Source organism: Nostoc cycadae WK-1, from assembly GCF_002897135.1.
Taxonomy (GTDB): Bacteria; Cyanobacteriota; Cyanobacteriia; order Cyanobacteriales; family Nostocaceae; genus Nostoc_B.
In genome coordinates, this window is sequence record NZ_DF978423.1 from 266,181 (window position 1) to 323,851 (window position 57,671).

Annotated in this window: 39 protein-coding genes and 1 pseudogene (2 of these 40 cut by a window edge); 18 read left to right on the forward strand and 22 right to left on the reverse strand. The window is 40.6% G+C overall.

Annotation, left to right across the window (positions count from 1 at the left end; all coding sequences use genetic code 11):
- Positions 1–484, forward strand: partial view of a DEAD/DEAH box helicase gene (locus tag NCWK1_RS05485; protein ID WP_096580985.1) — the 3' end only. It extends 2,189 nt beyond the left edge of the window; the window shows 484 of its 2,673 coding nt (coding positions 2,190–2,673); its start codon lies beyond the left edge, outside the window; it ends in the stop codon at positions 482–484.
- Positions 485–568: 84 nt separating this feature from the next.
- On the opposite strand, the gene thyX is transcribed toward NCWK1_RS05485, so the two are convergent.
- Positions 569–1,291 carry an FAD-dependent thymidylate synthase gene (gene thyX, locus NCWK1_RS05490; protein ID WP_015112936.1) on the reverse strand — a complete coding sequence of 241 codons (723 nt, stop codon included), beginning with the start codon at positions 1,289–1,291 and terminating at the stop codon, positions 569–571.
- Between the two features lie 163 nt (positions 1,292–1,454).
- Here thyX and NCWK1_RS05495 point away from each other — a divergent pair, with 163 nt between their 5' ends.
- On the forward strand, positions 1,455–1,670 hold the full coding sequence (locus NCWK1_RS05495) for a chlorophyll a/b-binding protein (RefSeq protein WP_096580987.1): 216 nt from the start codon (positions 1,455–1,457) through the stop codon (positions 1,668–1,670).
- Between the two features lie 273 nt (positions 1,671–1,943).
- Here NCWK1_RS05495 and NCWK1_RS05500 read toward each other — a convergent pair whose 3' ends face one another.
- Positions 1,944–2,597 carry a class I SAM-dependent methyltransferase gene (locus NCWK1_RS05500; RefSeq protein ID WP_103124007.1) on the reverse strand — a complete coding sequence of 218 codons (654 nt, stop codon included), beginning with the start codon at positions 2,595–2,597 and terminating at the stop codon, positions 1,944–1,946.
- Positions 2,598–2,744: 147 nt separating this feature from the next.
- Here NCWK1_RS05500 and NCWK1_RS05505 point away from each other — a divergent pair, with 147 nt between their 5' ends.
- Together NCWK1_RS05505 and NCWK1_RS05510 are read left to right on the forward strand one after the other, a co-directional pair.
- Positions 2,745–4,349 carry an ArnT family glycosyltransferase gene (locus tag NCWK1_RS05505; protein WP_103124008.1) on the forward strand — a complete coding sequence of 535 codons (1,605 nt, stop codon included), beginning with the start codon at positions 2,745–2,747 and terminating at the stop codon, positions 4,347–4,349.
- A 205-nt stretch (positions 4,350–4,554) separates the two neighbouring features.
- Positions 4,555–5,172 (forward strand): hypothetical protein, encoded by a 618-nt coding sequence (locus tag NCWK1_RS05510; protein WP_103124009.1) that lies wholly within the window; start codon positions 4,555–4,557, stop codon positions 5,170–5,172.
- Positions 5,173–5,273: 101 nt separating this feature from the next.
- Here NCWK1_RS05510 and NCWK1_RS05515 read toward each other — a convergent pair whose 3' ends face one another.
- Both NCWK1_RS05515 and NCWK1_RS05520 read right to left on the reverse strand, forming a co-directional pair.
- The gene (locus NCWK1_RS05515; RefSeq protein ID WP_103124010.1) at positions 5,274–5,678 is read right to left on the reverse strand and encodes a four-helix bundle copper-binding protein; all 405 of its coding nucleotides are present in this window, start codon (positions 5,676–5,678) and stop codon (positions 5,274–5,276) included.
- Positions 5,679–6,231: 553 nt separating this feature from the next.
- Positions 6,232–7,875 (reverse strand): B12-binding domain-containing radical SAM protein, encoded by a 1,644-nt coding sequence (locus NCWK1_RS05520; RefSeq protein WP_187308062.1) that lies wholly within the window; start codon positions 7,873–7,875, stop codon positions 6,232–6,234.
- A gap of 869 nt (positions 7,876–8,744) precedes the next feature.
- Between NCWK1_RS05520 and NCWK1_RS05530 the strand changes: the two genes are divergently transcribed.
- Positions 8,745–10,946: a lytic transglycosylase domain-containing protein gene (locus NCWK1_RS05530; protein ID WP_103124011.1), complete on the forward strand. Its 2,202-nt coding sequence runs from the start codon at positions 8,745–8,747 to the stop codon at positions 10,944–10,946.
- A 98-nt stretch (positions 10,947–11,044) separates the two neighbouring features.
- Here NCWK1_RS05530 and NCWK1_RS05535 read toward each other — a convergent pair whose 3' ends face one another.
- The 5 genes from NCWK1_RS05535 to NCWK1_RS05555 all read right to left on the reverse strand — a co-directional run bounded on the left by NCWK1_RS05535 (position 11,045) and on the right by NCWK1_RS05555 (position 20,463).
- The gene (locus NCWK1_RS05535) at positions 11,045–11,674 is read right to left on the reverse strand and encodes a PEP-CTERM sorting domain-containing protein (RefSeq protein ID WP_103124012.1); all 630 of its coding nucleotides are present in this window, start codon (positions 11,672–11,674) and stop codon (positions 11,045–11,047) included.
- Between the two features lie 167 nt (positions 11,675–11,841).
- Positions 11,842–16,920 (reverse strand): WD40 domain-containing protein, encoded by a 5,079-nt coding sequence (locus NCWK1_RS05540; RefSeq protein ID WP_103124013.1) that lies wholly within the window; start codon positions 16,918–16,920, stop codon positions 11,842–11,844.
- Positions 16,893–18,227: a P-loop NTPase fold protein gene (locus NCWK1_RS05545; RefSeq protein WP_103124014.1), complete on the reverse strand. Its 1,335-nt coding sequence runs from the start codon at positions 18,225–18,227 to the stop codon at positions 16,893–16,895. Before NCWK1_RS05545 ends, NCWK1_RS05540 begins: the two co-directional genes overlap by 28 nt.
- A 367-nt stretch (positions 18,228–18,594) precedes the next feature.
- Positions 18,595–19,734, reverse strand: coding sequence for a tetratricopeptide repeat protein (locus NCWK1_RS05550; protein ID WP_187308063.1), 1,140 nt, complete (start codon positions 19,732–19,734; stop codon positions 18,595–18,597).
- A gap of 90 nt (positions 19,735–19,824) precedes the next feature.
- Positions 19,825–20,463, reverse strand: coding sequence for a hypothetical protein (locus NCWK1_RS05555; protein WP_015112924.1), 639 nt, complete (start codon positions 20,461–20,463; stop codon positions 19,825–19,827).
- A 224-nt stretch (positions 20,464–20,687) separates the two neighbouring features.
- On the opposite strand from NCWK1_RS05555, the gene NCWK1_RS05560 reads away from it, so the two are divergent.
- Positions 20,688–21,284 (forward strand): glyoxalase-like domain protein, encoded by a 597-nt coding sequence (locus NCWK1_RS05560; protein WP_096581006.1) that lies wholly within the window; start codon positions 20,688–20,690, stop codon positions 21,282–21,284.
- Positions 21,285–21,377: 93 nt separating this feature from the next.
- On the opposite strand, the gene NCWK1_RS05565 is transcribed toward NCWK1_RS05560, so the two are convergent.
- The 7 genes from NCWK1_RS05565 to NCWK1_RS29420 all read right to left on the reverse strand — a co-directional run bounded on the left by NCWK1_RS05565 (position 21,378) and on the right by NCWK1_RS29420 (position 28,385).
- A complete protein-coding gene (locus NCWK1_RS05565; RefSeq protein ID WP_103124015.1) occupies positions 21,378–22,157 on the reverse strand; it encodes a photosystem II electron transport protein, Sll1252 family in 780 nt (259 codons plus the stop codon).
- 37 nt (positions 22,158–22,194) lie between these two features.
- The gene (locus NCWK1_RS05570) at positions 22,195–22,695 is read right to left on the reverse strand and encodes a hypothetical protein (RefSeq protein WP_103124016.1); all 501 of its coding nucleotides are present in this window, start codon (positions 22,693–22,695) and stop codon (positions 22,195–22,197) included.
- Between the two features lie 150 nt (positions 22,696–22,845).
- On the reverse strand, positions 22,846–23,244 hold the full coding sequence (locus NCWK1_RS05575; protein WP_103124017.1) for a hypothetical protein: 399 nt from the start codon (positions 23,242–23,244) through the stop codon (positions 22,846–22,848).
- 128 nt (positions 23,245–23,372) lie between these two features.
- On the reverse strand, positions 23,373–25,616 hold the full coding sequence (locus NCWK1_RS05580; protein WP_103124018.1) for a TolC family protein: 2,244 nt from the start codon (positions 25,614–25,616) through the stop codon (positions 23,373–23,375).
- 104 nt (positions 25,617–25,720) lie between these two features.
- Positions 25,721–27,280, reverse strand: a complete 1,560-nt coding sequence (gene kaiC / locus NCWK1_RS05585) for a circadian clock protein KaiC (RefSeq protein ID WP_096581016.1) — start codon at positions 27,278–27,280, stop codon at positions 25,721–25,723.
- A 76-nt stretch (positions 27,281–27,356) separates the two neighbouring features.
- A complete protein-coding gene (gene kaiB, locus NCWK1_RS05590) occupies positions 27,357–27,683 on the reverse strand; it encodes a circadian clock protein KaiB (protein WP_096581018.1) in 327 nt (108 codons plus the stop codon).
- A 120-nt stretch (positions 27,684–27,803) separates the two neighbouring features.
- Complete coding sequence (locus NCWK1_RS29420; protein ID WP_187308064.1) at positions 27,804–28,385, reverse strand: KaiA family protein; 582 nt, start codon at positions 28,383–28,385, stop codon at positions 27,804–27,806.
- Positions 28,386–29,061: 676 nt separating this feature from the next.
- On the opposite strand from NCWK1_RS29420, the gene NCWK1_RS05600 reads away from it, so the two are divergent.
- Positions 29,062–32,400 carry a hybrid sensor histidine kinase/response regulator gene (locus NCWK1_RS05600; protein WP_103124019.1) on the forward strand — a complete coding sequence of 1,113 codons (3,339 nt, stop codon included), beginning with the start codon at positions 29,062–29,064 and terminating at the stop codon, positions 32,398–32,400.
- Between the two features lie 39 nt (positions 32,401–32,439).
- Here the strand turns inward: NCWK1_RS05600 and NCWK1_RS05605 are convergent, their stop codons facing one another.
- A complete protein-coding gene (locus NCWK1_RS05605; protein WP_103124020.1) occupies positions 32,440–34,353 on the reverse strand; it encodes an ArnT family glycosyltransferase in 1,914 nt (637 codons plus the stop codon).
- Between the two features lie 151 nt (positions 34,354–34,504).
- Complete coding sequence (locus tag NCWK1_RS05610; protein WP_103124021.1) at positions 34,505–35,137, reverse strand: hypothetical protein; 633 nt, start codon at positions 35,135–35,137, stop codon at positions 34,505–34,507.
- 703 nt (positions 35,138–35,840) lie between these two features.
- Here NCWK1_RS05610 and NCWK1_RS05615 point away from each other — a divergent pair.
- On the forward strand, positions 35,841–36,173 hold the full coding sequence (locus NCWK1_RS05615; RefSeq protein WP_103124022.1) for a DUF565 domain-containing protein: 333 nt from the start codon (positions 35,841–35,843) through the stop codon (positions 36,171–36,173).
- A 37-nt stretch (positions 36,174–36,210) separates the two neighbouring features.
- Positions 36,211–37,248, forward strand: a complete 1,038-nt coding sequence (locus NCWK1_RS05620; RefSeq protein WP_103124023.1) for a glycerate kinase — start codon at positions 36,211–36,213, stop codon at positions 37,246–37,248.
- On the opposite strand, the pseudogene NCWK1_RS05625 reads toward NCWK1_RS05620, so the two are convergent.
- From NCWK1_RS05625 to NCWK1_RS05640, 4 genes and pseudogenes are all read right to left on the reverse strand, one after another.
- Positions 37,243–37,536 (reverse strand): annotated as a pseudogene (locus NCWK1_RS05625) (Uma2 family endonuclease); the annotation flags it as partial. The gene NCWK1_RS05620 and the pseudogene NCWK1_RS05625 sit on opposite strands and share 6 nt — an antisense overlap.
- Positions 37,537–37,540: 4 nt before the next feature.
- Positions 37,541–38,524 (reverse strand): response regulator, encoded by a 984-nt coding sequence (locus tag NCWK1_RS05630; RefSeq protein ID WP_096581030.1) that lies wholly within the window; start codon positions 38,522–38,524, stop codon positions 37,541–37,543.
- Positions 38,521–43,224 carry a PAS domain S-box protein gene (locus tag NCWK1_RS05635; RefSeq protein WP_103124024.1) on the reverse strand — a complete coding sequence of 1,568 codons (4,704 nt, stop codon included), beginning with the start codon at positions 43,222–43,224 and terminating at the stop codon, positions 38,521–38,523. Before NCWK1_RS05635 ends, NCWK1_RS05630 begins: the two co-directional genes overlap by 4 nt.
- 940 nt (positions 43,225–44,164) lie before the next feature.
- Positions 44,165–45,622, reverse strand: a complete 1,458-nt coding sequence (locus tag NCWK1_RS05640; RefSeq protein WP_096581034.1) for a protein adenylyltransferase SelO — start codon at positions 45,620–45,622, stop codon at positions 44,165–44,167.
- Between the two features lie 640 nt (positions 45,623–46,262).
- Here NCWK1_RS05640 and NCWK1_RS05645 point away from each other — a divergent pair.
- The 9 genes from NCWK1_RS05645 to NCWK1_RS05690 form a co-directional block, all read left to right on the forward strand.
- The gene (locus NCWK1_RS05645; protein ID WP_103124025.1) at positions 46,263–47,642 is read left to right on the forward strand and encodes a CmpA/NrtA family ABC transporter substrate-binding protein; all 1,380 of its coding nucleotides are present in this window, start codon (positions 46,263–46,265) and stop codon (positions 47,640–47,642) included.
- A 79-nt stretch (positions 47,643–47,721) separates the two neighbouring features.
- Positions 47,722–48,561 carry a nitrate ABC transporter permease gene (ntrB, locus tag NCWK1_RS05650; RefSeq protein ID WP_096581038.1) on the forward strand — a complete coding sequence of 280 codons (840 nt, stop codon included), beginning with the start codon at positions 47,722–47,724 and terminating at the stop codon, positions 48,559–48,561.
- 160 nt (positions 48,562–48,721) lie between these two features.
- On the forward strand, positions 48,722–50,725 hold the full coding sequence (locus NCWK1_RS05655) for an ABC transporter ATP-binding/substrate-binding protein (protein WP_096581040.1): 2,004 nt from the start codon (positions 48,722–48,724) through the stop codon (positions 50,723–50,725).
- A 577-nt stretch (positions 50,726–51,302) separates the two neighbouring features.
- Positions 51,303–52,163, forward strand: coding sequence for a nitrate ABC transporter ATP-binding protein (locus NCWK1_RS05665; RefSeq protein ID WP_096585359.1), 861 nt, complete (start codon positions 51,303–51,305; stop codon positions 52,161–52,163).
- 110 nt (positions 52,164–52,273) lie between these two features.
- On the forward strand, positions 52,274–53,398 hold the full coding sequence (locus tag NCWK1_RS05670) for a hypothetical protein (protein ID WP_103124027.1): 1,125 nt from the start codon (positions 52,274–52,276) through the stop codon (positions 53,396–53,398).
- 877 nt (positions 53,399–54,275) lie between these two features.
- Positions 54,276–54,992, forward strand: a complete 717-nt coding sequence (locus NCWK1_RS05675) for a pentapeptide repeat-containing protein (RefSeq protein WP_103124028.1) — start codon at positions 54,276–54,278, stop codon at positions 54,990–54,992.
- Positions 54,993–55,275: 283 nt separating this feature from the next.
- Positions 55,276–56,748: a pentapeptide repeat-containing protein gene (locus NCWK1_RS05680; protein WP_103124029.1), complete on the forward strand. Its 1,473-nt coding sequence runs from the start codon at positions 55,276–55,278 to the stop codon at positions 56,746–56,748.
- A 147-nt stretch (positions 56,749–56,895) separates the two neighbouring features.
- The gene (locus NCWK1_RS05685; protein ID WP_103124030.1) at positions 56,896–57,450 is read left to right on the forward strand and encodes a TRAP transporter small permease subunit; all 555 of its coding nucleotides are present in this window, start codon (positions 56,896–56,898) and stop codon (positions 57,448–57,450) included.
- A protein-coding gene (locus NCWK1_RS05690) for a TRAP transporter large permease (RefSeq protein WP_096581050.1) crosses the window boundary here: on the forward strand, positions 57,434–57,671 show its beginning. The gene runs 1,100 nt beyond the window's last position; only the first 238 of its 1,338 coding nucleotides appear in the window; its start codon is at positions 57,434–57,436; its stop codon lies off the right edge, out of view. Before NCWK1_RS05685 ends, NCWK1_RS05690 begins: the two co-directional genes overlap by 17 nt.

The following is a 57,671-nucleotide window of genomic DNA, read 5'->3' on the forward strand; positions in this document are numbered from 1 at the left end:
TGCCGCAGCTATTCGGGGAGAAAATGAACTGTGGTTGGGTTTAGTCTTTGCTAGTGGTCAACTTAACCAATTAGATCCCCACCACTTAGCCGCAGCCATAGCCGCTTTAGTCACAGAAACCCCACGTCCTGATAGTCGAGTCAACTTTGATTTGAGTGAGGAAGTAGCCGAAGCTTTAGCAAAACTGCGGGGTATCCGTCGCCAAATGTTCCAACTGCAACGGCGATACAATGTGGCTTTACCCATCTGGTTAGAATTTGAGCTAATTGCCATTGTCGAAAAGTGGGCATTGGGTATGGAGTGGACAGAACTATGCAGCCACACAACCTTAGACGAAGGCGATGTGGTAAGAATTTTACGCCGCACGTTGGATTTATTATCCCAAATTCCCCACGTTCCCCATTTACCAGAAATTTTGCAGCGGAATGCTTACCGCGCAATGCAATTAATTGATAGATTCCCGGTGAATGAGGTAGTTGAGTAGTTTGAACTAGAAAGTAGGGAGTGGGAATAGCTGGTACACATACTAGAAAATATATTACCCCTCTGCGCCCTGCCCCACTGCCTACTAAGGTGCTAATCGAGCTTTACCTAAACGCTGCTTTTCATACCATTGGGCGATCGCTGGTGTCCACTCGGCAAAATGCGGCCACATTAATTCGCACAATTTCTGAATTTCCAGTTGAGCATCTTTTTTATTTCTCAAGTCACAAAAATGCAGAAATGACCGGAGATTAAAGCTCACTACAAAATGTTGGCGATAATCAAATGGAACTATCCCTCTAGCGTGTTCTTCAGACATTCCCGCCGCAAAACTCGCTGCATATCGTTTTGCTGCTTCCATACACCACTCTAAATCTGCGGCGCGTTGCTCTGGCGAATAGTAATATTTTTTGCCTTGTCTATCTGTGTAATAACCTACTGGGCGCAGATAAAATACATCTTCTATATCTTTCTTACCTTCTATAACTTGTATAAATTGATTCCCAGTATATCTAAAAGATTGGACATCAAAACTCACGCTCACGCGATGAGTACGCGCCTGTTGCATGACGCTGTGAGGAAAATAACCACAGTTGAAGACAATTTGCGGATGTTCTAGCGGCCCGTAGTGTCCTCGTTCCCCTGCTAACAATCGTTTAACAATAACTTCACCGCATTGTGATTCCGAAGGCCATGAGTCTCGTTCATCAACCACAAATGCGTCGGTATAGTCTTGGTGCATCGCAGCATAAATCACTTGCTGCGGATTTGGTGTTTTGGTAATAACCTCTACTCGGAATCGCTGCATGGGTTTTCTCAGACTGGGTAAAAAGGAGGATGAAAGCCTGTGTATGAAACATGGCTGAAAACTCAATCCATCATCATATAACTTTGAGCAGACTCAGATACTTTACAAAAGTTAATTTAAAAGTTACACTTCTTTACATTATCAAGTAATTGAGGAAAAGTTCATGCGTAGTAGTGGTTCGATTGTGGATGATCAGGGCAAAATGAACAACTTTGCGGTTGAGCCAAAAATTTATGTAGATGAACAAGGCGATCGCACTGGCTTTACACCCTATGCAGAACTACTCAACGGTCGTTTAGCAATGATTGGTTTTATCTCGCTGATAGCATTAGAAGTATTTACAGGACATGGTATTTTTGGACTGTTATCTAGGCTGTAATATAGTAGGGAACAGGTAATACCGTTTCACTTTAAGTTTGATACAAATAGACCGCAGGGGGCAGGAGGAAAGAATAAAAAACCCATAAATTTGTATCATTTTTTTCGTAAAATGGTATTACAGAGTTAAAAGTCTTTTGATGTCTAAGTGTTGTCATCTATTGATGTATTAACTACTTTGGCTGTTGGCATCACTAAATTTTTAAAACGCAATTTTTCATACATTTATTTAAAGAGACAGGAAATTTCCTGTCTCTTTGTTTTTGATATCAAATTATGAGTTGGAATTGCGATGAGCAATCACAGCATAAAAGGGATCTCCAGCACCAATACCCATCAACTGTAAGAAATAAGGCGTTGTTGATTGGCGAACAATCACTTCAGGAGTGGTAAATCCTGGTATTGAGTTGAAGTAGTGCTTGACTAGTTCGACTCTGGTGGTTTCGGAAGCATCACGCCAAGCTTGAATTGCTTTCTGAAAAAACATCCGGTTAGAAAAGCTGATAATTACAATACCACCGGGTTTGAGAATGCGGTAAATTTCCGAAAATATGGCTTCGGGATACTGTATGTACTGCACAGAAACACAGATGAGAACCGCATCAAAATCTTGATCTGGTATGGGTATTTGGGGATTTTCGTTGAGATTTTGGACAAAGTAATGATTTAAACGCGGATTTCTTGCTAATTCCTCAGCGTTGAGTCCGTGTCCTTCAATATGGGCAAACTCTATTTCTTCTGGTAAATGAGATACCCAGCTGCTCATCATATCAAGGATGCGGGTGTTGGGTTGGAGGCGATCGCGGTACAAATCTGTTAACTGTTGAATAAACCCATCATCAACATGAGTAACAAACCGGGGATAGGCATAAAATAGCTGATCATCGGTATTATCTAATTTTTCGCGTTGATTTGGACTAAGTGGCATAAATGTCTATTTTGGAAAAGATTTTGACAAACTTGCTGCAAATTTCGGTATTCTTTTGCACAAGGATTCTGTTACATATTTTAATAAAATCAGTATCAATAAATTTAACAGCACTCAACTGAATCAAGCTAGAAAATTTTTAATTACATGTTACATAAATCACATTTGTTGCAATCTATTTGGCGACAATTTCGCTTATCAGCCGCATTTCCTTATATCAGCTTGTTAATTTGGCTACTGCCTTTATTATTATTTACCTCTGGACAAAATAGCCTGATGGCGCATGATGAAGGGCTTTATGCTTGGCGAGCGCGGCGGATGTTTGATTCTGGTGACTGGATAGCGCCGTGGGGTACTGTGCATCATAAAACCCCTGGTTTTTATTGGCTGATTGCCAGTGCTTATACACTATTTGGTATGAGTGAAGTTAGTACAAGAATTCCTAGTGCGATCGCTGGAATATTCTGCTTATTCTTAATATATGAAATTGGGAAAATTATCCTCAATCAAAAATTAGCTTGGTTAGCTGCTGCAATTTTGAGTTTAGAGTTTCTTTGGTTGCAATATTGCCGTTTAGGCGCACCTGATGTGCCGATGATTTTTTTAGTTTTATTAGCAATTTTTTCTTTACTTAAAGCTGAATTACAACCAAAATATGCTAAGTTTTGGCAATTTATAGCAGGTTTATGTTTAGGGTTAGGCTTTTTAGTCAGAAGCTTTATGATTTTTTTGCCAGCAATAGCACTATTGCCTTATCTCATTGGTGAACATCGCCGCCATCGTCATCTTAGTAGCCCCATTTTTTATTTAGGTTTAATATTAGGTTTTATCCCGACTTTGATTTGGCTATGGTTGAGTTGGCAGCGTTATGGCAGTAATAGTTTAGAAGCCTTATTGCAGTTTGTTTTTCAACTCGGTTCTGAGGAAAGAAGAGGAAACGGTATCATATTTTATTTTTGGAATGTGCCTTTAAAAGCATTTCCTTGGACATTTTTTAGTCTTTTAGGTTTGGTTGTAGTATTCCGTCGTCCAATCCCTAATTATCATTTATTATTAGTTGGCTTTCCGATAGTTTTATTTACAGAATTAAGTATTTTCTCAACCCGTTTATCGCACTATAGTCTTAGTCTTTATCCCTTTATTGCTTTGTTAGCAGCTTTGGGTTTAAATTGGTTAGGCAAAGCTTATGAGAAGACACAACCACCCAGAAACCTTCCTCGTAACTTGAGTTATGGCTTTGGCGGATTAGGTATTTTACTGTTGTTAGCAGGGATATACCTTTTAATTTGGGGTAATGCAGATATTAGTAAGTGTGCAGCCTTTGGCTTAATTGTCGGGTTAGGTTGGTTAATTTTACCTGTCGTGTGGATTTATCGTCACCATTTTGGTTACACGTTTCTCACAGCGCGTTATTGGTTAGCTGGTTGGTTGATTCCCTGTTGGTTAGGTTTAGCTGTGGCGGGTAGTTTGGGATTAGTTGGTGATTATAACCCAGCGTTTAGAAAGTTTTTTCAAGAACCTGCGATCGCCTCAATTCTGCAAAGTCAGCCTATTTACTTTGTCAAGCTTGATGGGAAAAATGCTGTTCTCTTAAATTTTTACACCCCTATTCACGGAAAGAGTTTAGATACAATTTCTCAACTACCAGCTTCTAGCTACGCTTGGATATATTTACAAAGTTCTCCTGATTTATCTCGTCCTTACCGCATTGTTGGGACAGTGGAAGGCTATCAGTTAATTCAAGTTTTATGAAAAAGAATTGAGGAATCAGAATTAAGACAGTAATTAAAATATTGATGATTTTTCTACATTTAATTACTTTTGTTTATAGAATTGAAAAAAAAGAGTGTTTGATTTTATTGAATAAAATGAATATTTTGAAGGTGTGCTGGCGTTGCTGGCATTAAAAGCAAATTTTTATAGAAAAAGCAGAATGCTTTTAAACAGGAGGAAGTTAATGAAAGCCTGGAAAATGATGTTGTTTGTTTTGTTATTGTTATTAAATTTTGCAGTAGCACAACCTTCTTGGGCAGATAAAATGTCTAAAATTAGCCCAGATTATCCGCTAGTTGTGCAGAATCTTAATAGTCTCTTAATGGCGAGAAATAACCCTGAACAGTCTGGTTATACCCCAGAAGAACTCCAGCAAAAAATTGCAGCGCTACAATTACAAAAACAAACTCTAGAAACTTCCGAAGATTGGGCTAGTTGTCAAAATGAAACTGGAAGGCCACTAGCTATTTATAGTCGTAAACCTGAAGACGCAATTCCCAACAGCCTCTACTATTTAGGAAATAGACAAACTACCGATGAAGATTGGGACTGTGATGCTGTCTACTTACCGAATGATGCTCAAGTAGCAGGGTTAAATTTACCGACAGGAGAACCAGCTATTTTGAAGCTTGTAGATGGCGCACGACTTGTGGCGAGAATTAATCCTACTACCCAACAAATGCAATTTGATGTTCCACCTGCATTAGTAGAAGTTCTCAAGCCTGAGCAAGTAACTTGGCCAGTTCCTAATTTAGCTCAAGCAGATATTGATATCCAAACTCCTAATGCTCCAAATGATTGAAATTAAATAAAAAAGTGGCGATATCAGTTATGATATCGCCACTTTTTTATGAGGTTGTGTTTTGTAAATGTAGCGATCGCTATCTATTTACTAATCTTAAATTAGCGAGATAAAAGTGCATCTTCTGTAACTAAACTGGCTCTGCGGAAATAAGAAGTAGAATTGAGCGCCATTGCTTTGCAGTGTTCTGCACATTTACGGCAAATAGCCGCGCAATATCTCATTGTGGCATCGTTACTCATCTGCTCACAAGCCATTGCTGTGCGATCGCACATTTCTGCACATAAGCTACAAGCATTACCCATAAACTCAGAACCGTCGTTCATCATATTGACGCACATCATGCACATTTCGGAACAGTCACGCATCATGGACATCATAGTCATATCCAGATGTTGACCTCCATGATTTTTGCTGTATTTGAGGGTATCAATACAAATAGTGTGACATTCGATGCAGGTTTCTTTGGTGGTTTCTACTGCGTTAAGTATAGATTCAGTCATCATAAGAGTAATTTCCTAAAAACTTAAATGCTGTGAGATAGCTCTTAATTAGCAAGGTAAAGGTTTACTTTGGAGAATTCAATAGTTTGCTAAATTCCTCAAACTCGAAGATCACTAAATCTATGAACTTGCTGTAAATTTAGCTGTTTGGCGAGACTAGTGCAGAAGGGAATTAGCCAAAATCCTGATTAATTAAGGCGGAAAAATCTGCCATTTTTTGTCAAGCATTCATTATGAGAACTGATTTCCCACTCAAACATGGGAGATTCACGGTGACTTTAGCTCTCTATTTCATCCTTACAACACAACATTAGCCGAGTGAACACACCCGCCATCCTCATCCATACAATCATTATTCAGTCAAGGTTTCAGGTATTTTTATCAACAGCAAAATGTTGCAAAAAAATATGCAATGAGTACATTTACTCGAAGTAACCCAATGTCAAAAATCCCTGACTTTATTGCAAAATGTTACGTTTATGAGGCACTTAATCTGTTTCCTACCTAATTTTTACGTTGTAGACATTGCCCACCCGACAATTGTCTGGGTGTAAGCCTAAGAACGAATTTTTTGGGAATAAAACGAAGCTGATTCTTCGTTTTCGGCACAGTCTTGAGCAAACTTAATCAGATGATGTCCAACTAGTCCCACATGAATTAAGTTCTCAATATTCCCTGATTTCAGTGCTGGTTTAGCCATTTGCCAAAAAACTTGGCGATAGTTAGCAAATACACCGACACGCAATAAAATATTAGTTAAATAAGTTAAGCCTTTGCGAATATTTGCCCAAGAAGTCCGAGCCGGGCTATTAGGTACAGCAATGCGGTTGGGGTAAGTGTGTTCCATGTTGTAGGCAAACCGCTGATATAAAAATTCTGGCTGATATGCTTGGGTGATACAACGTCGCCACATTTCCACAACTTGCTGATAAGGTAGCAAAAACTCCACATTTGATTCCCGACTTTCATCAAAGACGAGCCGCCCTTCTGCTTCTAATCTCCGCCATAAAGGAGTTCTCGGTAGAGCGTGAAGCAGGTTGATTGTCAACATAGGAATTTGTGACAGCCGAATAAATTCGAGAATTCGGTCTGCGGTTTCTGGTGTATCTGTATCTAAGCCGATGATGATACCTGATACAACTTCCATACCATAGCTATTCAAAACCTTAATAGCTTCTAAGATGGGCATACTGAGATTTTGGTCTTTAGAAATAGAGTGCAACGCCTCTGGTTCTGGTGTTTCTATCCCACAAAATACAGTACAAAAATAGGCTTCGCGCATCATCGCCAATAATTTTGGACTTTGCGCGAGGTTGAGAGTTGCTTCGCAGGCAAATTGAATCGGATAACCATTGCGCTTTTGCCAGTCAATTAAGTGAGGTAGCAACTGCATTGCCGCACGGCGATCGCCAACAAAGTTATCATCAACAAAATACACTGCGCCTAAATTCCCAGATTTCCGCATCGCATCAAGTTCCGCTAAAACTTGCTCTGGGGTTTTCATCCGTGGATTTCTGCCATAGAGTTCGGGAATATCACAAAACTCGCAGCGATAAGGACAACCGCTAGAGAACTGGACATTTGCGAGAAAATAATGATTGAGATTCACCAAATGATAAGCCGGAGTGGGGAACTCAGTTAAGGGCAAACGTTCTTGAGTTTCAAACCGAATTTGTTGTGGCGGACGTTCATGATTTTGGTCGAGATACTCAATCAGGCGATCGCTGGCATCTCCCAATTCACCTAAATGTAAAATATCAAAGTCAGGATAATATTCTGGACAACCAGACACCGAAGGGCCTCCCAAAACTGTGATTTTGCCTTCGCGGTGAGCCAGTTGATTAATTTGATTAATCTGCGGTTTTTGGATGTGCATTCCACTCACAATCACCACATCCGCCCATTGATAATCAGCTTTTTTGGCTGGGTGCAAATTTTCATCAATAAAGCGTACTTCCCATTCTTGGGGTAAATAGGCAGCCACAATCAAAATACCTTGAGGTGGCATAAAAGCCCGAACATTACCCATCAATGGATAAGCATGATGAAACGTGCCAAAAGAGCGACTGTACTTGGGGAAGATGCAGAGAATCCGCCGATGATGTATGGGAACGTAACGGGCTTTTTTAGTGATAGGAGTAGTTGCTAAATTAGCAGCCACAGGGATTTGTTTCTCAAAAGAATTTAGTTGCACAGTCATTGCTAATTTCTCACCCGAAAAATGAGCAGCTAATTTGACAATTTATTGCCAAATTAGCTGTAATTTTAAATAGCTTACCGTGATAGTTAAAAAATTTGTACCTGTCTAGATATACACCTTTTTATAGAAGTTGGAGATGATTGATTATGTTATTGCAGAAGGTAGGAGGCACGCAGGGAGCAGGGAGAAAGAATGAAAAACCTATAAATTTGTATCATTTTTTTCGTGAAATGGTATAAGAGGCAGAAAGCAAAAGTAAAAGTCTGATTATTTATGGCATTCAAGCTTTCAAATTGTCCTAAAATATCTGACTACCGCTTTAAAAGCTTGAATGTTAGAAGTGCGGATAAAAATCAGGCTTTTTTGATTAACCTAATATTCCTACTAATGAAATAATTAAAATTTACATATCTTATACTTTTGATAGATGTAGCGAAAGTAATTATAGTAATGGGATGTGATGAATAAATTACTTGTAAAGATAGGAAAAAGAGAACGGAGAATAGAGAATAAGAAAGAAGGAATAAAGGTCTACTTATTTTTTCTCAAAACTAAATTAGAAATTATATATGTAGAAAGTGCAACATCAACACAGGATCATCCCTCTAAGTGTATAGTGAGCGAGGGGAATTATCGGCGATCGCATTTTGGAAAACCCTAGTGACAATTAAAGGGTTTAGCGAATAAACTACCGATAAAATTTGCTCAAAGGCTGACTCTGTATCGGTTATAGCTGAATAAATAAAATAGATGTATTATGGAAAATCCTTATGTAAAATTAGAAAGTCGCAAAAATTAAAAATTGCTAACACTTCTGGCTAACAGTGCTAGAGTTTCAAAAATTCATCAAAAATTTTCAGCGGGTATCAATGCTGAAGCAACTTAAGAAAAACCAGGTTCCTTTAATTATTGGCGCGGCAGTATTTGCCTTTTCAGCTGGGGCAATGGTGTCCGCACCTGAGATTGGCAAAACAGTGGGTCAATGGCTCAAAATAGGTAAAAATCAGCCAGAACAGCTATCAGAAGCGAATAAAGTCAAATCTGCTGTATTCCCACTGGTAGCGCAATCTCCAGTGGAAAGAGCCGGAAAATTAGAAGCGATCGCCAAAGGATTTGCTTCATCTGACCGCAATCGCGCCCGCTATCTTTTAGCTAGTGATTTACTTGAAACTAGAGATGCTCAACAAGCCCTAGATTTACTGGCAGACTTGGAAAAAGACTATCCTGTGTTAGCGCCCTACATATTGCTGAAACAAGCCCAAGCACAGGATCTTTTAGGCGAACAAGGCAAGGCTTCCGATCTGCGGCAAAAAGTGCTGAAATCTTACCCCAAAGCAGCGGCGGCGGCGAAAGCGCTGTACTTAATTGGTCAACCAGAAACTCAAGATACGGCGATCGCGCAATTTCCCTCCCACCCCCTCACCTGGGAAATTATTCGTCAACGCTTGCAAAAAAATCCCAATCAGCCCCAATTAAAATTAATCTTGGCCAAATATGCTTACAATCAACCAGGAATAGTTGGGATATTAGATCAGCTGGTGAAACAGCCCAATCTCAAACCCGCAGACTGGGAGACAATTGGCACAGCCTATTGGGAAAATACCCAATTTCGCAAAGCAGCGATCGCCTATACTCAAGCACCAAAAACACCTCAAAATCTCTACCGCATAGGACGGGGGTTGCAGATAGGTGGTCAAAGCCAAGATCGAGAAAAAGCGATCGCCACATACAAGCAACTAGTACAACAATTCCCCGATGCTCAAGAAACGGGAACTGCATTATTACGTTTAGCAGACACGGCCAAAACCCGCAAAGATGCCATACCCTATCTCAATCAAGTCATAGAGCAATTCCCAGAACAAGCACCCACAGCCCTAGCCACCAAAGCCAAAATTCTTCCCGGTCTAAATGATCAAAAATCGGCGCAACAAGCCTGGGATTTATTGTTGAGCAAGTATGGTAACTCTGATGAAGCCGCAGAATATCGCTGGAAAATTGCCCTAGATAAAGCCAAAGCTAACGATTACGTCACCGCTTGGGAATGGGCGCAACCAATTACCACAAATAACCCTAATAGTATTTTGGCTCCCAGAGCCGGATTTTGGGTAGGTAAATGGGCGATAAAACTGGGCAAGCAACAAGAAGCTAAAACCGCCTTTGAGTACGTAATTAGCCAGTTTCCTCAATCTTATTATGCCTGGCGATCGGCGAATATTCTGGGGTTGAATGTCGGCAACTTTAACAATGTGCGCCAACTCACTCCTGAAGTTGTTCCGCACCTGCGTCCAGTTCCCACTGCTGGTTCCGACACCTTCAAAGAATTGTATTTGTTAGGACAAGACCGTGATGCTTGGTTGCAATGGGAAACCGAATTTCTCAACAAAAAACAGCCCACAGTTGCCGAACAATTCACTGAAGGTTTGATGCGTCTAGCTAGGGGAGAAAATCTTTCGGGAATAGACATTATTTCTAAATTGGAAGATCGAGAAATACCCGAAGAACAAGCGCAATATCAAGCCTTAAGTAAACAAATCATTTACTGGCAAGCTCGTTATCCATTTCCCTATCTCAAAGAAATTGAAAAATGGTCTGCCGAACAGAAACTTAATCCTTTACTAGTTACTGCTTTAATCCGTCAAGAATCGCGGTTTGAGGCTAAAATTAAATCCGTTGCTGGGGCTACAGGGTTAATGCAGGTACTACCCAGTACAGGGAAATGGATAGCCTCAAAAAATAATTTGGACGGTAGCAAACTTGATTTAAGCATTCCCAGCGACAATATTCTATTGGGTACATTGTATTTGGATTATACCCATCAGCAGTATGGCAATAATTCGTTGTTAGCTATAGCTAGTTATAATGCTGGCCCTGGCAATGTTTCTAAATGGCTGCAAACTCTTCCCAAAGAAGACCCCGATGAATTTGTCGAAGAAATTCCCTTTGATGAAACCAAAAATTATGTGCGTCAAGTTTTTGGTAATTATTGGAATTATCTGCGACTTTACAACCCCGAAATTTCTGGTGTAGTGGCAAAATATTCAACAGAACACCCAAAATTGCCCACCCAGTGATTTTGCTAACAGTTACCGAAAAAGTCACAAAGTTATCTCCAACTTTTTCGGTAAATTCAAGAGTTTTATCAAGCTTTGGTACAAGGGGATTTTTGCGGTTAATCTTGGTGCTGAAAGACAAATTTTCTTTTGATAGCAATACCAAAGCCAGCCGCAGTCAAGCTACCAAGAATAGTCAGAGGTTCAGGTACAGATGATCCTGTTGACGGTATAAAGTTGGCGTAAGTTACTTCAGAAAAGTATAAGGTAGAAGCATTGATTCGCTTGCTTCTACTTAAACTAATATAATTATCATTAATTAATCCACCCCACCAACCGGCTCCAAGACCATTACTAAAAACAAAGGGAACATTCCATTGATGAGATAAATTCCCCTCAATATCTTCTATTTGTGAAAATCCATGATCTGATAAGTCATATAAATTAATTAAGCTTTGCCAAATAGTTGTACTAGCCCTTCGCGCATCATTAGCATTTGTATAAAAAGTTGCAATCCCCCGATGTGTGAGCGATAAATCTTCAAAAGTTCCCGTGATAAAATTTACATCATACTTTTTGTTGAAAATTTCTAACTTTCTGATAGCTTTTAAAGAATTATTTTCTGCATTAAGAATAAATGTTGGCCCATTTTTGTCAGGAGTAATGCTAAAAGCTTCAGCCTTAGTGATGAAACCACTGCTGATAAGTACGAATGAGGCCGTGGCAACAGCGAGAAATTGTTGGCTCATATATAGGGTCAGAGGGTCAATGTTTTTGATGTTTATTTGCTGTAGCTTTTTTCAGCTAGGTTTCTTTTACCGTGTTTTCTTATCCCTTAGCAATATATAGGTAAAGTTTTTATAAAAATTTAATGGAGAATCCAAATTACGTAAGTTTTAGTAAAAACCCTGGCATATCAATACCTAAAACATAAAGCGCGATCGCTCTGACTAACTTTAGGGTTAGTCTGTAAATAATCATGTAGCAAATTGCAACCCCGTCTTAGTAAATGCTCTAGTTTGATATCTGCTAACGGCCGAAAAATTACCATACCTTTACCGCTACCTGCGGCCAAAGTTTTACCATCTGGGCTAAAAGTCACACTGGTTAATTCATCCTTATCGCCTTTGAGCGCAATTAGTAATATGCCATCGCGGTTCCATAGCTTGAGCTTATCATCGCTGGCAGCTACTATTGTTTTGCTATCGGGACTAAAATTCACACTAATGAAACTATCTCCATCTCCAGGAATATCATTGAGTAGTTGACCGTCTCGGCTCCAAATTTTAATCGTGCTATCAATACTAGCGGAAGCTAAGGTTTGACCATCGGTTGACCAAGCCACACCATTCACCGGACGGTTGTGACGGTTTAATATTTTTTGTCGTTTCCCATTCCGACTCCAAATCATAACGGTTTTATCATCGCTGGCTGAGGCTAACAATTTCCCGTCAGGACTAAAATCCACCCAATTGACAGCATCTCGATGTCCTTTTAAGGTGTGCAGCAGTTTGCCATCCCTACTCCACAGCTTGACTGTTGCATCTTTACTAGCAGAAGCGATGATTTGACCATCACCAGACCAAGCTACACCCAGTACTGTATCTCGATGTCCTGTTAATGTATGCAGTAGTTTGCCATCACGCTGCCAAATTTTGACTGTTTTATCTTTACTGGCTGAGGCAATGTTTTGTCCATCAGGCGACCAAGCTACACCCCAAACTTGACCTTGATGGCCTTGTAAGGTGCGTAAAAGTTCCCCTTTGCTATTCAAGATTTTGACAGTGGAATCACGACTAGCTGCGGCGATATTGCGGCTATCAGGGCTAAAACTGATACTCGTAATCCAGTCTGCTTGGTCATTTTTGGGGTTACGTAGCAGCACATTATCCCAGTGCCACAGTTTTACAGTTTTGTCACGACCAGCGGAAATTAAAGTTCGGCTGTCAGAACTAAATCTCACACTATTGACCCAATTGTTATGTCCTCTGAGAGTCCCTAATAGTAAACCTTGCGGACTCCATAGCTTAACGGTTTCATCAATACTGGCTGAAGCAATTGTATGATTATCGGGACTGAAACTGACACTGGTGATTCCGGCAGTATGTCCAGAGAAAGTTTTGATGAGTTTACCTTGGATATTCCACAGTTTGATTGTTTGGTCTAAACTGCCAGAAACAATAATTTGGCCATCACCAGACCAAGCTAGGCTTTTAACCGCATCATCATGAGCTTGCCAGCTTTTGAGTAATTCACCTTCTCTGTTCCACAGCTTGATAGTTTTATCAGCACTAGCAGAGGCAATAGTTTGACTGTCTGGCGACCATGCTACATCTAATACTGAACTTTGATGTCCAGTTAAGGTGCGGAGTAATTTGCCGTCACGACTCCACAATTTCACGGTGTTGTCGGTACTAGCTGAGGCAATAATTTGCCCATCAGGACTAAAACTTACACTATTAACTACAGCTGTATGACCTTGGAGCGTTTTGAGTGGTTTACCTTCCCGACTCCATAATCTGACGGTCATATCTTGACTACCAGAGGCAATAATTTGCCCATCGGGACTAAAACTTACACTATTGACGATATCTTGATGTCCCCAAAGGGTTTTGAGCAAAGTACCATCGGCACGCCAGAGTTTAATGCTATTATCGGCGCTACCGGAGACAATTAAAGCTCGTTCGCTACTAAATACAGCACTATTCACACCACCTGTGTGACTCTCTAACCTATTAGACTCCCTCTCTCCCGAAACTGCTTGATACAGTGCCGTCTGCACCTGCTGTCTAGTTGAAGAATCTACCCACAAAGCTTGTTGTAATTTTCTACCAGCTTTTATTCCTTCTTTTAAAGCATCAATACCTTTTTGGGAAGCAAACAAAGCTTCACTAGAAACACTCAGGGTTTTAATTTCGCTATCTAAAACTGTGATGATGGAAATTGATAAACCAAAGATAGCTAAAAATGCTACAGATAAAGCAACTTTTAAAGAACGATTTAATCGCGTTTCGTTAATTCGTTGTTTTTCTTGAGCTTCTGCTAGTTGTGCTGTTAATTCTTTTTCTTTCAGCACCGACCGTAATTGTTCAATTTCTAACTGACTTAATTCTTCCCGCTTGCGTAATTCTCGCAGTTCTGTGACTAAATCTAAACTTTGCTGTGGTTGAGCATCTGGGAGTCTAACTTGTTGCTTTTTTTGGCGAAGTTCGATTTTGAGTCGCTCAATTTCCGATTCACTTTGGTCAACTTTGCGGCGTAACTGATCAAGTTTGACTTGTAAACTAGATTCTTGTTCTTGCAAGTAGCGAATCAAATCTACTAAGTAATCATGAATTAATTGATAGCGCTCTGGCACATCAGGAAATAAAACGACTAACCCAGAACTGACTAAAATATTTAAAACTAACTCTAACTTACTAGCATCTTCTAATTCAGCAATTTCTGTGGCTAATTCTGCACGAGTTTTAAAAGGTCTTTGATTAGTTTCATCGGTGAGTAAATATAAAACTAGTAAAGCGATTCGTTCATTTTCTGGTCCGCAATCTTTGATTAATTCTTTAATATAACGCTCAATTAGTTTATTAGGTCGATATGGTTGATATTGCGATAAAGTATTAATTCTCTCATCTTGGAGTTGTGCGCCGACAACTTGCAACTCAATTGGTCTAACTTCGCCCAGATCTGCTGATAAATCTTCTACCAAAGCCTCAATTAATGTAGGTTCTAAATTCATCTGCGATCGCTCGGTTAATTTTTGAATAATGACTTTGGCATATTCGGGGGAGAAATTATTTAATTGATAACGAATATTTTTATCGAGGATATTATAATCAATTGCTTCTAATGCCGAGAGATTTTTAAATTCTAACAACCGATATAAATAATCTTCTCTGAGGGAAAAGACAATTTTAACGAAGGAAATATTCAAGCAATCTCGCAAAAATCTATCAAATTCTTGTCTTTGAGCTAATTGAATACAAGTAAAGAAAAATTCTTCAAATTGGTCAAAAATTAACACTGTAATGAAATGATTATTCGCATTTGCGGTTAATTTTGCCAAAATATCGGCGGTAGTTGTGGGGATGTTGAGGTTAGATGCGGCTATTTCTAAGACTTCTTCGCCGTTAACTTGAGACATCGCCGTAGTTAAAGCTTTCCCAAATTCTCGTACCCAATCTGTGTAAACTTGGATGACGACAGGTACGGCAATTTGATCGCCTACTGTACGATTTTGTAATGCTGGTACTAGTCCAGCGCTAACGGTGGAACTTTTACCGACACCTGACTGACCGTGAATCACCATCAGCTTTTGGTCAGCGCGGCTAATTTTGCCAATTAAGTTATTAATATCGCCTTCTCGCCCGGAAGCCGCAATTTCTAAGGCGACGCTACTAGTACCAGAGGGTGACATTAAAGCGGGGTTAGTTGCTTGTCTTTGGGGTTGCAAACGTCCCGCTCCAATAAAAGCGCGAAAACCGTATTGCTGCTCAACAGAACGTCGTTTTTGTCTGATAGTATAAGCTTCTAAATATCGCCCAGCGGCGAAATAAAGCGATCGCAGTATCCGCAATAAGCGAATATAACGATGGGCATTATATTGATGAGCGCTATTTTCTAAAGCATTTGGTAATTCTTTCGCGGCTTTATCTAAATATTCGTTGGCAATTTTATCATCGCCTAAACTTTGTTGGGCTTCGGCTAGAACTAAATAATAAACTTGCGCTAACAATAAGGGAAATAAATATTGATGAGAAGCGCCATGTCTTTGGGCTTCTCCTAATTTCAATAAAGATACATGAGCTAAAATACTCGCCTGCATCCACCGCGACTGCTGCAAAGCCACTTGCGCCAAAAAACCATAATCACAAGCAAGTTGAATTTGACTCCCATAAATTTGATGCAGTTCTAAAGATTTTTGCGCTACAGTTTGTAACTCTGTCCACTCTTGCAAATGTTCCAAAACTTCAGCCAGTTGGCTAATAAATTCGGCTACTATATCTGGTCGTTGCGCTAACTGCAAAACATTACATGATTGCTGTAAATAAGATTTAGATTCATCCCAACAGCGGCGGTTGTCAATTTGATTTTGCTCTGCAAGTCGGGAATAACATAATCCCAAATAATAAAGTAATACGCCTTGACGGACTAAAGGTGAAGTATGGTTGCTGAGAATATCTAATTCTGTATTCCAGGTATTAGGAATATTTTGGTTAAGATTATCTGACTCATTTTCTAATGCTAATTGTTGCCAAATTCTTAAGCTTTGCTGAAAATGAGTTAAGGCTCGCTGAATGCGATCGCCAACATAATTATCTAACCCAAAAACAAATTCTAAACTGGCGTATAGTTCCGGTTCTAAGGTAATTCCTCGCTGGCGTAATTCCTGAATAGCAAAGTGGAGTTCATCGTTATGTTCCCAGACTTGCTCTAAGGTAGAGTATGTACCTTGATTATCTTGATGCTGTGTCGGTAAAACTGTCGCAAATAGCGAGTCTGTTTCTTGGCGCAAAAATTCTTGTAACTGAGTTGTCGTCATTTCAAAACGAATCGGTGTCGCCGCCCAACTCGCAAAATCTGGCGCTAACCGCACTACTTTTTGCAACACCTCATCATTCACCCAAAAAATCATTGGGAATGAATGACGTTTAGGAAATTCATCGCGGATTTGATTAATTGAACTCAGTAAGTCATCAATCCGTTCTACTGACTCTAAACCCAAGATATTTAATGCAGCTGGTTGCTGTTCATCAGTACGCAGTTGAACATGAATGGTGCTGTAAAGACTTCTCGCATTGTGAGGTAAAACGAGTTGTTTGATAGAACCTGGAGAAGTCGCTTCTAATTGTTGCAGTATTTGTGCTTGCAAGACGCGATAGTTGCAACACACCAAGACTACCGAGAATTGTCCCCGTGACAGAGAAATTGCTCTGCTTAAACTCCGCAACGCCCGCTGGTTAGCAGATTTTATGTCCGCTTGTGTGTGTTCAACCATGTTGTAAATTTTTGCGTCTCTGCTATGACTGGGTTGACAGCAAACCAAGCACCTCGATGATCACGATATTCAAAGACAAACAAGCTACGTAACAGGGTGTGATAGGCGATATCACCACCGACTCGTTGCTGTTCTACCACCTGAAAAATGAGTTCCCATTCATGGGAGTCAATGGCGTGAGCGCGATAGTCTCTTTGACGTTGAATTACTAGTTCTACGCAGTCGCGCTCAAATGGTGGATCTTGTTCTCTTAAACAATCAAATAACAGCCCTAGTAAATCCCGTACATGACCACCGCTAATTAAGCACAATCGATCTAAAGTTTCCAGGTTATCAAATACCTCTGTAGTTAAGCCTAACCGATCGCTCGGTTCGATGTCAGGGAAGGCTCTCGCTAACACCATTTGTCGCATCAATCCTAACCCTTGGTTAAATATTTCCCCAGAACGCAATCGTACAGGTATCATGGGTAAAACTTTCGGCGCGACACCACCACCTAAACGATGCTGAAGTTCGGCGCTATCGTTAGAGAAAATTAAAGATAAGGGAATTGTGTAAACTAAATGACAGGCGAGTTTACGTAATTGCTCACCACGTTCAATAAATAAATATTCTGGCAGCGATCGCCCTGATGGTAAAGAACGAATCGCTACCCGATCTAAATTATCAACAATCACTACTAGACCTTTCTTACCTTGATTTTTCAGTTCATTATTGGCGCGTTCTAGGAGTTCTTTATTGATGGACTGCAAAATATTTTGGGTACGCGGTTCGAGATAGTCTCTTAACCGTCGCCGCAGTTGGGGACTTTCTTTGGTTTTGGCGGTGATTTTGGCTATCCCCACAGATAATTCGGCTTCTACACCCAAGTCAATGGGTGTTTGGAGAAAATCAACAACTTCTGTAAATAATTTTGTGAAGTAACTCGGCTTGAGTCGGATTTTTCTAGCTTCGAGACTTTCGCTTACTTGTCCCGCGATCGCTAGTAAAATATCTGTCACATCCACGTCAGCCATTTCTAAGACATGGGTAGACTCAAAATAAACTACATGAAATTTTTGTTCTTCTAATTCGGCTTTCAAACGCAATAATTCTGTAGATTTTCCACAACCTAAATGTCCAGTAAACAATTGACAAGTGGGAGTATCAGGAGAAATTCGTGTAATTGTCCGCAGCAAAGCCTCAATAATTTTGCCCCCCCGCACCGCCGCAAAATCGATATAATAGCGGCGATCGCTTGCATCTCCCATCATTAGAGGGCGACTAGGATTGCAAGCCTGATAAAATCTTTCTAAATCTAAAGGCATAATTAATCTTATTTACTTTGTAAACAATCAGGGATAGTGCCACCTGCTCAATAAATATATTTATTTTGATTAATTTAGGTATTTATACAATAAAAATTACTGAGGATTCCGACTGGAATTAGAATTTTTGAAGTTAATTTATATTTATTTTTTTTTATATCACATAGTAGCAGGCAATTGAAGGCAATCACACAAATTCCATCCGCGTTTATCTGCGTGTATCTGCGATTAATTATTTTTTCCTGTACTTCACTGAGTCGATAACCGCTATATATTTTTTCTCAAATAAAAATAGATCCCCGACTTCTTGAAGAAGTCAGGGATCTGGTTTTTCATCAACAGTTGGATAAAACCAATACTGTAAACATCAATTACGCTTTTTCTGTAACTTTGTTAATCTATCTTTCAACACAAGTTCGCGTTTGTTATCTTGTAGAGTGTTGGCGATCGCAATTGCTCTTTCGTAAAAATTCTTAGCAGTAGAATAATTACCTAAATGCTCATAGAACTCAGCATAAGATTCAAAAGTTTTCAATTGTTCTGGTAAATTTTCTAATTCTTGCGCGATCACTAAACGCTCTTGGAGTAATTCAAAAGCGCGTTCATTTCGTCCGACGGAAGTGTGCGCCTTAACTAAACCATCAATAGCGCGTAATTGAATAGTGCGATCGCCATTAATTCTCGCCAACCGCATTGCTAACCCATAAGTACCAATGGTATCTGGATAATTCCCCGCAGCCAGATAAGCATCACCTAAATTATTGAGTGTATTGGCTTCCCCAATCGGGTCATTTTTTTGACGACGATAAGTTAAAGCAGTCTCATAAAGTTTAATCGCCTGATTATAATCACCCAATCTCGCAGATACTAAACCTAAATTGCTCAAAGAAAGTCCTTGACCTTCGATATTGTTTACACCTTGAGCAATTGTTAATGCTTCTTGGACTGTGCGACCTGCGGCGGCTGTTTCACCTTCTTGAAGGAGAATCGCAGCGATATTATTTAGTGCGAAAATTTGCGCTTGAAAATCTTTGGTATCCCGCGCGATCGCTAATCGGCGGCGTAAAGCGTCTTCCCCTTCTTTAAAACGATCCTGTTGAATATAAGCCTTAGCTAATAATTCATAAGTTAAACCTGTAGATCTAACGTCACCAATTGAATGATAAATATCTAAAGCTTGTAAGCAAGAATCAATAGTTTTTGCACCATTTCCAGATCGATATTGCTGTTCACCAATTCGCAGCAAACTATCAGCTTCATCTCTGGAATATTGCCAATTAGAACTGCTTAACGGACGATGCAGTTGTTGGGTAATATCACTCGCCTTTGCAGCGATGGGACTTAATACAAAAGTAAAAAGTAAAAAGTAAAAAGTAAAAAACTGGGATTTATCCACCCGTCGCCCGGTAGTGATACCCTTCAGAAGCCAAAAACCATAGCTTCTAGAGTTAAAATCGTTCGCAGAATCCAAAACAGTATGCTTTGGGAATAAACGCCGTTGCTGCATAAAACTTACCCGTGAAATTTCGGCTTAAAGTATAAAGTTAAAGTAAAAGTTTTATTGTCTGCGGCATAATCACCTGTTCAATCAGCAATATTACGTAGTTGATGCTTGAAGTAAATTCTCTCCCAAGTAGATAGCGCGGATATCAGCAGGTAATTTGTCCTCTAGCATACGATAGCCTTCCTGGAGAAAATTGGCTACTTCGGCAGGGGCAATTCTTTCGCCTTCAGCTTGCAAATAAGCCGCTATTCTGGTTTCGCTCCAATGAAAAGTTTGTGCCATCAACACCATCAAACGCAATATCGCGGGTAGTTGGTCTAAGGCTTTTTCTACATAGCACCATAAAGGCGGAGAAGTAGCTGGTAAAGAATAATGAATGGCTTCCGTTGGCGGAAGTTCAATCTCGTTAATACAAAAAGCTGTGATGTTAATTAGCCAATTTTGTAAAGTTAAGCCCTCTTGTCCTGGCTGAGGGTTGTCTAAATCCAATCCGCCAAGTTCGTAATAAATATGTCGCCAAGTCAAAGCAAACAGATAATCTGCCTGGACAGGCGATCGCGCTGAATGTTGAATTAAGGTATAGACGATGGGGCTATAACGGCAAAAAATTACCGTAAAGTACTTGCCAGCCTCTGGATAGCGCTGAAATAAACTCAGCAGTTCCTGGTCATTGTGATGAAACAGCGACTTAACTAGCGGGTGATTAGTTTCGGGAAAATGAGGAATTTGCATAAGCCTTTTAGCTAAGAGTTGTTAAGATAATGTTTATAACAACAGCCCCAGAGTGCAACCCGTAAAATTCTGCTCGTAAAATTTTGCCCATAAAATTTTATTCAGGGTCAGTTTGCTGTCGAAGCTCAGACTACTTTAGTATTGATACACTAGAAACAAAGACTTAATCTTAGTCTTTATCAATAAAAATAAAAGCGGCTCCCTTATACAATCTTTATTTGTTCATGGTTATAGCAGCTAATGTAATGCAGTTTTTCCTTGCCCCGTTGACTTTAGGCTCATTTTTACCATCCCTACCTTTGGATAGTTTGTTTTCTACCCAAGGCATTATGGTAATGCTGCTTGCAGCTTATGCTGGCGCTATGTGGATGTTCCTCACCAGTGCGCCCAAAGTCCACACCGTTATGGTGTCAGATTTGGAAATTGCGCGACAGTTGTATGAAGGGCTGCTAGATTTGCCAGCCGCTGAAGTGCCTTTGCACTACTACTACAACTATGAACAAACCATTGGCACAACTGCGATTGATCCGTTATATATGTCCACAAGTCCCAGTTGGTCTAGCAAAACAATGAATAATGCTAACGAAGGACTTTGGTATCAGCTGAAAAAAAATACTCAGCTTCATGTGATTACCGGAGCTAGTTTAGGCAGCAAAAATCAGCAGCGTCATGTTTGTTTTGACCGCGAATGCCTAGAAATGATTTTATTACGGGTAGAAACCCGTGGTTTAAAATTCAAAATTCGCAACCAAAAGCCTTTAAATTTCTTAGTTAAAGACTATGAAGGAAGGGTTATTGAATTGGCGGAGGTAGCTAATTAGTCAAGCCACTGAAAAGCTGAAAAAAAATGTAGAGAGGTAGCATTGCTACCTCTCTACAATAGTTTTGGGTAAGTTTAAAAATCATTATTTGGGTTACATATATCGCGTCAGTTGGACACGGTAGCGGTCTTTTTTCGTAATCGCCACCTCTCCAATTTCTAAACGTCCTTTACCACGAATCGCTACTAAATCGCCTGATTTAACTTGAAAACTTGCTTGGGTAATATCTTTCCAGTTAACGCGCACATCGCCAGCATCGATTAAATCTACCATTTTGCTGCGAGACATACCAAAACCAGCACTGGCGATCGCATCTAATCTTAAAGAAGCCTCTACAGTTGTTAATTCTTTTTTCTTTGGTTCGCGAATTTTTAACTCACTAAGGTCAATCCGCTGGGTTTTCACGGGAACTGAACGTACTTGTTGCAGATTCATCTCTAAGAATTCTGCCATTTCTGGCACAACAATTACCTGCGCCCCGCGTTCGCCCAAAACAATAATATCTCCTGTCTTTTCCCGCACAATTCCTGTGCCTAACATGGCACCTAAAAAGTCACGGTGAGTAGCGGTATCAAACAAAAAATTCCCAGCAATTTCTAGAACAACAAGCCCAACTTGTGATTGCTCTAAGGGGAGTTCTCCACGGGCGATCGCCATTCTTTGGCGTTCTGCTTGAGGATAGCCACCCCACGCCAACAGTTGCACCTCGGTTAATCGATTGAAAACGCGTTGAATTTCTGCTAATTCTGGCGGAGATAAAAAATCCGTCAAAATGACTTCCCACGTCTTGATAGCTTGCTCCGCCTGATCAATCACACGCGCAACACTATCTCGATTTTCTACACCCTTTAACAGTTCTTCTCGTGGCAACATTATTAAAAGTCAATGGTCAATGGTCATTTGTCTTTGGCTATTTAGCGTCAGCGTAACCTTGAATATTTTCTGGTTCAAACTGACGTAATATTCTGGTTGCTTGGCGAGTTAGAGTGTCTGAACCCTGAACTACAATTAAGTACTTTCCAGCATCCAAGCGATTGCGATAGGGCAAAGCATCACCACTCCCAACAAGTATGCCTACTCCACCGCCAACAAACACAGCACCCATAGCGCCGCTACCAGCCCCTAGCAGTCCCCCAACAACGTGATTACCAATTTCACCCGCCCAGGCAAAAGTATCTAACCCAGTGATGAAACTGAAGGTAAAACCCGCAAAAAAGCCAAATGGTACTAACCAAAATGCCATCAGCTTTGCTTGCTTTTTAGCTTGCTCTTGGGGATCAATCAAACCAAACTCATCAGCAGTTTTATATCCCCTACCGAGGATCATGCTATTAATGCTGTCTTTTTCTAGCGCTAGATAAGCAGCTTCAGCTTGGATACGATCTGGTAATACGGCAACAAGGTAATTCATTGATCTAACAACAGTTGTCTAAGAAAAGTTCGCCTTAATTAACAGGGTATCAGTAAAAAAGGGCTGTTAGCGTAGCGGGGCGTTCAGCCCGTGCTGAGTTTTGAGTGCTGAGTCTTAATTGATAATTCTCCCCTTGTCCCCCTTGTCTTCCTACTCTCCACTGTCTATTCCCGATTTAATCGCATCTAATGGTTCACAAAAATTGCTCACCCCTTGCTTGAGGACATAGATTAAAACTGGTGTTGCCAAAATTTTGGGGAAAGTTGGCATTGTTTTGAGGTGTGCCATCATCCCTAGGATAGTGTTATTCAGTAATTCTTCTCTAAATTCTGATTCACAAATCACCGCCCGCCATTTTTTCGCCAAAGCATCTAACCATTCAGAATTGGCCCTTTCTGGTTCTTGTCCGGCTTTGATAGCGAGTGTCATGGCTGCATCTTCTAAATCTCCTTCACAGTCTTCAATCAAGTCCAGCGCTTCCATCGCTACAGGATCATCTATTAACTGAGAACGAAATAAGGCAATTTCTTGTGATGTAACTTGAGTCATATATACGTAGTCAAAAGTCAATAGTCCATAGTCAACAGTCTAGAGTCAATAGTCCAAAGTCCAAAGTTCAGAGTTAAAAAGGCTCATAACTATTGACAATTGACAATTGACTCTTGACCATTAACTAATTAACGAACTGACCTGATAGTCACTGCACGCTGTAATTGAGCTAAAGCACGGTTGTAATTCAAGATAGCCGTGACTCGATTACCTTCTGCTCTTGTTAAGTCAGTTTCTGAGTTGATTACATCAGTTTGCGTACCCACCCCAGCTTGAAAGCGTAACCGTGCTAACCTCAGAGCTTCTCTAGCTTGTTCTAAAGCAGTATTAGCTGTTTGCACATTGTCTAAGTTAGCTCGTTGGGTGGAAAAAGCCTGTTCGACTTGAAAGCGGATTTGGTTGCGCTGCTCGGAAAAGTTTGTTTCCGCGATCGCAATATTAGCTCTTGCCTGAGATGCTCTGGCGCGTGCTGCTCCACCATCAAATAAATTCCAACTAGCTCTCAACCCAACTGAATAACCATCAGTAATGCTGACACTATCATCGAACTGATCCAACAGGTTGTAGTTAGCCACAAAACTCAATTGTGGTAAATTAGCTGCTAACGCTTGTCGGCGCTGTTGTTCACTAATATTCCGTTGAGCCAACTGCTGTCTTAGTTCTGGACGATTTTGAAAAGCCAGGACAATACTGTCTTCTAATGATCTGTCCCACAAACCAGCTAATTGCACTGTATCTGCTGCACTAATAGAGATATTTTGCGGCAAACTTAGGGTAGTGACTAACTGCCGTCGTGCTATCAGCTGATTGGAAATCGCATTAGTTAAATCTTGTTGAGCATTAGCTAAATTGACTTGCGATCGCAAAACATCGAAGCGAGTACCAACCCCCGCACGCTCTAAGGCTTCAGCATCACGCAAACTCGCTTGGGCATTTTCCACGGCTGACTGATTAATCCGCACTTGCTCATCGGCTCCCTGCAAGTCGTAATATTGGGTACTAACGTTCAGGCGGATTTCCTCTGATTGGCGCTCCACATCCAATTCATTGAAACGTACCTGTTCCTCAGCCTCTTTGATAGCGGCTTGCCGTCTTCCTGAAGTGTAAATGTTATATGTCAACTGGGCTTGACCATTGAAACCTGTACTAGGTTCATCATTGTTAGATCTTACCCCGGCGCGGCCGCTTAAAGTATCTTGCAGCTGACTAGAAGCCGACTGACTACGAGTCACATCCGCACTGAGGTCTACACTAGGATACAAAGCTGCTTGGGCTTCTCGTAAAGCTGCACGGCTGCGTTCTAGCTGCAATACATATACCCGTAGTTCCCGATTATTCCGTTTTGCTAATTCCAAAGCCTGTTCTAAAGTAATCGGTTGATTGCCTTGAACTGTGACTTCCTCTGCCTTTGTGGGAAATTGCAGAGAATTGGCACTAGGAATCAGATTTTCAGGAACTTGTACAGCACCACTAGAAGCTGGACTCACATTAGGGGGAACTGGAACATTTGGTGCTGCTTCAGTTACAGTCGGAGTAGCTGCTGGTGCTATCTCCGTTGGCGTAGAACCAGCATTACTTGGCACAGTAGTGGCATCTGGTGCCACCTCAGCCGCTGCGGGTGTTGCAGTGTTATTTTGTGCAGTCAGTCCTCCAGTCAATTTCTGCTGCTCACAACCTTGAGAGTACAAAGACAAGGTAGTGGATATCCCTATTTGCTGTGAGCAACTTCGTGCTGCCAACAGTTGCGCTGCTCCTGCTCCTTTAACTGCTGTTGGTAGAACTATTGGCAATTGAGTTTTTAAATTTGGTCTCGACGCTGCTGGTTGTTGAATTGCAGATAAGAAAACTGTGTTTTTTTGACTAGCAGAAGGTTGGGAAGTAGCTGAATTGACAGATGTATTATTTAATTTCTCTCTTGCAGCAGTAACTAATTTTTTTTGTTTCTGAACTTTGCGTGAATTACGCTGCTCTAAATTATTTTGAGAAAAATTTAAAGTAGGAGTCGTATCGACAACACCACCTTGATTTTTCTGAGATATTTGTGCCAGCGCTACACCAGTATTTTCTGCCAATGTGCCTGGGTTAATGTGATTACTTAAATTTGGCACATTGAATGTAGTCAACTCAGAATTAGAAACTGCATCTGGAAAAATCTGGGTTGCAGTTTTAGGCAGTTGCGTATTTGTATTATCCGCCACTAAGTTATGACTTTCACTAAAAGTCACAACACTAGGAGAGGATTTTTGTTGTATGCTACTTACCTTTACTGTCCCAGCCCAGGCGGGCTGGGTTGTTAATACCGCTGCTGTTACGCCAGGTAAGAAAGTATGAAATAGTTGCTGTCTTTTATGAAATAATTGCTGTCCTTTCACCGCATCCCCTCACACGAAAATCAATCTAGCGGCAGAAACCTTTTCTTCACCACAGAATATAGCACGATACTAAATTGAAGAAGGGATATAGCACGATACCAAATTTAGGAATCGGTACTCCTTTTGTCTTCAAAACTTTTGACTATGCGAGAAAGTTCTGCTTTTTCGTCGATGCTAACGCGGGTAGGCGCACCGCTGACAATTCTTTCGTAGTTCCTGAAAGAATCTTTAATTTCTGGGCCGTCAGCCGTAATATTATACTCACGAATTCCCTTATCGTGCCACGAACCTCGCATTTTAAATACGTTAATTGCCCGCGACATTTCCCCACGAATTTCTACGTACTGCAACATCAAAATTGTGTCAGTAATCGTCGAAATATGTGAGTCAGTAATAGAATGAGAACCCATAAATTGGTCAGTTGTATTGGTAAAAAAACCAGTAATTTCTTCTTGTTTGGCATAACCAGTTACACCAATTACAAACTGACGAAAAGCATTATTACTCACGCCTCTTGCTAGGGCTGAGAGTGAGTCAATGGCAATTCTTGCTGGTTTAAAATTAGCAATTTCTGACTTAATAATTTGCAAGTGATCTTCTAAACCAGTTGATTCAGGATAGGTACAAATAATTTTGAGTAACCCTTGATGTTCTAATTCTTCAAAATCAATGCCCCAAGAGGAAGCATTGCGTGACAGTTGAGCGCGTGATTCTTCATAAGCAAATAAAATTGCGCGTTCACCGTTGACACAACCATTTTGTAAAAATTTACTTACAAGTAGTGTTTTCCCAGTACCAGTAGCTCCTGTTGCTAAAATAATCGAATCTTTAAAGAAACCACCACCACACATCTCATCTAGTGTTTTGACACCCGAAGAAACGCGGACATTAGAAGACCTTTGAGTCAAGCGCATTGCTCCCAGCGGGAAGATGTTGACTCCGGCATTGGTAATTGTGAAAGGATACTCACCTTTCATGTGAGTTGTCCCGCGTAACTTCAGGATTTCGCTCGTCCGCCGACGGCGTTCTCCTTCTAATACATTCCGCACAATTACCACGTTATCCGAAACAAATTCTTCAACTCCAAAAGATGCCACTGGGCCATATTCTTCCCCACGTTCAGTGGTAATGATGGTGGTGACATTCAATTGTTTAAGGCGGGCTACAAGGCGAAAAATTTCTCGTCTGACGACTCCCACAGCTTCATACTGTTGAAATACTGCGGTAATCGAGTCAATAGAAACTCGCTTGGCTTTATATTTGCGAATTGCATATTGCAAGCGCTCTATTAATGCTGAAAGGTCAAAATTACCGACAATATCTTGACCTTCGGGATCTGGGGAAGCATCTAGAATAAATAACTTGCCTTCATCGATTAAACGTTGTAGGTTCCAACCAAAAATATAAGCATTTTTGATAATGTCGCTAGGCGATTCTTCAAAGGTCACAAATACGCCTGGCTCATCAAAGTAGGTGATGCCGTTATACAAGAATTGAAGAGAGAATAAGGTTTTACCTGTACCAGAGGTGCCGCTGACTAAGGTGGTTCTACCTACAGGTAAACCACCATGACTAATATCGTCAAAGCCCTCGATCATTGTCCGAATTTTTTCTACACCCCCAATCGGTGGCTGATTTTGCTCTTTTTGCTCGTTTTCGCTCATTGCTGGATCGTAAATAGGGTTGTTAACCCAGGTTTTCTCTTACTAAAGGTACTAATTTGTTATCAAAAAATTTAGATTAAAGGTTATGCGACTCTTCCCAGTCTTCTTCACTCAGTTCTTCATACAGTAAATCTAATCCAATTAATACTCTTTCTCTGTCTGAAAGATCACCAATAATTTTCCGCACAGGTGGGGGCAAAATTTTCGATAATGTTGGTGTGGCTAAGATTTTATCTTCTTCAGCTAGTTGGGGATTTTTCATGACATCGATGACTTTCAGTGCATAAACACCTTGAAACTCTTGGTCTAATATGTTTTTTAGTGTTTTTAATGCCCGAACTGAGTTAGGAGTGTTCCCCGCTACGTAAAGCTTGAGAACATAAGTTTTTCTGGCTTTATTCATAAAAATACAAACTTAAACATACAAACTAAAATAAAATCTGATTTTAATGATATTAGAGAAATACACACTTTTTTGGCTTTTGTGATTGTTGAGTATATTTTAGTTGATGGGTAAAATGTATTATTTAGAAATTGCACATCTATAGGCTTCACATAGGTGTGCTAGGACATCTATGAGAGTCAAACGGTAATCAAGTAATGTCTCATTAGTCCTTCCTTCTAATTTTAGCTGTTTAGAAAATTCATCAATGAGTTCCATGTGAATTTCTATAATTTGAGGCACAGGAATATTAGCACAAAATACTGTGTTGATAAATTTATCAATTTTTTCTTTCAAGGTTTTGTCTGTAGTAAAGTAATCTATAAGAATCTGGCGATAATCAGATTTAATTTGTTGTAACAATACCCGCTGATCCACTTGAGTCATTTGCTGAAAAACCTGTTGTGGTTTTTGCTGCTGGCACGCAAACACGTAAAAATATTGGTCTATAAAATTTTGATTAAGATTCGCTGGCAACCAATTTAGTAAGTAGTAAAGTCTAGCTGTGGTGGCGGCAACTAAAGTCGATGTGCTAAATTGAGCAAAATTAGACTGAAGTAGGTAACCATTGTTTGGGTTCAACGGTATTTGGATGCCTAGCTCATCTAGATTATCTAAAATTTTTTTAACATTTGGTTGGAAAAATAGTATAGGTAGTAGCATTTATATATTTAAACATCTTGCTTAATCACTCCAACCAAAGTTGGTTAAGTTGAACGAAGTTTGAGAAAAACTTTAGATAACCTGACTAATAATGTAAGTCAAGTTGCTAATCAATTCTCAATTACCTCTCTAGATAAACAAATTTCTACAGTGGCTCAACAACCAAATACAACAAGTGAGCAGGAAGACTTATTGAGCGGCTGATGAGGTGTTCGTTATCGAGGATACATTAGTTGATTGAGATTCGCGTATGTAGATCTATCAGAATGTAGATTTTTTGATTTCACCCCTTGATAGGATACTTAAACTAACTTAAAGTATGCGCGGATTCTAAATCATTATAATTCCTCAAGGTTCTAAAGCGAATCTTTGGAGCCATAATTGTTTTAGCTGTCACTCTTGATGAGAAGTGACAATACCAGTAAAACACTGTAAGGTTATTTCCCCAAAGTTATAAAGTGGCAAAGGCAAATACTGACAATGGCAAAACCAAAGTCAACCAGCAAGGCTATGTCTTGAACAATAAAACCTACCACGGCAATGGTCTTACAGCTAAAACAAGCATTGTGGAAATGAGTCTTCTGCTAAGGATATGACTGTAAGCGTGAATACTACTTACCCGATCGCCAATGCTCAAGCTAAACGCCGCTAGAGGAAGAATCAACCCCAAAGCCTTATGTCAATGCTACAGTACCCACTTTATAACTTTCTCGCAACCGTACCCAAATGCGGTGAAACAAGTACGTTAGTAGGGGCTTTAGAAGTTTTTGAACAACAGCGGTGCGATCGCTTGGTAGTAGTCAATCAACAGCAAGAACCAATTGGGTTGTTAACATCAGCCCAGTTAACCCAAAAACTGTTGGCAGAATCGCCAGAAGATCAATACTTAGATTTGTTACAACAGCCATTGGTAATCTGGCAACAAAGCATTTTTGAGCCTTTACAAATATTAGCAGCAAGCGATCGCGTTGAGCAATTTTTGCAGTTTTTACGCTATTTTTCTGCCCAATCTCACAACAATATCAATTGGACACTGGTTGATGCTGATGGCAGATTTTTAGGATTGTTAGATAGCGGTCGTTTATTAAGATTGTTAGCCCAAGAAAAAGCTGGGATAACCGCAGCCGACAAAAAATCCTCTCATTCTTTGCGATCATCTGGCCATGTTTCCCTAGAACCATCAGGCACTTCCAGAAGTCATACATCCAAGGTAAAAACTCCCTGGCGATCGCGCAAAGGTCATCAACTTCAGCCATTACTCCACAAACCCCTGATCAAATTACTCGAACAACTGCCCTGGCCATTAATGCTGCAAACCAGCACGGGTGAGATAGTTAGCCAAAATCCCGCTTGGTGGCAGCAGTTGGGAGGTTTGAAAGATCCTGAAGATGTGCGACAACAAGTAGCAACTATCCTGTCTCCAGATCTAGACAAACAACCAGAGTATGTTAGTCAAACAGCCGGGAGATTTCCCCAGAGTGAAGATGGCACATTATCCCAACTGAACCTGCATTCAGCAGAGCATACTTGGGCTGTGAAGCACGAAGCCTTGCCCCAAAATGCCACTTTTAATCACCTACAAGAATCACCAGTTTCTCGACCCAAAACCTTTAATCGCTGCTTTTTAGATCATCAGATGGGGACTTGTACCTGCGTTGTTGAAGAACAAAATGGTCAGGAACGCATCTGGCAATTTGCCAAAATTCCCTTAGATAGTCCAGAATTCAAGGCTTTGGATAGCCAGCAAACCGAAAATCAACACCTGTGGTTAGTGTTGGGAACTGATGTCACCGAACAGCAACAGTTGTGTAAAGAACTAGCGGCGAAAAATGCGGACTTGATTCAACTCAATCGCTTAAAAGATGAATTTTTAGCTTGTATTAGTCATGAACTTAAAACTCCCCTTACCGCAGTTTTAGGATTATCGCGGTTGCTCATCGACCAACAATTAGGGGAATTGAACGAACGCCAAGCCCGCTACGCCGGACTGATTCATCAAAGCGGCCGTCACTTAATGAGTGTGGTCAACGACATTTTAGATTTGACCCGGATGGAAACGGGACAGATGGAATTAGCACTCGCACCCTTGAACATTCAAGCTGTGTGCGATCGCGCTCAAGCAGAAGTTACCGCTATCCATACTCACAGCAGCAAAACCTTACCCAACAGCCCCTCAGTTCCGAAATTCACCTTGACGATGGAACCAGGCTTAGAGCAAATGGTCGCAGATGAACTGCGCTTGCGGCAAATGTTGGTACATTTATTGTCCAACGCATTCAAATTCACGGAAACATCCGGCGAAATTGGTCTGCGCGTTAGTCGTTGGGAAGGTTGGATTGCTTTTACCATTTGGGATACAGGAATTGGAATCCCGGAACATCAGCAACATTTAATTTTTCAAAAATTCCAACAATTAGAAAACCCCCTCACCAGACAATTTGAAGGAACTGGCTTAGGGCTAGTTTTAACCAGAGCTTTAGCCCGCCTCCACGGCGGCGATGTCAGCTTTTTGTCCCAAGAAGGTAAAGGTAGCCAATTTACACTCTTACTACCACCTAGTCCACCTACTACAGGTTTTACTGATTCCGAAACAAGTAACAAAGAAGATAGAACCCAGCAGAATCTAGGTATCCAAAAAGCTCCAACTTCTGCCAATTCCCAAGTTAATCATCCTCAGCATCTCCCTGGTTCTTCTCAAAGATTAGTACTGATAGTTGAAGCCGTGGCTCGATACATTGAAGACTTGGCTGAACAACTCAAAGGTTTAGGCTATCGAGTAATCATCGCTCGCTCAGGTACAGAAGCTGTGGAAAAAGCCCGACGCTTGCAACCACAAGCTGTATTTTTAAATCCTTTATTACCATTGCTTTCAGGGTGGGATGTCCTGACATTGTTGAAATCTGACGCGGCTACACGCCATATACCCGTGATTGTCACTGCTACAGGGGCAGAAAAAGAGCAAGCATTTGCTAACCAAGCCGATGGTTTTTTGAGCTTACCCATAGAAAATCAGGCTTTAGCACCACTGTTGGAAAAGTTGTGTGCTAAACCCACAATTTCAGCTTCAGAAATGGATACTAGTCAAACTATTGTCAAAAACCAACCATTGCGAATTCTGAGATTGGTTAATCCAGAAATAGCATCAATTAACCCCCATCCCTCACTGCGTGAGCATCGGGTGATAGAAGTGGATAACCTAGATCAAGCAGAACTTTTAGCAAGGGTTTGGCAATTTGATGTCATTTTATTAGATGTAGAAACTTCCTTAGCCCACACTTATTTAGAACAATTAATTCAGCACCCGCGTTTGGTAGCTCTCCCATTGGTGACATGTGATGTTGCTACTAGCTTGGCGGCTTCTCAGATTCCTGGACTTTCAGTCTTTCCCTGCTTAACACCTTTTGGCAAAAACAATCACAGTCGTACTGACAAAGTAGATCCGCTGCTGTCAGTTTTACAAATTGCCTCTGGTATTTGTTGCCCACCGAGTATTTTAGTTGTAGACTTGACAACACTGCATGATTTACCTCAAATCAGACGTAAACAGGTAAGAAATTATCGCACTCTGAAAAATGCTGCCCTGAATAATATTACTGCTGAAAGAGGATCTGAGTGGTTTCAAGCTTTAATTCAGTATCTCCAAACCGCAGGGTTGAAAGCCGCAATTGGGCGCTATTGGGCAGAAGTAAACCAACAAATTCGTCACAATAGTGTGGATTTGTTGCTCATTTGCTTGGGAGAATCGCCAATTCATCAAGATGTGTTAAAAGCACTAAAAGCATTACAGGATTCCACTGCGAATTTGCCCCCAATTTTGGTGCTTGATCAACGTTCCCATGATTATGAACGGAATTCTTCAGCAGCAATCAAGCCACACAAAAACAGTAGCCGAGATCATGTAGATCAATCATTCAGTGCGATCGCCACAGAGATTTTACCGCGCTCAATCTCAATGGAAGATTTATTACATCATATTAATCAGGCTTTACTGCACCATCAACAGGAAAAGAGCTAATTTTTATTAGGCAATCAAGAAGCTCAGATACCTAAATTCCTAAAGTAGTTTGGTATCTCTTGGGTGAATAATTAGAGAAATATCCTGCTTTTGTTGTTTCATTTTCTTGAAAGAAATTCTAATCAATTGATAAGCTCCTTTTGAGGCTAAATTTTCATAATTGTCAGGAGGTAAATCCATTTTGACTAGGTTTTTATGTTCTGCCAAAACCATTAAAGATGGTGCTTTTACTGGCATATTTATTTTATTTTGCAGATAAACAATAGCATCGCTTGTCAGTTTAATAAAATTGACTTGTTGATGGCTGTAAAAAACTACAGTGGGTTTTTTAAAGCCAACCATGACTAATTCTTCATTGGGTTGCTTCACCTGGGCGACAACAGCAGCAATTTCCCGTAAAGGCATCTGTCGTTCTTGATCCATCAAAAACATTGCTGGCATCAAAACCACAATTAAAAATGCCACAAAGCCCAACAAATTTGCAGCAATAATACCTGACCAACGACGAGTTATTAATAAAAATGCCACACTCATAGCACCCAAAAACCAAATAGAACCGCCTAGTTCGGTTAAACCCGAATTTTGTAGGGTTTGGCGGAAGTTTGGTGCAGCTTGATCACTACCTAATAACTGGGATATTTGAAATATTGCCACAGACAATGTAGATAAAAAAACTACATTTGCCCAGCCACTAACCCAAAATAATTTGTGTGGTGATGGAGAACTAGATACGGATGAGCCTGGAAAATAATCGCTCCATAATAAAGCTACCAAAATAGCAGCGGCTGGCATTAAAGGTAAAACATAGCTAGGTAATTTGGTAACAGCAATTGTGAAAAAACCAAACACTCCCAAAAACCAAATGCAGGCAAATAACCCTAATTGCTGCGATCGCTCTTGCACTAACCATTGCGATCGCTGCCAAAATTTCAGTCGTGCGAAGGCGGCGGGTAAATATACAGAGTATGGTGCAAAACCTAAAAGTACTACCAAAAAGTAAAAATACCAAGGTGCTGAGTGACCATTTACGACTTCGGTAAAACGGTCTAGGTTGTGATAACCAAAAAACGAATTAATATAATTCCACCCATTGCGCCAAATTACTAAGGCATACCAAGGAACTGATAAAGCCAGAATTATCAGTAATCCTAGCAGTGGTCGCATTTCTCGCAAAACTTCGCCTAAGTTGCCTAAGTACAGCAAAAAAGCCAAAATTACTATTCCAGGTAAGACTATACCCACAGGGCCTTTAGTTAAAATTGCCCCAGCAATTAATACATAACAAGCTAAATACCATTTATTTGGGAGTAGGGAATAGGAAGAGGAAACGGGGCGGGGAACAGGGGGTAAGGGGGAAAAATGCTCCCTTTCTCCCTGCTCATTTGCATAGCCGAGAAAAAAACATAACAAAGCAGAGGCTATGCACCCAGTTAGTAGCATATCCGATACACCTGTTCTTCCCCAGACAATCATTTCGGGGTTGAGCGCCATAACGGCGGCGGCGATCGCAGCTGTTAAGTAACGACGGGTGGGGCGTTCAACTTGTGCTACTACGTCCCCCTGCGCCAGATGCCACTGTACAGTATAAAAAGCCAAACTAATGACGGCAATTGCAGCGAGCGCCGATGGGAGACGCACCGCCCACTCATTCACCCCCATAATTGAGTAGGCGATCGCTTGACACCAGTAAATTAAGGCGGGTTTATCAAACCGAGTCACACCATTGAAAAACGGCGTAATCCAATCACCTGTGACAAACATTTGTCGGGATGCTTCCGCAAACAATGGCTCTGTTTCATCAACTAAGCCAACACTGCCTAAATTCCACCCGTAGCCAATCCAACCAATCAGCATCAACCACAAAATTGATAAAGTCACCACTAGAGATGGACGCTGTGCTATCTTGTTGAACCATCGGTCAACAGTGTGGAAAATACTCAATTTCATCCTCATTTGGTTTTTAGTCAATGGTTATCAGTCAACAGTCAATAGTTATTAGTCGTTAACGAGTGAGATTTTGTTCTTTGATGATTTTTGCTTTGTAATAGTCATCAACTAAACACTATTATCTATGGACTATGGACTTTTGACTTTTGACCTTTGACTATTGACTAAGCACCAACAGCCATTCTTTAGTTTGAGCGTTCCAACTTGGTAGGGAAGTTTCACCAACAACATACGGCCCCCAGTAGCGTCGAGAACCATCTTGGGCGAAGGCGACTAAAATATCTCCTTTTTCTAGCTTTAAATTGCCATTAGGTAACGAAAGCAGCAAACCTTTACTGCTACCCTCTTGAGGTGCAAAATCCCAATGGGCTGGAATATCTGAGGTAATCTTGCTACTAGCCGAGCCTTTACCTTTTAATTGCCGTGCTAGTAAAGCCAGACGCACAGGTTGATCAGTTTGATTACTCATCCGCAAAGTCCCTTGGGCTTTGGCACTACCAGCGACATTGGGACGATTTACCAAAACAGACTGAACTTTGCTAGTGCTTTGTTCTACTTGGTTAACTGGTATTGTTGTCGTACTAGAAACATTTGTCGAAGTGGCTGTAGCATCTAAAATAGGTAATTCAGAATTACTTTTTGACTGAGGCATATTAGTAGATGCTGTATCAGAGGTATCAGGATTAGTGGTCTCAAATGACACACTTAAATCTAAACATCCCACCAGCAACCCAAGCAGCCCCAAGCAACAAGCTGTAACAGCAGCCTTACGATACACCTGAGATTTCATTTTGATATTGGTTAGAAATAATTTTTTGTTTAGTCTTGGCCAAATATTAGCCTATTCTCTGCCGTCAGGATGACAGAAATTTACTCACTTGTCTACAATAGACTCTCGTAAAATTAAGCTATAGGATGTATCATACTTATCATTTTTCGGAAATCACTCTTTGCATGATTAGTTACCTTAATTTTACTTAAAGAAGCTTTCTATCGGTTATTGTTCCATTGGGTTTTACAGTAGGGTAGCAAGGTTAAGCAAATAATATTACATAAAAATCAACATTCAACCGTATAATTACATCTAAATTTTTTTCGCCTTGGCGTAATCTGAACAACAAGATAGCCATTGCTCAACCCTGAGAGATATGAGCAATAAAATATTTACATTTATTAACAATTGATGATTCCTCACACCAAAATTCGGCTGATCATGAGGTACTAGAACAAAATATACATTTAATGTAACAGCATTTTGCCCAGGTTGCTACAAAGTAAACTGTTATACATTTAATTTTTACATTTAAGTCGCGGGGTTGATTAAGCTTTTTTGCCTAAAAGTCTATCTACTGGATAAATCATCGCTTCAGCAAACATATACAAATTAAATACAAAATAGCTGATACCTGATTTTAAAACCCACAAAATTTATCATAATATTCAAATATAGTATTTTGACCAAATTAATTTGAACAACCGAGTATCTTTGATTGATGCAAAACACTAGAATCAACAATTTATTAGATGCTATTGCTAGTAGCTTAGGACAATTATTTCGTAATCCTTGGCGGCGACTGTCAATCTTAATTATTAGTTTCTTGTTTGGTTTTTTTCTAGGCACAGCTATTTCAACAATTGCAGGACAAAAAGCCGAATTAGATATTGTTGTAGCCGCATTTTTAGCATTATTAACTGAGTTGACAAGTAGGATATTTTATAATCGTAAACTGTTTGCCAAAAGACCACTATGGCTGGAATGTCTGAATATTTTGAAAGTGGGATTTACTTACAGTCTGTTTGTAGAAGCCTTTAAGTTAGGCTCCTAGAAAAATTGCTAAATGGTAGTTTTGAGGCAAATTATCAATGTATCCTTGGCTCCAAGAGATGATAGCAGAGGATGTTTCAGAGTTAACTTGGCGGCAAGTACGAGTTGCCACCTTGGCTAATCCTGCAAAAGCAAAGGCTTTTGATATTACACCAACGAATGTTGATGAAATGATCCAAGAGCGATCGCAATTACTCAAATCTGTGTTGCCAGCTTTTCGGCAATTTTGTCAAACTAGCTTGCGTGCTAACTTTGAAGAAATGTTAGAGGTGTTGTGGGATTTATGGCTACCTCTGGGAATGAAATTAGCCGCACAGCGTCGAAGCCTCAACCGTCCTCTAATTCAAGGAATTTTAGGAGTACAAGGTACAGGTAAAACTACAATGTGCCAAGTTTTATCCTTGATTCTTCAGCAGTTGGGATATCGCACGCTGAGTTGGTCATTAGATGACTTATATAAAACCTACAGCGATCGCTTAATTTTATTACAGCAAGACCCCCGCTTAATTTGGCGGGGGCCACCAGGAACCCATGATATAGATTTGGGTTTAAATGTGTTAGAGCAAATTCGCCAAGGAGAAAAGGCTGTAACTGTTCCCAGGTTTGATAAATCTCTTTATGCAGGTGCAGGCGATCGCACCACTCCAGAAATTGTTACAGATATAGATATTGTCTTATTTGAAGGCTGGTTTGTGGGTGTGCAACCAATTGATCCCACCGCTTTTGATTTAGCACCGCCACCGATTATTACCGACGCAGACAAAGCATTTGCGCGGGAGATGAATCGTCAATTGAGCAATTATCTGCCATTGTGGCAACGCTTAGATAGCTTGATTTTGCTTTACCCCAGGGATTATCGCAGTTCCCTAGAATGGCGCAAGCAAGCAGAACAACAGATGGTGGCTGCTGGTAAAGCGGGAATGAATGATTCACAAATCAAAGATTTTGTCAACTATTTTTGGCGATCGCTCCATCCAGAATTGTTCCTCAAACCCATACTGCGATCGCCATCGGTTGCTGATTTGGTAATTGAAATTTGTCCAGATCGGACTTTTGGTGAAATCTACAGTTTATAGAGCATCCGGATCTACGCCCAAAGCTCGTAATTTTTCCCGTAAACGGGCATTTTCTTGTTCAGCTTGTTCGGCACGTTCATCACCAGTTAACAAGAGATTGCCTTGCTCATCCCACCAACGTAGCCACGGTAAGGCGGCATTCAAATAATAGCCTTGCCAAATGCCTAACTCTACACCCAAAGGATAAATAGGATAATGCCCTCGTTCATTAGGAAGCATTATTTCATAACGACCAGCCACTAGTTGATATAATTCGACGCTTGCCTGTTTAACTTCATAGATACCAAAGATATCATGCACCCCAACGAGGAATAGAGAAATTGTAAGTTGATTGCTTGTTAGACAGCTGAAAGCGATCGCGCCCTTCAATTTTTGCCTGATATAATGCGCGGTCTGCGGCAGAAATTATATCTTGAAAGTCAGAACCAGGTTGAGGAATATCTGCTGCGACCCCGGCACTAATTGTCACATAACCACTGACTTGGGAATTGCTATGGGGAATTGCCAATTTTCGCACCACCGAGCAAATTTTTTCTGCTAATATCGCGGCTCCCTGCATCTCTGTTTTGGGTAAAATCACGGCAAACTCTTCACCGCCATAACGCGCCACTAAATCGGCCGGACGTTTGACACTATCTTTGATGGCTTGGGCTACTTTTTGCAGACAGCGATCGCCTGCCCGATGTCCATAAGTATCGTTGTAAGATTTAAAGTAATCCACATCACACAAAATTAAAGACAAAGGTAACTGGTCTCGCGCCATCCGTTGCCACTCTTGGGAAAAATACTCTTCAAAGCGTCTGCGACTAGCTACTTGAGTTAAACCATCAATAGTTACCAACCTTTGTAATTCTTGGTTAGCAGCTTCTAGCTGTTTTTGTAGCTGAGATTGCTGAATCAAGCGTTTTACCCGCTGGCGTAATACTGGCCAGTGAATCGGTTTAGTCACATAATCAATTGCGCCCGCATCAAAGGCCTGATCAACTGACTCTTGATCTTCCAAGCCAGTAATCATTAACACTGGCGTATACTTGCCTTGATCTAAAGATTGCAACTTTATACAACATTCAAATCCATCCATCCCCGGCATGATGGCATCCATGAGGACAATCTGGGGATGCAGTTGCTGAAATAAAATTAACGCTTCTAGACCGTCTCTTGCTTCTGCTATTTGATATCCGTCTCGCTCTAAAGCAAGTCGCAGTTGGGTACGAATAAAAGGTTCATCGTCAACAATCAAAACTAGAGATTGATTTTTGTAAAAGTTGGTTTTCATGATCCCGCCTCCAGTTCTAATTGCAATCCTGTTTTGACTTGCTCATACTCTTGTTGAAGTTGTGACAAGATGTCTGCACATCCCAAAGGATCATTACTTCTGCCTTTAGCTTCTAACTGCTTACAAATTTGAGCCAGGCTAGTTGCCCCAACAGAAGCACTACTGGACTTGAGTTTGTGAGCAGTCTTCCATAAAGTTTCGGCATCTTCTCTTACCACAGATGACTGAATTTCTTGAATGAGTTTAGGTGCTTCTAAAAAATAACAGTGCAGTAGTTCTGTAAATGCTACCTGATCCCCTGCTAACATCTGACGCAAAGATTGCAAAACTTTGTGATCAATTGCAGATATTGCTAAATTTGGCGTGTTGGTTTGGTTTTGGATTGGCAAAAATGTTTGTATTGGTGGATCTTTTGTGGAGATAAAAGGCTGACATTTACGCAGTGCTTTAACTAACTCTGCCATTTGGATGGGTTTGCTAATATAATCATCCATCCCCGCGGCTAAACAAGCTTCGCGATCGCCCCGCATAGCGTTGGCTGTGATGGCAATAATATAAGGGCGAGTACTAGCTTCCCATTGCTGAGAGATGATTTGACTAGTTTCTAGTCCATCCATTTCGGGCATGTGAATATCCATCAACACTACATCATAGGGTTGACGCTGCAATGCTTGAATCACTTCTCGCCCATCAGCTACTACATCTGCTTGGTAGCCAATTTTTTGCAACATTAGTAGTGCTACTTTCTGGTTCACCAAGCTATCTTCTGCCACAAGAATGCGTAGGGGCATTTTCTCAGCTAAATGAACATCAAAGGGAGAAATATATGCACGAGAAATGTTGACTGATAGCAAATGATGTCCGCAGGTATGGGTGAGGACGTAGTGAAGTTGAGATTGTTTGATTGGTTTATTTAAACAGACAACTAACCCCACATCATTAAAGTCTCTACCTATGTCTGGAGTACCCAAAGCAGTTAACAGTACTAAGGGGAGATTTTGACCACCAGGCTGTTGACGAATGGCCTGCGCTAGTGCCAGTCCATCAATTTTTGGACTTGGCAGATCGAGGATGGCAATATCAAATTCCATTCCTTGAGCCAGCAAAGCTAAAGCGGCTTCACTTGATTCAGCAATGTATGTTTGCATTTGCCAGAACTGCACTTGCAAACTGAGAATTTTGCTGTTGGTAGGATGATCATCCACGATTAATAAACGCTTACCAGCCAACTGACTCACAGAAGTAGTCACTTCACTTGATGGGGGATTAGTCAGGATTGTGCTGGTAATTGTGAAGTAGAAAGTAGCACCATGATGGGAGAAAGTGGCTAAAACAGGCTTGCTATTTTGCCATCCAGGATCAGGATTGCCACCAATACAGCCACGACTTTCAACCCATAAACTACCATTCATCATCTCACTCAGGCGTTGGCTAATTACTAGTCCTAGTCCCGTACCGCCGTAGAGTCTGGTCATGGAGGCATCTGCTTGGGCGAAGGGTTGAAATAACCGTGCCATTTTCTCTGGGGTGATGCCAATACCTGTATCTTGGATACTAAACAGAATTTTGCAGGTAGTGTCGATATTTTGAGTTTCTAATTGATTGGCGTATACAGAGAGGACAACTTCTCCTTGTTGGGTAAATTTAATGGCATTGTTGAGCAAGTTCATTAAAATTTGGCGCAAGCGTGTGATGTCGCCAATTATCTGGGTTGGTACTTGGGGATGAATCAGGTAAATTAGTTCAATCTGTTTTTGGGCAGCTTTTGGGGCTAAAAGGTCGATTACCTGTTCTACACAAGCTTTTAAATCAAAGGGTTTTTCTTCTAGTTCCAGTTTGCCAGACTCAATTTTAGAGAAGTCGAGAATGTCATTAATGATGGTAAGTAAGGCATTGCCGCTGGTATGAACGGTTTCTACAAAGTCGCGCTGTTGGGGAGTTAAATCTGTATCTAATAACAGTTCTGTCATCCCAATTACAGCATTCATTGGGGTACGAATTTCATGACTCATCATGGCCAAAAATTCACTTTTGGCGCGGTTGGCTGCTTCTGCTTGACGTTTTGCTTGTTCTAGGGCAAAGTTTTTTAAGGTAAGTTCTTCGCGTTGGCGGGTTTCTTGTTCTAATAAATTGGCTTGGGCGAGGGCAATGCCGACTTGTGCTGCTACTGCTTCTAATAATTCAATTTCTTCTGTTGTCCATTGGCGAAAATAGCTGCACTGATGTAAGCCGATCGCACCGTTAGGTTCTCCTTGATAAGATGTACGGACTGCTAACATAGACTTTAAGCCCATATTTTGACAAATTGTTTGCGCTTTTTGGAGTAACGGGTCAGCATATACATCATCAGAAGCGATCGCTTTATCCTCGGTCATCATTTGCTCGGCATGGGGATTACCGATTACAGGAATTTTCACGTTTTCCCGACTGGCGTAGGTGGGAAAATTATTATACTCTGCTACCAGCGGAATGTAGGGTATGGGATCATTAATATAAGAATGAATGAGGCAGCGTTCGGCTTGAAATGCTTGACCAATTTGGATGGCGGCGGTAGCAAAGATTTCTTTGCTATCAAGACTTTGGCGAATTTGTTGGGTAACTTGTTTTAACAACAGTGTTTGATGTAATTGTCGTTGCAATGCTTGTTGTGCTAATACTCTTTCTGTAATGTCATGATTAAAACTGACACTGGCGATCGCTTGCCCTTGTTCATTTTGTAAGAGAATGACTGTCGTTTCACAAATTCCTTGACTGCCATCTTTGCGGATAAATTCAAGTTCCCCAGACCAACGTCCCTGCTGCTGAATATCTGGCAAAATTTGGGGTATGAATTGATTAGTTACTTCCGGTTTATATAAAATACTTGTGCTTCTGCTCAAGATTTCGGCTTTGCTATAGCCAAACATCCATTCAGCCGCACCATTCCAGTCAATAATTGTTCCACTTAAATCAGTGATGACTACGCCGTCGTACATGTTTTCAAAGATTAGGGCTTGGCGTTGCAAAGTTAATTCTGCTTGTTTGCGATCGCTAATATCGGTGTGAATGCCAATAAAATGGGTTAACCGACCAGTGTCATCATGAATAGGAGAAATGCTCAATTCATTCCAAAATAAACTGCCATCTTTGCGGTAGTTACGCAACAATACTTGGCAACTTTTCCCAACTTTCATAGATGCTTGCAGTTGTTGAATTGCTGGTTGTAGAGGATCTGTACCTGGTAAAAAAGCACAGTTATAGCCAATAATCTCTGTAGCACTATAGCCTGTGATTAGCTCAAAGGCGGGGTTAACGTAAATAATTGGTTGATTAGGGAGCCTAGCATCAGCAATTATAATTCCATCACTAGCCGCTGCTAGGGCGCGTTCCCGCAATCGGAGAGTTTCTTCTACTAGTTTCAAATCTGTAATCTCAAACATAAACCCCCTGAGCATTATGGGGGTTCCAGCGTTTTTGACAACATTGACAATATCTCGTAACCACACAACTCGCCCGCTTGCGGTTAGCATTCGGTATGCAAATTCCTGGTTTTCGCCTTTCGCCATTGCGTCTTGGTAAACCTGCATCGCCTGTTCCCGATCATGAGGATGCAGATGATTCATCCAAAAATTTTCCTGATACCATTCTGCTAGGGGATAGTTCAATAAAACTTCTGCTTGTGGCCCAATATATGTAAAGCGCCAAGTTTTGACATCGAATTCCCAAGGAATTACTTTTACCGTTTCTAATAATTCTCGCAGGTGAGTTTCACTGGCACGTAAAGCAATTTCAGTTTTTTGCTGCTCCCAAATTCGGTCTGTTAGTTCTTGATTAATGGCGGCTATACGTTTGTTTTGCAGTTCACTACTTTGAGCAAAATAAATAGAGAATGCCAATGTGCTGGCGATGAGTAACCCAGAGATTAAAACAATTAATGGCAGAGGCGATCGCAAGTCGGTTAATAATTCTAAAGAAGGATAGACTGCAATTTGCCAGTTGCTTCCATATAAGTTAAGGCTGACTTGTTGTTGCCAATTTAATAGCTGCGTTGGTAATAAGTTCTGTCCGTAAATTAATTTTCCATTCTCAAAGACTCTAATTTGATAACCTGGTGGCAAATGCACCAGAGAATCTAATAAGGATTTAACTTGAAAAACTCCTAAAATAAAGCCATCAAACTGTTCGCCAATCCATAGTGGCAGATATGCAAACAATCCTTTCTTGCCTTGAAGAAGCTCAAATGTGGGCGTAAAATTGGTTTGACGGCGGTTACGTGCTGCTTCTAGTGCTGTGCGTAGTTGAGGTTTTTGAGTTAGTTCTAAAGTTTGGGTGATTTGATAGTTAACTTCGGGTACAGTCCATCTCACCCGCAATGATGCGTCAATCCATCCCAGAGTTTGATATCCTCCAAAATCTTGGATGTAGGCGGCTGCTTCAGTTCGCAATTTTTTCTGATCCAAATTATCATGCAGTTGCCAGTTTTTGCCCATACGCTCTAGTGCCAGAATTCGCATATTTACTTGGGCTGTTAATTCAGTTTTAATGGCGATCGCTTGTTGTTGAATCAGTTGTTTAATATCGTGTTGCTCTTCAATTACTAGCTTCTGCCAAAGCAGAACTACTGCTATTGCAACAACAATACCCACCACTAAGGGCAGCAACTCTCGTTTGCTGAAAATTTCTCTTGCTTGAAACTGATGATATCTGTGCCGCCTAACCACTTATTCATCCTCTAGCACTTTCAGCATGTGTCTGAATGATTATTACTATTAATTAAAATTATGAATATTTATTTTACAATATCCACATTTTCAGAAATTATTTTTTATTGTATCTTTTTTAAGAAAATAGTTAAATTTTCCTTATAATTTTTATTTTTTTAGTATCTATTACTTGTATTTAAAAGAAAGTAATTAATCTTTTTAAAAGAAATATTAATAAAAGTTTATTTTTGTCAACGGAGATTTTTTATATTTGTTAAATTTAGCTTTTCATCTATTAAACCTGTCCTGTTATTAACCTAATCTTTGATGATGCTTCAAAATTAAATTGATAAATTGGAAATTGTTAACCTGATATTTGCTATCGATTTAAGCAAAAGCTACGAACAGTAAATTCTCAAATGAAGAATCAAAATCTCCAAATAAAAGAGTTTTGATGCCCAGCATTGATTCCCAAGAACATTTATCAAAGTGTTTGTTTTTATAATACCTAAATTTATGGCTAGTGAGGTAGGTAGCAGAAGTATAATTACTGTTGTGAATTCTTAGCTTTTACCTTATTGATTAGCAAAATACTGTAACTTTAATAACAATATACATAATTTACTTAAAGTTTTGAGATAAAACGCAGAAGCCAAGACTTATAAACTCTAAATGTTGAACTCTCAACTAAAAAATAAACAGCAATATTTTTATAAATATCGCTGTTTTCTCAAAAGAATTCAGGACAATTTCCACACACCACTAATTGATTCTAGTTTTTTAATTCTGATATCATGTCTGGCAAATTACTCATAATATGTCATTGCGAGTTTAACGAAGTGGAACGATGCAATCGCCTAGACTTTGCAATTACTTCGCTTCTGGGCGAGACGCGAACGCGAACGCTCGTAATGACAAGTATTTAGTCAGACTTGATATGAATTCTGAATTCTTAGATTTACTGTTTAGACTGAATTTGATGAATTAAATCTGTAAAATATTGCCAATCATTTACCTCAGCAATTGGTTGCCAAATTGATTCAATTACAGGTCTAAGCAGTACAGTTTTAGGATTATGTTGAGCTAAGGTTTGGGCAATAACTTCTATCGCATCTAAATCAAAATGATTTAAGATTTTATGGTAAATTATGCACCAATTATCAAAAGTTGCAGAAGTACCCGCCGCTGGTAGAATCTCTGAATTGTGTAGTACACAAGCTGGGTCATCACGCCATTTAGAAGAAAAAGTTCGAGCCATTTCTGAGAAAAATAGATGATAACCAACTTGGCTATCTTTTAAAAATGTTATGGTTAGCTCTAAAAGCTCATCGGCTTCTGGATGGTTCAACTGCTCAAAACCTAACTTTCTCAACATTAAGCGGCGATATTCTGTCCCATAATATTCATTAAAGCTGGCGAGTCCCGCTTCCATGTCAGTTGGCTCAATAATTGCCTTTAATGGTTCTTGCAGCATTTCTAAATTCCATTGGCAAATATTGGGTTGATGACCATAACAATAGCGTTTGTAATAGTCAAAATATGCGGCTGTAAAATATGGGTCATAGGTGGGGATAAATGCGTAGGGGCCATAATCAAAGCTTTCCCCAGTAATCGACATATTGTCAGTGTTCAAAACACCATGACAAAAACCAGCCGCCATCCACTGTGCAACTAGTTCGGCAACTCGCTGGACTAACTCTGCATAGAATAAGGCATATTTATCTTTTTGGCTGACTAAATGACGGTAATAATATTCAATGACATGGTCTAACAGCTTTTTAGTTAGATCTGGACGCTGTAAATAATGAAAACGCTCAAAATTGCCAAAACGAATATGAGAACTGCTCATTCTCACCATGACTGATGAACGAGTAGGAGAAGGTTCATCACCGCGCCACAGAGATAAACCAGTTTCAATCATGCTGAAACAGCGAGAGGTGCGGACTCCCATTTGGTGTAGTGCTTCAGCGGCCAAAACTTCCCGCACCCCACCTTTGAGTGTCAGCATCCCATCGCCACCACGGGAGTAAGGTGTTCTACCAGAACCTTTGGTGCCGAAATCGTATAATTCGCCATTAGTAGCGCGGACTTGACCATAGAGAAAACCTCTACCATCACCTAAGTAAGGATTATAGTTACCAAATTGATAACCGTGATAGCGCAGTGCTAATAAAGGCTTGCGTCCTTGAAATTTGCCAAAAGCGTTGATGAAATGCTCATCTGTAACGGCTTGAGCATTTAGTCCTAAATCAGATAACAGTGCGTCATTACGCCAGCGCAAAATATGTTGGGGAAATTCCTCTGCGGCTACTTCGTCGTAGTAATCATCACCCAAAGATTCTAAGGCTGGTTCGTAGTTGAGGGTGAGCAAAGGATTAAGAGAGTTGTCGTGGTTAGGAGTTTCAGCCAGAGTCATTACGCGCAAAGCTCAAAGGATTATTCCCTTCATCGTACCTCTGACATCAGCAGAGCGCGTCAATTACAAAGTTGATCACACTGACTCAAAGTGTGTATTAAAAAGCTATGTATAGGCTAAGAGCAATAATTAGCATCAATAATTACCTATTATTTTAGGTACATTTTATTGTAGAAGCAAAATATATGATTTCAGTAATAGTTTGCATAGGTAATTATTGATAGATTTTAGGATAAAGGGCATTTCTTAGGCTTAATCATTATGAAAGATTGATTGTTATCATCAATAACCGCCGATATATTACGAATCTTCGTTCTTTTTGCCGCCCACAATAAATTTTTACTTATATGATCAATCTAATATTTTTTTAATAATTATGGGTTAGGACTTAACCAATTTGACGTTAAAACCTGTAAACTAAGTTTCAACGAATTAAGTGATCCCCAAACAAATCTATCAACTCTAATTAATTGTCTCTCCAGTTCGTCATTTTAGCCTTTTGCTCTATGTAATCGGCTCGGCTTGACTTGTTTGAATATAGCTCGAAATTATTTTGTGATTGCACAAGCGAAATTATATTCGACTTGCGTTAATTTTCATGCCTAAAAAAATTTAAATTCAAGTTTTGAGGAGATACATTATGTCAGATTTTTTTAACCAATTTTCTCGCCGCAAATTTATCGTAACAGCTGGAGCATCGGCAAGTGCGGTGTTTCTCAAAGGCTGTTTAGGCAACCCTCCAGAAAATCTGACTGGTGGTAATTCCTCGACTGCGCCAACTGCTCAAACTGTTGCCAATATCAGTCCAGAACAAGCGCCAGAAACTAATACAGTAAAATTGGGATATATTCCGATTGTTGAAGCTGCGCCGTTAATTATTGCTCAAGAAAAAGGCTTTTTTGCAAAATATGGTATGACCAAGGTAGATTTGGCAAAACAAGCTTCTTGGGGTTCAGCGCGAGATAACGTAGAAATTGGTTCGTCTGGTGGTGGTATTGATGGCGGACAATGGCAAATGCCAATGCCACATTTAATTACAGAAGGTTTAATTACTAAAGGGAATCAAAAAATCCCGATGTATGTGTTGGCGCAGTTAATTACACATGGGAACGGAATTGCGATCGCCAATAAGCATAACGGTAAAATTAGCCTGGAAGTTGCTAATGCTAAGTCTCTATTTAAAGAATTAAAATCCTCCACACCTTTTACTGCTGCATTCACTTTCCCCCACGTTAACCAAGATTTTTGGATTCGCTACTGGTTAGCAGCTGGTGGTTTAGACCCAGATGCAGATGTCAAACTACTGACTGTACCTTCGGCGCAAACTGTCGCCAACATGAAAACCGGGACAATGGATGCGTTCAGCACCGGAGATCCTTGGCCATATCGGATTGTGACAGATAAAATCGGCTTTGTGGCTGCATTAACCGCAGAGATTTGGAAAAATCACCCTGAAGAATATTTGGCGATACGGGCTGACTGGGTTGATAAAAATCCTAAAGCGACGAAAGCATTGTTAAAAGGCATTATGGAAGCGCAGCAATGGTTAGATAATTTTGACAACCGCAAAGAAGCAGCCGAAATTCTTGCTGGTAGAAATTATTTCAACTTACCTTCACCCGAAATTTTGGCAGGCCCATATCAAGGTAAATATGACATGGGTGATGGTCGCAAAATAGATGATAAATCAATGGCTGCTTATTACTGGAAAGATGGAAAAGGTAACGTGTCTTATCCCTATAAGAGTCATGATTTGTGGTTCATAACTGAGAGTGTTCGCTGGGGTTTCTTGCCAAAAGATTACATCACCAATAATGCAGCTAAAGCGAAAGAACTCATTAATAAAGTTAACCGCGAAGATATTTGGAAAGAAGCTGCCAAAGAAGCGGGAATTGCTACGGCTGATATTCCCACAAGTACATCTCGCGGTGTAGAAGAATTTTTTGATGGAGTTAAATTTGATCCCGAAAAACCAGAAGCATATCTCAAGAGTCTGAAGATTAAGAAAGTGAGTGTTTAGTTATTTGTCATTGGTCATTAGTCAATGGTCAATAGATATTAATCAGCAGTTTATTATTCATTCAAGGGAAACGGAATTTATGACTTTAGCCCAAAAAAGAGCAGCTAGTCCAAGGTTAGATAACAGTTTTATTTCACAGATACAGAAACAAATTCCGAATCTTGTACCGCCGGCGATCGCACTTTTAATATTTCTCGTAGTTTGGCAATTATTTGCTTGGATTCCTGGCGCAACATTACCAGGGCCAATTCAAGTCATCCAAGATACCTGGATTTTAATTTTGTATCCTTTTTATGACAAAGGCGGTATCGATAAAGGTCTTTTTTGGCAGATTTTAGCTAGTTTACAACGGGTCGCCATTAGTTACACTTTAGCGGCAATTGTGGGTATTGGCGTAGGTGTTTTGATTGGTGTGAATCAAACTATGTCTAAGGCTTTAGACCCACTATTTCAACTATTGCGGACTGTACCTCCTTTGGCTTGGGTTCCCATTTCTTTAGCAGCACTGCGTCAAAACGAACCAGCAGCATTATTCGTAATTTTCATCACCGCAATTTGGCCGATTTTAATTAACACTGCGGTCGGTGTTACTCAAATTCCCCAAGATTACAACAACGTGGCTAAAGTTCTGCAACTCAGCCGCAAAGAATACTTCCTCAACATTTTGATTCCCTCTGCTTTACCTTACATTTTCACTGGCTTAAGAATTGCGATCGGTTTGGCTTGGTTAGCGATTATCGCGGCAGAAATCGTCATGTCTGGGATTGTCGGTATCGGCTTCTTTATCTGGGATGCTTACCAAAATAACAACGTCAGTGAAGTAATTTTGGCGCTAGTTTATATCGGTGTCGTTGGTTTACTCCTGGATAAATTCATGGCTTGGTTGCAAAACCTGATTTTACCAGCAGAACAGAAGTAGTAATTAGTCCAAAGTCAAGAGTCCATAGTCCAAAGTCTAAAAAAACCATTGACCATTGACTCTTGACCCTTCGGGTTCGCTAGTTGCTTCAAGTCGGGAAACCCGCCCAACGCACTAGCTCACCATTGACTCTTGACCATTGACAAAGGACAAATAACAAATGAGCGTATTCGTTGCTGTTGATCAAATTGATAAGGTATTTAATTTAACTGGCGGCGGTCAATATATTGCTTTAAAAGGTATTGACCTGGAAATTAAAAAAGGCGAATTCATTTCTTTAATTGGTCACTCTGGTTGCGGTAAATCCACATTATTAAATATGATTGCGGGTTTGGATTTGCCCACTGAAGGTATTGTGACGCTGCAAGGGCAGAAAATCACCAAACCAGGGCCAGACCGGATGGTGGTATTCCAAAATTATTCGTTATTGCCTTGGCGGACTGTGAGAGAAAATATTGCCTTGGCGGTAGACTCAGTGATGAATGGTTTACCCGCAGATGAACGCAAGGCGATTGTCGAAAAACATATAGATATGGTGGGTTTGCGTCCCCACGCCGACAAACAACCAGGAATGTTATCTGGTGGACAAAAACAACGGGTGGCGATCGCACGGGCTTTAGCAATTCGTCCTAAACTATTACTGTTAGATGAACCCTTCGGTGCGTTAGATGCCCTAACACGGGGTAACTTACAAGAACAGTTAATGCAAATCTGCGAAGAAAATGAAGTCACTGCGGTAATGGTGACTCATGACGTAGATGAAGCTGTGCTGTTGTCTGACAGAATTGTTATGTTGACCAACGGCCCCGAATCTAAAATTGGCGACATCCTCGAAGTTGATATCCCCAGACCCCGCAAACGTATGGAAGTTGTGGAACATCCCAGCTACTACAGCTTGCGGAGTGAAATGATTTACTTCCTCAACCAGCAAAAACGCATTAAGAAACTGCGGGCGCGGAAAACAGCGGATGTTTCCCGTCATGGTTTAGAAAAAGTTAACTTAGAAATTGGCTTCTTACCCCTCACTGCTTGCGCGCCTCTCGCTGTAGCTAAAGAAAAAGGTTTCTTTACCAAGCATGGCTTAGATGAAGTGAACTTGGTGCGAGAAAGTAGCTGGCGGGGTATCGTTGACGGTATCACTGGCGGTTATTTAGATGCAGCCCAAATGCCTTCTGGGATGCCCATGTGGCTAACTTTGGGCGGTTATAAAAACCAACCCTTACCCGTAGTTACCGCCCTCACCATGACCCGCAACGGTAACGCCATCACCTTAGCAAAACGCTTTTATGATGAAGGTGTCCGCACCTTATCTGACTTCAAAAATTACTTACTCCGCACCCGCGAACAACGCCACACAATGGGCGTAGTCCATCCCGCCTCCATGCACAATATGCTGCTACGTTATTGGTTGGCGGCTGGTGGTATTGACCCAGATACGGATGTGGATATGCACATTATTCCACCCGCCCAGATGGTCGCTGACTTGCAAAACAAAAGTATTGACGGTTATTGCGTCGGTGAACCTTGGAACTATCGCGCCGCCGTGGAAAATGTCGGCTTTACCATCGCCACAGACTTAGAAGTTTGGTTAGGACACCCCGGTAAAGTTCTCGGTGTGCGGGAAGATTGGGCAGAAAAATATCCTAACACCCACATTGCCTTAACTAAAGCTTTGTTAGAAGCTTGCCAATACTGTGCAGATCCCCAAAACGTCGAAGAAGTCAGAAAAATTGTAGCGGGGAGAGATTACGTCAGCACTGATTTAGAGTACATCCAACTAGAAGACCCGGATAGCTTAGTTTGTGATATAGACCACCCCCTACGCGACTACGCCCATCACCAGTTTTACTCTGAGTCTGCCATTAACCGCCCCAGCCGCACAGAACAAATCTGGATTATGAGTCAGTTGGCGCGTTGGGGTGATACTCCCTTCCCCAGAAATTGGGTAGAAGTTGTAGAACGAGTTTGTCGGGTGCGCGTTTTTAGTACTGCCGCCAGGGAATTAGGTTTAGATATCAGCTATACTCGCCAACCCATTCAGTTATTTGATGGTACTCCCTTTAATGCTGATGACCCTATCGCCTATCTCAACAGCTTGCCAATTAAACGCGACTTTTCCATTGCGGAAGTCATTCTTGATTCACCCACTAGAAGAGTTGCATAACTGACGGTTGAGTATTTGAGACTCATTAATGAGTCTTGGAACTCCTTTAATGAGTATTTGAACTTCATTAATGAATATCTAAACCTCATTAATAAGCCTCTGAACTCCATTAATGAGCTTCCGAACTTCATTAATAAATATTAAACACTCCATTAAAGAGTATCTGAACTTCATTAATCAAGCTTCAAAGTTCATTTACCAAGCTCAAAACTTCATTAATGAAGATAAAAGGCTCATTCGCGCATCTCAAAAATTCAACATCAAGTTCACGAACAAACCTAACCCCCCAGCCCCCTTCCCTCAGAGGGAAGGGGGAGAAATCAAAGCCTCTCTCTTCGCAGGCTAGGGTGTACACACAAATCATCTGATCCCCCTAAATCCCCCTTTTGAAGGGGGATTTAAGAAAAATTCCCCCCTTTTTAAGGGGGGTTAGGGGGGATCGAAAGGCTACTAGGCAACTTTATAAGACTTGTGTGTACACCCTAGCTCCTCGCAGGAGAGAGGTTTGGAGAGAGGTTTTCCTAATGCTATGAAAAGTCCAGTTCCACCCAACACACTTCACCCTTCACCCACCGCCATGCAAAACCGCAATTTGTCCACCGTCACCGACACCTCCAGAAGACCATTACCAACTCTGACCGACAATAGCAGACATTTTCTCGAAATCAGAGACGTTAGCAAAGTTTATCCCACCAAAAAAGGCCCCTTCACTGTGCTTGATGGTGTGAATCTCAACGTTAACCAGGGTGAATTTATTTGCGTCATTGGTCACTCTGGCTGCGGCAAATCTACGCTGCTAAATATGGTATCTGGTTTTAACTTTCCTACAACTGGGCAAGTGTTACTCGAAGGTCAACCCATCACCAAACCAGGCCCAGACCGGATGGTTGTATTTCAAAACTACGCGCTGTTACCTTGGCGGACTGCATTTGAAAATATTTACTTAGCGGTGAATGCAGTTTACCCCAACAAAATGGAAGCCGAGAAAAGGGCTATTGTGCGGGAAAACTTGGCAATGGTGGGGTTGGCTGACGCAATGGACAAAAAGCCCATGCAAATGTCTGGCGGTATGAGACAGCGAGTTTCTATTGCGCGGGCTTTGGCAATTCGCCCAAAAGTGCTAATTTTAGATGAACCTTTCGGGGCGTTAGATGCAATTACCAAAGAAGAATTACAAGAAGAATTGCTAAAAATTTGGAATGATAATCGCTGCACAGTGTTGATGATTACCCACGACATTGATGAAGCGCTGTTTTTAGCAGATAAATTAGTGATGATGACCAATGGCCCCCATGCCAAAATTGGCGAAGTCATGGAAATTCCCTTTTCTCGTCCCCGCGATCGCGCCCGCATCATGGAAGATCCACAATATTACAAGCTGCGTAACTATGCCTTAGACTTCCTCTTCAACCGTTTTGCCCATGATGATGTAGGTTAAGAAAATTTTTTCCACGACAAAGGTTAGCCTGATAGCAAAAGATAAAAGGTATAGTGATTTTACCTTTCTTCTTTTGCTTTATTTTTTACCCAGTCTCTACCGTCAATACTATGTCTTCCGCATTTGATACATCTTTAGCGAGTGCCAGAATTAATAAGTTTTGGGAACTATCTGCTACCTTTGGGCAAGAAGATAGTGCCAAAAATATCTACTTAAATGAGATTGTCAGCGATCGCTATACCCTGGTGAATGGTCTACAAGTACTTCGAGATGAATTACAATTCGCTGGGGCGAGTATTTCGGATTTAAAAGCTTGTGCCGCAGATTTGAGTTTGCCCAGTGTGATCACCACATTGGCATATACTAACTGTGGCGATCGCATTCACCAAGGAGAATCAACCAGAACCTATCGTGATGTGGTGGCTACTCGGTTCGCTACTTTATCAGAAATTGGCGAGTTAAAAACAGAGACTTTTTTCCCCACTGGCGGCGGTACTGATGATGGTGCAACTTTAGCCCATGTGACTATTGCCCATCAATTAGATGAAACTTGGCGCACTCAAATTTATGCAGGTAATCCCCAGTCTTTTATCCTCGCGGCTATAGATTTAAAAACTCATGTCGGCCGGTTAGATTTAGAAGAACAACTCATCTACGGCAAAACCCAAGAATCTTTGTGGCGCGAACCCCGCGCAGCGTGTGGAGCAATTGTCGGCGCACTGACACACTTCAATCCCCGTAACATCGTCCATCAACGCCTACGCCGTGACTTAGGAGAAGAGAATTATGAGTTTCTCTCTTCTCGCCAAATTGTCGCTGATGATGGTACAGATATTACAATGGCCGTTGCTGCGGCGATCGTGGCCATTCGCGGATTAGAAAAAACAGCGATCGCGTTAGGTAAAGAAATGGACGAAAGAGGTATGGCGCATCTCACCGCTACAACTACCGTCAATGTCCCCTTCCGTGATGACCCAGTAATTTATCTAGCCAGAGCAACAGTATTTAATGGTTTAATTCGCATCCAAGGTTTAGGCGCAGATGCCAGTAAATACAACGGTAAGATACTTCATCATCTGGGCGAAAAACATTTGCGGCTAATTTACGATGACCTCGATAACGATAACTTACCCATTGAAGAAATTCCTTATAGAACCCGGAAATCTGTTGTAGTAGTCCATGATCAACAAGTAGAAACTACTATATTACAGATAGGAAATGGAGAGGAGAAATAAGATATAAATGGGGTTTAATCCTTTCGTGAATCTTGGCAATTCAAAATATAGCGGTATTCAGATATGTCAGGACAAATTGAAAGCTTGAATGCCAGGAATAGTTGCGTAAAAATCTGCATCTACTTTGACTAATTCATCGATTAAAGCTGCAATGGAATAAAGTAATTTTGCAGTGAGTTTTCCAAATTAATAGCTGTTTCCGCTATTTTTGCAATTAAAGGTATATCAGTAATTCAATCTGTATGCAAGGACAGTTAAGACATTTAAGAAAAAACGTAGCAGTTGGTATATTACTGATACTGACAAATGCCAAAATAGACATCAATATTGCCACAAGAAAACTGCGTTTTAACATAAGCTAACTATTCTATATATTTAGAATAGTTATAGCGTTTCCAACTTCGGTGCGGTACAAAATTACCCCTCAGCGATTGTATCCTTCAATTGTGCGATCGCACTAAACTCAATACTTTTTGGATAAAGGTTTTGTCAGCCTAGATTCAGATCCCTCCACCTGCGGCGACCCCCTTAAATTACTAATTTTTGAATAAATACTTAGATGCGGATGTTCTCATCTTGTGAACTATGAAAAAATCATCAACAGCCGATTAATAGGGATAAACTGCTTGTTCTATACTATCCAGATAAATGCAGTAAACGCAGATAAATTTGTCCCTCACTTAGATAGCAAACACTATACAAAGTATTTTTACTGTTAAATACTAGTAACTTTTAAAGCATGTACTTGAATTTCTTTCTTTAGACATAGTGATATTTTCTCACTATTAGCTTGAAATAATCATTATATTTACGAATGACGAAATCTTTATACTTTTTGGAAAATAAAACACAACAATATCTTCTTAACATCTTGAAAATGTTTACACACATTAACAATTTTGGACATCCGGTAAAAAACTATTTAATTAATAAAAACTTATTTTTAGATATCATCCTGGCGATAGTTTACGGTCAAGATAAACAGCATCTTGTCTCTCAAGGCAGCATCAAAAAATTTTTAAGATTGGCAGTAGAAAAGCTACATCATCCAACAGTAGATATAAGATTACAGGGAATTCTAGAATTAGAAAGATTAGCAACTTATAATTACCAACATCACGGGGAAATAATAGAAATTCTCGCCACTTTTGTGCGAGAAAGCTCTCCTCACAAGGCTCACGAGGAGATTCACCCAGATATTCAAGCAGCTTTGAATGTGATGATTAGAAGAGACACTCAAAAATCTTTAGAATCGGCACAAATTGATTTAAGCCATACAGACTTAAGAGGAGCAAATCTCAGTGGTGCAAACCTAGCTGGTGCTAACCTCTATCAAGTTAATTTATCAGGATCTAACCTAGCTGGTGCCAACCTCAGCGGTGCAATTTTAAGCGCAGCTAATTTATCTGAGGCTAATCTTGTTGGTACTAACCTTTCCGAAGCAATTATCAGTGCAGCTAATTTATCTCAAGCAAACCTAGCAAAAGCAAATTTGGTCAGGGCTAATTTTTATCTCGCCAATTTGTTTCAAACTAATCTGCAAGATGCCATCCTGGATGGAGCTAATTTTCGAGAGGCGAAATTTTCCGGATAAGAGATGATAAATGCTGAATAGAGGAATGTTTTCTCGACATTACTATTAATTTACTGACACTCAAGCCTTTGTGCCGCTACTGATCAGGGTGAAAAACTAGTAAATATTAAGAAAATATTAATTATTAAATACTAAGTTGTCAAAATATCATTACAAAGACAACTTAAAGTCATGAAAGTACTATCAATAAAAAGCCGTAACTGCATATTCAAAATTTTAGCGAAATGTTATACTCGTCCCAACCTCTAAGTAATAATTCTGTATTGTGAGGAATATTATTCCTATGTCTGCAAATAAGACAGACAAAATGTTGCGTTGGTTGATAGGTACGACAGTTATATTGGCGATCGCACTGAATATAATTGTTTTTGCTGCCTCCAATAAAAAAGAGTTATCAATTCCGCAGCAAATACAATATAGAACCCAAGCATTAACCACGACTGCCATCATGTTTTTAGGATTAGCAGTGATGATTAATGCTTATTATGCAGGTAAACGGACAGAGGCAATGCAGAAAAATGCGATCGCCTCGGAAAAGAATGTCGAATTGAGTATACAAAATGCTCAAATTTCCCAAGATAGATTGATTGCAGACAGATTTATGGCTGCTATTACGCAGCTAGGTCATGAAAGAATTGAAACGCGCATCGGGGCAATTTATGTTTTAGAACGCATCGCCCAGGACTTTCCCAAAGAACATTGGACAATCATGGAAATCCTCGCGGCTTTTGTGCGGGAAAATACAGGTATTCCCACAGAAGCCGAACTCTTCAAAGAAGAAGATGCACAGCCGATATATTGGGGCAAACCAAAAAGCAGAGTGCTGACAACAAAGCACGGAGAACGCCACAACAGTGAAGAAGCACCTAAAATCCGTCGGGATGTGCAAGCCGCACTGACAATCATTGGCAGACGTAATTCGTTATTAGAATTAGAAAGTCAAAAATTAGATTTACGCAGCATCGATATTCGGCGAGCAGACTTACTAGGAGCCAATTTAGAAAGAGCAGATTTACGCGGTGCAGACCTTTCCGGCTCAGATTTGCGCGGTTCTAATCTCTCTGGAGTCAACCTCCACAATGCAAAACTGGTGCGGTCAATTCTTTATGAAACCAATTTACAAAAAGCCAACTTGCGAGAAGCCAACTTACAAGGGGCAAACTTGAATCGAGCTAATTTGCAAGGGGCAAACTTGCGTGCAGCAAATCTTCAAAGCGCAAGTCTGCGTACAGCCAACTTACAAGGGGCAAATTTGTATAAAGCTAATTTACAACAAGCAACATTAAAAGTTGCTGACCTTTCTGGTGCAAAGTTATTTTTGGCTAACTTACAAGGGGCAAAGTTGGGTAAAGCGAATTTGCATTTAGCTGGACTGATTGGCGCTAACCTACAAGGAGCAAACTTGAATGGTGCTAACTTGTCTGGGGCAAATTTAAACGCTGCCAAACTCCAGCAAACAGAAGTTTTCTTTGCCAACCTCACCGAAGCGAGTTTGACAGAAGCTGATTTATATCAAGCAAACCTGATGGGAGCCAACTTGAATCGGGCAGTTTTATATGAAGCTAACTTGTCTCAAGCCAACCTCATCGGCGCGAATTTATTTGGTACAAACCTGTGTGATGTCAAATTAGAAGGCGCAATTCTCACAGGTGTGAAAAATTTAGACTCACAACAGATTGGCATGGCAGTAGGCGATCGCACAACCCGTCTACCTGATGATGTCGAAGCCCCTACCCACTGGCGACAATCGAGTTAGAAGGCAGGGGGCAGAGGGCAGGGGGAAAATATATTACTCAGCACTTTCAAATCAGCGATTTATGAGAAAATCTTAAAACCAAACATAAAAAATTCTTACACCCCTTAGCCCCTACACCCCATTTTCACGACAGAGGTAATACCACCATTGGAAAAACTCTTAAAAATCTCAAAAATTATTGACACCTGTACAGAATTTATCGGTCGATTTACCAGTTGGCTCATATTAGTCATGGTCATACTGGGGGTATGGAATGTTATCGGGCGATATTTGGGGCGATTTACTGGTAGCAACCTCACCTCCAATGCTTATATCGAAGCTCAATGGTATATTTTTGATTTAGTTTTTTTGCTAGGAGCCGCTTACACTCTCAAGCACAACGAACACGTCCGTGTAGATATTTTTTATAGTAATTGGCAACGTCGGCGCAAAGCCATTGCAGATTTCGTGGGTACGATATTTTTCCTGATTCCCTTCTGCGTGATGGTGATAGTTTTTTCTTGGGATACAATCATTGCTTCTTGGCAGATTCAGGAAAGTTCACCTGATCCTGGTGGTTTACCACGTTACCCAATTAAAGCGATGATTATTGTCGCCTTTGTATTGTTGATTTTTCAGGGAATTTCTCAGGCAATTAAAAACTGGGCAATTATCCAAGGCAGACTAGAAGCAGAGGAGGAACAACATGACACTGGCTTATGAATGGCTAGGGCCAATAATGTTTGCGGGTGCTTTGGTGTTTTTATCCTTGGGATATCCAGTAGCATTTTCACTAGGTGGTGTGGCCATTGTATTTGGCTTATTGGGAATTAGCTTGGGTGTATTTGACCCGATATTTCTCACTGCCATGCCACAGCGGATATTTGGCATTATGGCTAATTACACCCTTTTAGCTATTCCTTACTTTATATTTCTAGGGTCAA

Excerpts from the sequence above, each read along its gene's own strand:
- NCWK1_RS05605 (WP_103124020.1), bottom strand. The coding sequence starts at position 34,353 with ATGAGGATGAAATTGAGTATTTTCCACACTGTTGACCGATGGTTCAAC.
- NCWK1_RS05515 (WP_103124010.1), bottom strand. The coding sequence starts at position 5,678 with ATGATGACTGAATCTATACTTAACGCAGTAGAAACCACCAAAGAAACC.
- NCWK1_RS05540 (WP_103124013.1), bottom strand. The coding sequence starts at position 16,920 with ATGGTTGAACACACACAAGCGGACATAAAATCTGCTAACCAGCGGGCG.
- NCWK1_RS05620 (WP_103124023.1), top strand. The coding sequence starts at position 36,211 with ATGTATCCTTGGCTCCAAGAGATGATAGCAGAGGATGTTTCAGAGTTA.
- NCWK1_RS05600 (WP_103124019.1), top strand. The coding sequence starts at position 29,062 with ATGTCAATGCTACAGTACCCACTTTATAACTTTCTCGCAACCGTACCC.
- NCWK1_RS05670 (WP_103124027.1), top strand. The coding sequence starts at position 52,274 with ATGTCTTCCGCATTTGATACATCTTTAGCGAGTGCCAGAATTAATAAG.
- NCWK1_RS05575 (WP_103124017.1), bottom strand. The coding sequence starts at position 23,244 with ATGACTCAAGTTACATCACAAGAAATTGCCTTATTTCGTTCTCAGTTA.
- NCWK1_RS05665 (WP_096585359.1), top strand. The coding sequence starts at position 51,303 with ATGCAAAACCGCAATTTGTCCACCGTCACCGACACCTCCAGAAGACCA.
- NCWK1_RS05545 (WP_103124014.1), bottom strand. The coding sequence starts at position 18,227 with ATGCCTTTAGATTTAGAAAGATTTTATCAGGCTTGCAATCCTAGTCGC.
- NCWK1_RS05645 (WP_103124025.1), top strand. The coding sequence starts at position 46,263 with ATGTCAGATTTTTTTAACCAATTTTCTCGCCGCAAATTTATCGTAACA.
- kaiC (WP_096581016.1), bottom strand. The coding sequence starts at position 27,280 with ATGAGCGAAAACGAGCAAAAAGAGCAAAATCAGCCACCGATTGGGGGT.
- NCWK1_RS05495 (WP_096580987.1), top strand. The coding sequence starts at position 1,455 with ATGCGTAGTAGTGGTTCGATTGTGGATGATCAGGGCAAAATGAACAAC.
- NCWK1_RS29420 (WP_187308064.1), bottom strand. The coding sequence starts at position 28,385 with ATGCTACTACCTATACTATTTTTCCAACCAAATGTTAAAAAAATTTTA.
- NCWK1_RS05675 (WP_103124028.1), top strand. The coding sequence starts at position 54,276 with ATGTTTACACACATTAACAATTTTGGACATCCGGTAAAAAACTATTTA.
- NCWK1_RS05510 (WP_103124009.1), top strand. The coding sequence starts at position 4,555 with ATGAAAGCCTGGAAAATGATGTTGTTTGTTTTGTTATTGTTATTAAAT.
- NCWK1_RS05535 (WP_103124012.1), bottom strand. The coding sequence starts at position 11,674 with ATGAGCCAACAATTTCTCGCTGTTGCCACGGCCTCATTCGTACTTATC.
- NCWK1_RS05500 (WP_103124007.1), bottom strand. The coding sequence starts at position 2,597 with ATGCCACTTAGTCCAAATCAACGCGAAAAATTAGATAATACCGATGAT.
- NCWK1_RS05655 (WP_096581040.1), top strand. The coding sequence starts at position 48,722 with ATGAGCGTATTCGTTGCTGTTGATCAAATTGATAAGGTATTTAATTTA.
- NCWK1_RS05565 (WP_103124015.1), bottom strand. The coding sequence starts at position 22,157 with ATGTTGCCACGAGAAGAACTGTTAAAGGGTGTAGAAAATCGAGATAGT.
- NCWK1_RS05680 (WP_103124029.1), top strand. The coding sequence starts at position 55,276 with ATGTCTGCAAATAAGACAGACAAAATGTTGCGTTGGTTGATAGGTACG.
- NCWK1_RS05615 (WP_103124022.1), top strand. The coding sequence starts at position 35,841 with ATGCAAAACACTAGAATCAACAATTTATTAGATGCTATTGCTAGTAGC.
- NCWK1_RS05555 (WP_015112924.1), bottom strand. The coding sequence starts at position 20,463 with ATGCAAATTCCTCATTTTCCCGAAACTAATCACCCGCTAGTTAAGTCG.
- NCWK1_RS05640 (WP_096581034.1), bottom strand. The coding sequence starts at position 45,622 with ATGACTCTGGCTGAAACTCCTAACCACGACAACTCTCTTAATCCTTTG.
- NCWK1_RS05505 (WP_103124008.1), top strand. The coding sequence starts at position 2,745 with ATGTTACATAAATCACATTTGTTGCAATCTATTTGGCGACAATTTCGC.
- kaiB (WP_096581018.1), bottom strand. The coding sequence starts at position 27,683 with ATGAATAAAGCCAGAAAAACTTATGTTCTCAAGCTTTACGTAGCGGGG.
- ntrB (WP_096581038.1), top strand. The coding sequence starts at position 47,722 with ATGACTTTAGCCCAAAAAAGAGCAGCTAGTCCAAGGTTAGATAACAGT.
- NCWK1_RS05530 (WP_103124011.1), top strand. The coding sequence starts at position 8,745 with ATGCTGAAGCAACTTAAGAAAAACCAGGTTCCTTTAATTATTGGCGCG.
- NCWK1_RS05520 (WP_187308062.1), bottom strand. The coding sequence starts at position 7,875 with ATGACTGTGCAACTAAATTCTTTTGAGAAACAAATCCCTGTGGCTGCT.
- NCWK1_RS05630 (WP_096581030.1), bottom strand. The coding sequence starts at position 38,524 with ATGAAAACCAACTTTTACAAAAATCAATCTCTAGTTTTGATTGTTGAC.
- NCWK1_RS05570 (WP_103124016.1), bottom strand. The coding sequence starts at position 22,695 with ATGAATTACCTTGTTGCCGTATTACCAGATCGTATCCAAGCTGAAGCT.
- NCWK1_RS05560 (WP_096581006.1), top strand. The coding sequence starts at position 20,688 with ATGGTTATAGCAGCTAATGTAATGCAGTTTTTCCTTGCCCCGTTGACT.
- thyX (WP_015112936.1), bottom strand. The coding sequence starts at position 1,291 with ATGCAGCGATTCCGAGTAGAGGTTATTACCAAAACACCAAATCCGCAG.
- NCWK1_RS05610 (WP_103124021.1), bottom strand. The coding sequence starts at position 35,137 with ATGAAATCTCAGGTGTATCGTAAGGCTGCTGTTACAGCTTGTTGCTTG.
- NCWK1_RS05550 (WP_187308063.1), bottom strand. The coding sequence starts at position 19,734 with ATGCAGCAACGGCGTTTATTCCCAAAGCATACTGTTTTGGATTCTGCG.